The sequence below is a fragment of the Duganella rhizosphaerae genome, assembly GCF_040364205.1.
GTDB lineage: Bacteria > Pseudomonadota > Gammaproteobacteria > Burkholderiales > Burkholderiaceae_D > Rugamonas > Rugamonas rhizosphaerae.
Genome location: NZ_BPWK01000018.1, coordinates 1 through 57,671, shown reverse-complemented (window position 1 = coordinate 57,671; position 57,671 = coordinate 1). Strand labels below are relative to the sequence as shown.

The following is a 57,671-nucleotide window of genomic DNA, read 5'->3' as shown; positions in this document are numbered from 1 at the left end:
ACCGTGAAGTTGTGCATCGGCGTGGCGATGATCACGCACTCGGCGTCGCGCAGTTCGGCGATCAGGCGCTCCGACAGCGCCAGCGACGACATGGCGCGCCCACTGGCCGGCTTCGCGCCGTCCCGCGTGCTGCCCAATGCGCCCGCATACTCGCCGTCGACATGCGGCAGCGGCTCGGCCCACAGGTCGCGCGTGACGATCTGCGCGGCGGGATGCTGCGACAGCAGGCGGTCCATCACGCGCTGGGACAGGCGATAGCTCACCGATTGCTGTCCGCGCGGGCTGCAGGTAATGTGCAGGATCTTCATGCCGCACCCGCTTTCAGGAATTTACCGAAGCGCATGGCGCCCGTCATCAGCCCCTCGCGGAAGTAGAAACGCTGCGCCCGCGCGTTCGCCAGTCCGGTATCGAGCACCAGCTTGGCGCATTCCGCCTGGTCGGCGTACACCGTCAACCGCTCCAGCAGCCGCGCGCCCCAGCCCTGGCCGCGCGTCTTCTCGCCGGCCACCAGGTCGTCGACGTACAGGAAACGGCCGTACACCAGGTTTTCTTCCAGCCGATAGCCGGCCAGCGCCACCACTTCGCCATCCTCCCAGGCCGCCAGGATGCGGTAGCCCTGCCCGCCCATGCGGGTGACGCGCGTGACGAAATCATCTTCGGTCTCCAGGTGCGGACGCAGTTCCTTCATCACCGGATAACAGGCGCGCAGCTGCTCCGCCGTCTCCACATCCTTCAGTTTGTCGTGCATGGTCGCTCCTTTTAAAACACCATCTTATGGCTGCAATGGCATAATCTCCAGAGCCATAAAATGACATCCCGACTAGGCCATGAAAACCAAGCCCGACTTCCTCCAGCTCGACAACGCCGCCGCCGAACCGCTGTACCGGCAGATCTACACCCGCTTCCGCAGCGCCATCGCCGACGGGCTTTTGCTGCCGGACGCCCGCATCCCGTCGGCCCGCGCTCTGGCGCTGGAACTGGGCCTGGCGCGCGGCACGGTGGAAGCGGCCTACTCGCTGCTGGCCGCCGAAGGCTATGTCGAAACGCGCGGCCAGGCCGGCACCGTCGTCACGCCGGCGCTGGCACAGCACGCGGCGGCGGCAACGGTATCCAAGCCGGCAACGCGCGCGCGCCGCACGCCCGCCGGCGCGTCGCGCTCCCCGGTGCAGGACACGCTGAACCGGCCATTCCAAATGGGCCTGCCGGCGCTGGACGCCTTTCCGCGCAAGGTGTGGGCACGGCTGGCGGCGCGCGCGATCCGCGCCACGCAGGCCGACGACATGGTCTACCCGCCGTTCGCCGGCCAGGCGCCGCTGCGCGCGGCCATCGCCACGTACTTGCAGCTTTCGCGCGGCATCAACTGCTCGCCGTCGCAGGTGTTCATCACTTCCGGCTATCGCAACACGCTGGAACTGATCGTGCGCGCCCTGCTGCAACCGGGCGATGGCGTGTGGGTGGAAGATCCCGGCTTCCCGCCCACCGGCGACCTGCTCACGCAAGCCGGCATGAAACTGGCCCCGGTGGCGGTTGACGCGGAAGGCCTGGTGGTGTCGCACGGCGTGGCCACGGCGCCGCGCGCCAGGGCCGCCATCGTCACGCCGGCGCATCAAAGCCCGCTGTGCGTGACGCTGTCGCTGCCGCGCCGCCTGGCGCTGCTGGACTGGGCGGCGCAGGCCGACGCCTGGATCGTGGAAGACGACTACGACGGCGAATACCGCTACGCCAGCCGCCCGCTGCCTGCGCTGCAAAGCCTGGACCGCGAAGGCCGCGTGCTGTACGCCGGCACCTTCAGCAAAGTGCTGTTCCCTGCGGTGCGGCTGGCTTACCTGGTGGTGCCGGAGGCGCAGGTGCGGCGTTTCGAGCAAACCATCCAGACCTTCGCCGCCGGCGGGCCGGCGCTGACGCAAACCATCGTCAGCGATTTCATGAACGAGGGCCATTTCGCCCGCCACATCCAGCGCATGCGGCGCCTCTACGCCGAACGCCGCCAGATCGCCGCGGAAGGATTGAGTGCGGTGCTGGGCAAGCACCTGCGCATCGATCCACAGCCGGGCGGCATGCACCTGGTGCTGCGCATGAAAGGCCACCACACCGACCGCGCCCTGGCCGAACGCATGCGGCAGGACGGCATGGCGGCTCTGGCGCTGTCCGAGCGCATGCGGCTGCCACGGGCGGCGTCGTCGGCGCTGCTGCTCGCCTTCACCAACATCGACACGCCCCAGCGGGCCCGCGAACTGGGCAAGCGGATACTCAAGCTGATGTAAACATGGCCTAGCCGAGTAGCCTGTTCTTGGCTCTTCACGACTAAGCCATGCGCCAGCAAAATACGCTCATTCGCAACCAATCAGGGAACCGCCATGAGCAAGCGCCTCGAAGTATTCAAACACGCACCGGAAGCCTACAAAGGCTTCGCCGCCGTCAAAAGCTATGTGCAGACCTGCGGCCTGCCGGCCGAGCTGGTGGAGCTGGTCTACCTGCGCGTATCGCAGATCAACGGCTGCGCCTACTGCATCGACATGCACACCCGCGACCTGCTGAACCAGGGCGTCCGGATCGACAAGGTGGCGCTGGTGCCGGTGTGGGAGGAAGCGGCCGCGCTGTTCAGCGACAAGGAACGCGCCGCGCTGGCCTGGGCCGAAAGCGTGACCCGCGTCGCCCAGACCAATGTGCCGGACAGCGACTATCAAAAAGCGCTGGCCGTCCTCAGCGAAAAAGAATTGGCCGACCTGACCGTGGCGGTGTCGCTGATGAACGCCTTCAACCGCTTCGGCGTCAGCATGCGCATGGCGCCGGCCGCACTGGCGCATTGACCATGCGATCCGCGTTGGCATGATTGTGCTACGCTAGGGCTCACCCACCTAGCGCAGGAGCCCCGCACGCATGCCCCACAATATCAGCCTGATCACCACCATCGCGGCCGCACTGGGCTTCGGCCTTTTGTTCGGCTATATCGCAACGCGCCTCAAGCTGCCGGCGCTGGTGGGCTATCTGGCTGCGGGCATCATCATCGGCCCCGCCACGCCGGGCTTCGTGGCCGATACGGCATTGGCCGGGCAGCTTGCCGAAATCGGCGTGATGCTGATGATGTTCGGCGTCGGTCTGCATTTTTCCCTGGACGATCTTTGGGCCGTGCGGCGCGTGGCGCTGCCCGGCGCCGTGCTGCAAATCGCGGTGGCCACCGCGCTCGGCATGGCGCTGGCGCACTTCTGGGGCTGGAGCCTGGGCGGCGGGCTGGTATTCGGACTCGCCCTGTCGGTGGCCAGCACGGTGGTGCTGCTGCGGGCGCTGGAGGAACGCGGCATCCTCGATAGCTTCAACGGCCGCATCGCGGTCGGCTGGCTGGTGGTGGAAGACCTGGTGACGGTGCTGGTGCTGGTGCTGCTGCCGGCATTGGCCGGTTCGCTGGGCGGCACGGCGCTCGACAGCCACGGCGCCGCGATCACCGGCGAGGTCAATCTGTGGACCACGCTGGCCATCACGCTGGGCCAGGTGGGCGCCTTCATCGCGCTGATGCTGGTGGTCGGCCGCAAGCTGTTCCCGTGGATCCTGTGGCAGGTGGCGCGCACCGGCTCACGCGAGCTGTTCACGCTGTGCGTGATCGCCGCCGCAGTCGGCATCGCCTATGCGTCGACCCACTACTTCGGCGTGTCGTTCGCGCTGGGCGCCTTCTTCGCCGGCATGGTGCTGCGCGAATCCGAACTGGCGCACCGCGCCGCCGAGGAATCGCTGCCGCTGCGCGACGCGTTCGCGGTACTGTTCTTCGTTTCGGTCGGCATGCTGTTCGAGCCGTCGATACTGGTCGAGCAGCCGCTCAAGCTGCTGGCGGTGGTGGCGATCATCGTGGTCGGCAAATCGGTCGCGGCCTTCCTGCTGGTGCTGCTGCTGCGCTACCCGGCCAAGACCGCGCTGATGGTCTCGGCCAGCCTGGCGCAGATCGGCGAGTTCTCCTTCATCCTGGCGGCGCTGGGCCTGTCCCTGGGTTTGATGCCTGCCGAAGGACAAAGCCTGATACTGGCCGGCGCCATCATCTCCATCGCGCTCAATCCGGTGGTGTTTCGCATCACCAAACCGCTGGAGCGCTGGCTGGGCAAGAACGTGGCGCTGGCGGCCAAGTTCGAGCGCCCCGCCGATCCGCTGGCGGAATTGCCGACATCGGTGCCGCAGGAGCATCTGTCGGGACAAGTGGTGCTGGTCGGCTATGGCCGCGTGGGCCGCCGCATCGCCGCGATGCTCACCGAGCGTGGCATCCCGTTCGTGGTGGCGGAGCAGAATCGTGAACTGGTCGACCAGTTGCGCAAGGAAGGCGGGCACGCGGTGGCCGGCAATGCGGGAGAGCCGGCGGTGCTGATCCAGGCGCACATCGCCCGCGCCGCGATGCTGGTGATCGCCACGCCGGACACCTTCCACGTGCGGGCCATGATAGAAACCGCCCGCGCGCTGAACCCCAACATCAAGACCGTGGTGCGCACCCACAGCGACGAAGAGGCCGAGCTGCTGCGCGGCGAGCGCGCCGGTGAAGTCTTTATCGGCGAGCAGGAACTGGCCAAAGGGATGACGGAATTCGTGCTGGCCAATATGAAAAAAGGCGGAGGTCCCCATGTTCACTAGACGCGCGCTGATGCGCTGTGCTGCAGCGCTGCCGTTGTCCATCATCGTTGCCGGCGCGAGCGCTTCGCCCGCACGCGTGAAGCTGGAGTTCCACAGCGCGTTCCTGATGAACCTCCACCACTTCCTGTTCAACCTGGGCGTGCATCCGGAGCAGCTGGAAAAGACCAACTGGGCGGCAGCGCCTTCCGCTGACGAGATGGCGGCACTACGCAGCGCCATCACCTGGTACCGTGACAACTACGCCAAGCGCGACCTGCTGTTCGACGAGCAGATGACGTCCATTAAGACCGTGTTGAGCGTGGCCGATACGCGGCGCGACACCAGCGGCCTGGCGCTGCCGCCGCAGCTGGCGGCCGCGCTGGACCGCGCAGCGCCCGTGTATGCGCGCTGCATCTGGGCGCGGCAGGACGCCAGCAACCAGCAATGGATAGCCGAAGCGAAGCGGCTCGATGAGCGCTACGGCGCCAACGTCCAGGAAGGCATCGCCCGCTATCTGCAAACGCCGTTCCCGCTGACGCCGATCCGCATCGACATCGTGGTGGAAACCGGCAAGCGTCAGGGCGCCTACACCGACACGCAAACGGTGATCCCCGGCGGACGTCTCAACTATCAAGGCCTGGCGTCGCTGGAGATGGTGTATCACGAGATATCGCACATAGCCTCGACGGCGAAGCTGGAGGACGCCATCGACGCGCGCCTGAAGACGACGCAACGCAAGCTCGATACGGACCTGTGGCATGTGGTGCAGTTCTACACCGTCGGCGCCGTGGTGAAGGATGCCCTCAAAGACATGGGATACGAGCCCTACGCGGACAAGGCCGGCTTATACAAAGGCTACTGGTCGCCTCTCATGCCGCTGGTGGACGGCGAATGGCGCGCCTACATGGACGGCAAACAGACCTTCGATCAGGCAGTGGTCCGCATGGTGGACCGACTGCCCGCCGGATAGCGGCGACCTTACAGGCTGACCGCCAGCTCCGCGCCTTCCTTGATGGCGCGCTTGGCGTCCAGTTCCGCCGCCAGCGCGGCGCCGCCGATCTTGTGGAAGCGCGGCCACTTGGCGTTGGCTTTGACTTCCTCTTCCGACGGCATCAACTCGGTCAGGCTGTCCTGGCCGGCGCAGACCACGACGTTATCCACCGACAGCAGGCGCTGCTCGCCGGCGATGGTCACGTGCAGGCCCTGGTCGTCGATGCGGTCGTACTGCACGCCTGCCAGCATCACCACGCCGTTGCGCGCCAGGACCGCGCGGTGCACCCAGCCCGACGTCTTGCCCAGGCCAGCGCCCAGCTTCGACGCCTTGCGCTGCAACAGATACAGCTGGCGCACCGGCTCCGGAGCGGAGACGGTCGTCAGGCCGCCCGGCGCGTCGCCCTTCATGTCCACGCCCCATTCCCTGGCCCAGACATCCAGCGCCAGCGGCAGCGGATGCTTCGGGTCGTGCAGCAGGTATTCGCCGACGTCGAAGCCGATGCCGCCCGCGCCGATGATGGCCACGCGCTTGCCCACCGGCGCCTTGTTCTGCAGGACGTCGATATACGACAGCACCTTCGGATGGTTGATGCCCTCGATCGGCGGACGGCGCACCTTGATGCCGGTGGCGACCACCACGTCGTCGTAGCCGTCGGCGATCAACTGCTCGCGCGTGACGCGCACGCCCAGCTTGACGGTCACGCCGGTCAGTTCCAGCTTGCGGCGGAAGTAGCGGATGGTCTCGGCGAATTCCTCCTTGCCCGGAATCTGCATGGCGATCTTGAACTGGCCGCCGACGCTGTCGCTGAAATCGAACAGCGTCACGTCATGGCCGCATTCCGCCGCCACCGTGGCGGCCGACAAACCGGCAGGGCCGGCGCCGACCACCGCCACGCGGCGCTTCCTGGCTGTCGGCGCGTAGACCAGTTCCGTCTCGTGGCAGGCGCGCGGATTCACCAGGCAGCTGGCGCGCTTGTTGGAGAAGGTGTGATCCAAGCAGGCCTGGTTGCAACCGATGCAGGTGTTGATCTCGTCCGCGCGGCCTTGCGCGGCCTTGTTGACGAAGTCCGCATCGGCCAGGAAGGGGCGCGCCATCGAAATCATGTCGGCGTCGCCGCGCTGCAGGATGCCCTCCGCCTCGGCAGGCATGTTGATGCGGTTGGACGCCACCACCGGTATCGTCACCTCGCGGCGCAGGCGGCCCGCCAGGCTGGCGAAGGCGCCGCGCGGCACCGAGGTGACGATGGTCGGCACCCGCGCCTCGTGCCAGCCGTAGCCGGAATTCAAAATCGTCACGCCGGCGTGCTGCAAGGCCTTGGCCACGGCCACCACGTCGTCCCAGGTGTTGCCGCCGTCGACCAGGTCGAGCAGCGAGTGGCGGTACATGATGATGAAGTCATTGCCCACTTCCGCGCGGATGCGCTTGACGATTTCCACCGGCAACCGCATGCGGTTCTCGATGCTGCCGCCCCAGCGGTCGGTGCGCAGGTTGGTGCGGGCGCACAGGAACTGGTTGAGCAGGTAGCCTTCGCTGCCCATCACCTCGATACCGTCGTAGCCGGCGTCGCGCGCCAGCCTGGCGCAGCGGGCGTAGTCGCGGATGGTCGATTCGATGCCGGCTTCGGTCAGCGCGCGCGGCTTGAACGGCGAGATCGGCGATTTTTTCTCCGACGCCGACACCACGAACGGCTGGTAGCCGTAGCGGCCCGCATGCAGGATCTGCATCAGGATCTTGCCGCCCTCCTCGTGCACCGCGCTGGTGACGCGGCGATGGTTGATCACATCGCCCTTGAAGTTGAGCGTACCGCCGAAGGGCAGCAGCCACCCGGAACGATTGGGCGAGATGCCGCCGGTGACGATCAATCCGACGCCGCCGCGTGCGCGTTCGCGGTAGAAGGCTGCCAGCTTGCCGTAGTTGTAGAAGCGGTCCTCAAGGCCGGTGTGCATGGAGCCCATGAGGACGCGGTTGCGCAGCGTCGTGAAGCCCAGGTCGAGAGGGGCCAGCAGGTGTGGGTATGGTGAAGTTGTCATTATGGTTGTTAGAGTCAGACGTGGGTCAGAGCCGAGGCAATGCCCGCATTAAAACGCAATTCTCTAGACCTGGGCTTCTAAAGTCCCGGCGGCAGCCCCTGAATTTGGCCGAGGGTGCGGTGCCGCTCTTGTATTCTGCCACCCTTTCCCTTACGCTGGAAAGATGATGCGATTCCTTTTGTTTTTGCTGTTAGGTGTAGCCGCCCCGGTGATGGCGCAAGCACCTAGGCTTGAATTACCCAAGCTGGAGGTGTCGGTCAATCGGGTGGAATTGGACGCGCTGCATATGTACGAAGTGGACGCCACCGGCACGGTGGCGGCGCCACTGCCGAAGGTATGGCGCATCCTGACCGGCTATGAGCGCATGGCCGAATTCGTGCCGGATATGGAATCGTGCCGGGTCCTGTCGCGCAACGGCAATGAGGTCATCATCGAACAATTCGGCGTGGCCCGCTTCCTGTTCATGTCCAAATCCATCCACCTGATCGTGCGCGCGACCGAGCAGCCGATGTCGTCGATCGACATCTCGCTCATTTCCGGCGACATGAAGCACTACGAATCGCACTGGGAATTGATACCGGTGCCCGAAACCGGCGGCACCAAGGTGGTCTACAGCGGCAAGCTGATACCGAACTTCTACGTGCCCGGCATCCTCGGCGCGAAGATGATACGCGGCGATATCGAACGCATGATGAGCGCCGTGCTGGCGCGCCTCGATCGCCGCGAAGACGCTAAATAACCCGCATGCCTAAGTAGCACGCTTGCGGCGCCACTTAGGGGTCGGACCCCGTACGGGGTCCGACCCCGCTTGGCGGTGCGGGGTAAAACTAAGCGAGGTAAGTATCGCGGTCGCGCAGTTCGGCGAAGTTTTCCAAGCTGCCGATCTTCACCAGCACCGGATTGAGACTCAGCTTCGCCTGCATGGCGCGCCAGGCGAACTGCCATTCCTGCTCCGGCGCTTCGGCCGCGGTCTTGGTGAAGGCCGCGCCCAATGCGGCGCGGGTGCCGTATTCGATGGCGCCGTCGATGCCCGCCCAGCTAGGCAAGGCGCGCTGCACCGCGCGGTGCAGGCGCTCGCCGAATTCCTCGGTGTTGTGGATGACCAGGCAGGTGTCCGACGAGAACAGCTCGAACAGCTTGCGGTCCCACGCCTGCGAAAAGCTCAGGGTCAGGCAGCTGTTGGCCGGGGTCAGGATAAACTGGCCCTGGGTCAGCGCCAGTTCCAGGTCTTCGCGCACGCCGTAGCGGTACAGGGTCGGAGGGCGTTGGTAATCGTGCATGTTGGTACTCTATTCTTTGCAAAGTTATTTGATCGTGCGGCGCACGTGGCGATGCGAGCGCATCGCCGCCGAGGCGATGAAAATCTCGCGCAGCAGGTAGCAGAAGCTGCCGATCAGGGCCAGCATCGCCACCACGAACATGCCCGCGATGTATTTATCGAGCGAGATGTTGGTGATATCGCCCAAAAACAGCATCGCAATCACCAGGCAAATCAACAGCCCGCAGGCGGTCGACAGGGTGATCGAGGCGTTGATCAGGTGCGATCGTCGGTACAGCACATCGAGTTCGTTCAGATAAACGTCGCTGTAGCCGATATCGAGCCGGTCCTCCAGCACCCGCGAACGGTCGATGATGCGCGCCAGGCGGTTGGTCAGCACCATCAGGTTGGTGCATACGCCGGTCAGCAGGAACACCGGCGCGATCGCCAGCTGGATGATGTGGCCGATATCGCCGACTTGTATATTCATGGATGCGTTGTAGCTGGAATTATCGATAGTGTATCAGCCCGCGCAGGGTACGACCCGATTCCGGGCCGATTGCGCGCCGGATCAGGCAAATCCGCGACTCTTCTTGAACTGCTCGGTGGCGCCCACCAAGGCCCGCGAAATGCCCTTTTCCATCGCGCCGTGACCGGCGTCCGGCACCATGTCGAGCACCGATCCGGGCCAGGCCTGGTGCAAGCGCCAGGCCGATACCGGCGGGCAGATCACGTCGTAGCGGCCCTGCACGATCACCGCCGGCAGGTGGGCGATGCGGTCGACATTGCGCAGCAGCTGGTCCTCGCGGAAGAAACCCAGGTTGGCCATGTAGTGCGATTCCAGCCGGCCCACGCCCAGGTCCAGCGTGTCGGACGGCGGATCTTCGGCCTGCGGCATCAGGAACACGCGGCGCCCTTCGAAGCGGCTCCACGCGCGCACCGCCGGCCAGTGGATGGCGGGGTCGTCGCTCATGATGCGGTCGACATAGGCTTGCAGCAGGTTGCCGCGCTCCGCCGGCGGGATCGGCGCGACGAATTCGGCGTGCACCTCGGGATGGAACCACTGGGCGCCGTGCAGGAACCAGTCCACTTCCGCCTGCGTGCACAGGAAGATGCCGCGCAGGATGAAGCCCAGGCAGCGTTCCGGATGCGCCTGGCCGTAAGCCAGCGCCAGCGTCGAACCCCAGGAGCCGCCGAACACCAGCCATTGCTCGATGCCGCACATGAGGCGCAGGCGCTCGATGTCCTCGATCAGCAGGTCGGTGGTGTTGTTGCGGCATTCGCCCAGCGGCAGCGACTTGCCGGCGCCGCGCTGGTCGAACAGGATCACGCGGTACTGGTCCGGATCGAAGAAGCGGCGGTGCTGCGGCGACAAGCCCGCGCCCGGCCCGCCATGCAGGAAGACCACCGGTATGCCCTGTGGATTGCCGACCTCCTCCCAGTAAATGGTGTGCAGGTCGTCGACCGCCAGCATGCCGTGGCGCGACGGCAAAACGGGCGGGAACAGGGGCGAAGTCGGGTCGAACATGGCTATCCTTTAGGCATCGATAGCAGATTGTACGAAAAAAAAGCCAGGATCGCGAACGATCCTGGCCCGAGGCTACAACATCATGCCGCTTAGGACATGTGCTGGCCGCCGTTGATGGCGATATTGGCGCCGGTGACGAAAGCCGCTTCGTCCGACGACAGGTAGGCCACCAGGCCCGCCACTTCTTCCGGCTTGCCCAGGCGGGCCATCGGAATTTGCGGAATGATTTTGGTGTCGAGCACTTCTTGCGGGATCTCCATCACCATTTTGGTGCCGATGTAGCCCGGCGAAATGGTGTTGACGGTCACGCCCTTGCGCGCCACTTCCAGCGCCAGCGCCTTGGTGAAGCCGTGCATGCCGGCCTTGGCGGCCGAATAGTTGGTCTGGCCGAACGCGCCCTTCTGGCCGTTGACCGACGAGATGTTGATGATGCGACCCCAGCCGCGTTCCACCATGCCGTCGCACACCGGCTTGGTCATGTTGAACACGGAGTCCAGATTGGTGGCCATGACGGCGTCCCAATTCGGCTTGTCCATCTTCTTGAACGTCATGTCGCGGGTGATGCCGGCGTTGTTCACCAGCACGTCGATCGGACCGATATCTTTTTCGATCGCGGCGACGCACGCCTGGGCCGAATCGTAATCGGCCACATCGCACGGGTAAGCGCGGAAATTAAAGCCCTGATCGCGGGTAGTTGCGAGCCATTGCTCGACCTTCGGATTGCCAGGGGAATACGTGGTGACGACGCAATAGCCTAGTGCCGACAGTTTGAAACACACTGCCTCGCCCAGACCACCCATACCACCGGTTACTAATGCAACTCTTGCCATTTTTCGTCCCCTCTTAAATTGACACCAAAAATCATCTGACACCGCACCGGGGCCTGCCCGGTGCGGCACTGCTGCTGCGGATGCTGCTTACTTATTTTCTGCTTGCTGATGTGCTGCTTACGCGCGTTCGATCGCCAGCGCCACGCCCATGCCGCCGCCGATGCACAGCGAGGCCAGGCCTTTCTTGGCGTCGCGACGCACCATTTCGTGGATCAGCGTGACCAGGATGCGGGCGCCGGATGCACCGATCGGGTGACCGATGGCGATGGCGCCGCCGTTCACGTTGATCTTGCTGGTGTCCCAGCCCATTTCCTTGTTGACGGCCACGGCCTGGGCGGCGAAGGCTTCGTTAATTTCCATCAGGTCCAGGTCGTCCGGGGTCCAGCCGGCCTTTTTCAGGCACAGCTTGGTGGCCGAGACCGGGCCCATGCCCATGAAGGCTGGATCCAGGCCGGACGAGGCGTAGGCCTTGACCTTGGCCAACACCGGCAGGCCCAGTTCCTTGGCCTTGGTGGCGGACATCATGATGACGGCGGCGGCGCCGTCGTTCAGGCCGGAGGCGTTGCCGGCGGTGACGGAACCGTCCTTGGCGAAAGCGGGACGCAGGCCGGCCAGCGCTTCGATGGTCGAACCCGGTTTGACGTATTCATCGCTGTCGAACACGATGCTGCCTTTTTTCTGGACGATTTCCAGCGGCAGGATCTCATCCTTGAACTTGCCGGCTTTTTGCGCGGCTTCGGCCTTCAGCTGCGAGTTCAGCGCGAACTCGTCCTGCTCGGTGCGGGAAATCTCGTATTTCTTCGCGACGTTCTCGGCGGTGGTGCCCATGTGGTACTGGTTGTAGGCGTCCCACAGGCCGTCGACGATCATGGAATCGACCATCTTGAAGTCGCCCATGCGGAAGCCGTCGCGCGAACCGTTCATCACGTGCGGCGAGGCGCTCATGTTTTCCTGGCCGCCGGCGATGATGATCTCGGCATCACCGGCCTTGATGGCTTGCGCCGCCAGGTGGGTGGCTTTCAGGCCGCTGCCGCACACGTGGTTGATGGTGAAACCAGGAATGGTATTCGGCAGGCCTGCCTTGATGACGGCCTGGCGGGCCGGATTCTGGCCGACGCCGGCGGTCAGCACCTGACCGAGGATGGCTTCGCTGATCAGGTTCGGATCGATACCGGTCTGGGCCAGCAGGCCCTTGATCACGTGTGCGCCCAATTCGGCAGCCGGCGTCTTGGCCAGGCTACCGCCGAATTTGCCGACACCAGTACGGCCAGCGGCCACGATAACTACATCATCCATTTGACTCTCCAATGCGCCGGCCAAGGCCGGCTTAGTTTAGCAACAACGCGAACTTCGATAATACGCTTCGACGACTGGGCCGTGCGGTGTTTCGATGGTGCGTCGCCGCGAGAACTTTCCCAGGGTAATGACAGGATTTCTCTAGCAGCATCCGTGCCAACGACCAGCTGTCGTTGGGCACCCATCGTAAGCGTCGCACATGGTGGCAACTTTGACTTTCGTCAAAGCCGCCGCATTCATTTTGAAGAAACAATGTCAGTCTGTCACGATAATAATTTGATACCGTCCAGGGTACTGGCGCACTGTTCGCGTATCACGTTGACGAAGTCGAGCACGTAGGCCTTGTGCTTCTGCGCCTCCGGCACCGACACGAACAAATCGCTCCACAAGCCCTGCTCGCCGATCGGCTTGGCGATCACGTAGTCGTAGTCGACGTAGTTCTTGATCGCCCAGTTGGGCAGCGCGGCGATGCCGCGGCGGCTGGCCACCAGTTGCAGCACGGCCACCGTCAGCTCGGCGGTGCGGCGTTCGAAGTGGATATTGGCCGGTTGCAGCACTTCGCGGATCAGGTCGATGCGGGTTTCCGGCACCGGGTAGGTGATCAGCGTTTCGCCTTCGAAATCGGACGCTTGCAGGCGACGCTGCGCGGCCAGCCGGTGTTTCTGCGCCATCACCACCAGGATTTCAAAGCGGAACAGCGGGAAGGTGGCGAAGTCCGGGCCGTAGGGCGAGCCGATCACCAGGTCGGCGGCGCCGCTGCGCAGCAGCTCGGCCGGCTCGCTGTGGAAGCCCGACACCAGGTCGATCTCCACTTCCGGCCAGCGTTTGCGGAATTCATCCATCACCGGCATCAGCCAGTCGAAGCAGGTATGGCATTCCAGCACCACGCGCAGCTGGCCGGTGTCGCCCTGGGTCAGGCGCGCCACTTCGCGCTCGGCCGCCTCGATTTCCGGCAACAGCAGATCGGCCAGCTTAAGCAGCCGCGCGCCGGTGGCGGTAAACCCGATCGGCACGGATTTTCGCTCAAAAAGCGGCCCACCGTAGCGATCTTCCAGCAACTTGATTTGATGTGACAGGGCCGACTGCGTCAAATTCAGCAGTTGCGCAGCACGAACCAGGCTGCCGGCGGAACGGAGGGCACTCAAGGTGCGCAGGTGGCGTATCTCTAGCATGGTCTATTAAATTTTTTCATGTGAAGCCGCAAAATCTTTCGTTTTGATTATAGACCGGATTGCCGCACACTTTATATCACCAATATTAAATGCGGATGACATCAAAATGACAACATCGAATAAAGCCATACAAAGCCACATCCCGGGCTTCCCACGGATAGGCGCGGCGCGCGAATTGAAGTTCGCGCTGGAAGCCAACTGGCGCGGCGACTTGCCGGATGCAGAACTGGAAGCCGTCGGCCGCGAACTGCGCGCCCGCCACTGGGCCTTGCAGCAGCAGGCCGGGCTGGACTTCGTCACCGTCGGCGATTTCGCCTACTACGACCAGGTTGCCAACCACATCCAGCTGCTGGGCTGCGAACCGGCCCGCTACGGCTTCAGCGCCGATCAGTCGCAATTGAGCCGCTATTTCGCCATGGCGCGCGGCAACGGCGGCAAGGTCGAAGCTGCGGCCTGCGGCCACGACCATTCGCATGACCACGCGCACGACGGCGGCCAGGTGCACGCCTCGGCCGCGCTGGAAATGACCAAGTGGTTCGATACCAACTACCACTACCTGGTGCCGGAATTCACGCCGGAAACGGCCTTCTCGCTGGCCTGCGAGCGCCTGTTCGACGAAGTGGACGAAGCGCTGGCGCTGGGCCATGCAGTCAAGGCCGTGCTGCTGGGCCCCTTGAGTTTCCTGTGGCTGGGCAAGGCCAAGGACGCCGGCTTCTATCGCCTCAGTCTGCTGGACAAGCTGCTGCCGGTCTACGGCCAGGTGCTGGACCGCCTGAAGGCGCAAGGCGTGCAATGGGTGCAGATCGACGAGCCGATCCTCGGTCTCGACCTGCCGGCGCCGTGGCGCAGCGCGTTTGAAAACAGCTACTGGCAGCTGAACCAGGTCGGCGTGCCGCTGCTGCTGGCCACCTATTTCTCGCCGCTGGAAGAAAACCTCAGCCTGGCCTGCCGCCTGCCGGTGGCCGGCCTGCACGTGGACGGCGTGCGCGCCCCGCAGGAACTGACCAGCATTGCCGACTGGCTGCCGGTGCATAAGGTGCTGTCGGTCGGCATTGTCGACGGCCGCAATATCTGGCGCACCGACCTCGACGCGGCGCTGACCACGCTGGCGCCGATCGCGGAAAAACGCGGTGGCAAGCTGTGGTTGTCGTCCTCGTGCTCGCTGCTGCACGTGCCGTTCACGCTGGCGGCGGAAACCGCGCTCGATCCTGAAATCCGCTCATGGCTGGCCTTCGCCACCGAGAAACTGGACGAACTGTACGTGCTCAAGCAAGCGCTGCAAGGCGAATACGACGCCGCCACCGCCGAGGCGCTGGACGTCTCGCGCGCCGCCATCGCCAGCCGCCGCGCCAGCCCGCGCGTGCACCAGGACGCCGTGCGCGAACGCATCGCCGCGCTGCCGGCCGATGCCGACCAGCGCCGTTCGACCTTCGTCCAGCGCCAGGCCGAGCAACGCGCGCGCTTCAAGCTGCCGGCCTTCCCGACCACCACCATCGGCTCCTTCCCGCAGACGGCCAACATCCGCGCCGCCCGCGCCAGCTTCAAGCGCGGCGAGCTGAGCGCCACCAGCTACCACGCCAAGATGCGCGAGGAAATCGCCTACGCCGTGCGCCGCCAGGAAGACCTGGGACTGGACGTGCTGGTGCACGGCGAAGCCGAGCGCAACGACATGGTCGAATATTTCGGCGAGCAGCTGGAAGGCTTCGTCTTCACGCAGCTGGGCTGGGTGCAATCGTACGGCTCGCGCTGCGTCAAGCCGCCGGTCATCTACGGCGACGTCAGCCGTCCAAAAGCGATGACGGTGGACTGGACCGTGCACGCGCAAAGCCTGACCGGCAAGCCGATGAAGGGCATGCTGACCGGCCCGATCACCATCCTGCAATGGTCCTTCGTCCGCGACGACCAGCCGCGTGCGCTGACCGCGCTGCAGATCTCGCTGGCGATCCGCGACGAGGTGGCCGACCTGGAACAGGCCGGCATCGGTATCATCCAGATCGACGAGCCGGCCGTGCGCGAAGGCTTGCCGCTGCGCCGCAGCCGCTGGGACGAGTACCTGGACTGGGCCACGCGCGCCTTCCGCGTGTCGGCCAGCGCGGCCGCCGACGGCACGCAGATCCACACCCATATGTGCTACGCCGAGTTCAACGACATCCTGCCGCAGATCGCCGCCATGGATGCCGACGTCATCACCATCGAGACCAGCCGCTCGGACATGGAGCTGCTGAACGGCTTCGGCCAGTTCCGCTATCCGAACGAGATCGGTCCCGGCGTGTATGACATCCACTCGCCGCGCGTGCCGGGCCAGGCCGAGATGGTGCGGCTGTTGCAGAAAGCCAGCGCGGTGATCCCGCCGGCCAATCTGTGGGTCAATCCGGATTGCGGACTGAAAACCCGCGGCTGGGCGGAAACCGAAACCGCGCTGCGCAACATGGTGGCCGCCGCCCGCCAGCTGCGCGCTGAACACGCGATCTATTAACCCCGGTAAGGCGGGGGCAGCTCCCTCCGGGAGCTGCGGGGCGCAGCCCCTGCCCAGACCCTTGGGGTCAGACCCCAAGCGCAGCCGCTTTGCGGGTCTACACCGCATTTTTACTGGCCCAGTACGGTACCAGCCCTCCCCATCCATCGTTTTCCACAGTAAAATGCTCGTGCCTGCGCATGCGCGCGAGGTTAACCCTCTATTACTGTCGCCCATGTCCAAGAGCCTGTTTCAAAAGCCCATAGAAATTAAGATTTCCACCGTAGTCGCAGTCTCCGCCATCCTGTCCACGGCGGACCGCCTGGCCCTCGACGCCGCGCTGGCCGAAATGACCGGCGGCACCACCGACTTCTTCGAAGACGACCTGACCGTGATCGACGTCGCCGCATTGCCGGCCGGCACCGAGATCGACTGGGCCGGCATCATCGCCCTGCTGAAGAAATACCGCTTGAACCCGGTCGCCGTGCGCAACGCGCCGCCGGCCATGGCCGCCGAAATCGCCGCCCACGGCCTGAGCGTGGAAACCGCCACCAAGCCGCGCGACGAGCAGGAGCCTGCTCCAGCACCGGCGCCAGTCAAGGCCGCCCCGGCGCCTGCGCCAGCCGCCGCGCCAGCCGAAGCCCAGCCCGGCAACGCCGGCGTGATGATCATCGACACCCCGGTGCGCGCCGGCCAGCGCATCTACGCGCGCGGCTGCGACCTGATCATCACCGCCGTGGTCAACAACGGCGCTGAAATCATCGCCGACGGCAGCATCCACGTGTACGCCACGCTGAACGGCCGCGCGCTGGCGGGCGCTTCCGGCAACGCCGAAGCACGCATCTTTGCAATGAATATGTCGCCGGAGTTAGTCTCCATTGCCGGCGTTTACCGCACTTTTGAAGACGGCTTCCCGGCCGAATATGCACGTTCCCCTACGCAAATTCGCTTGGTCGGCGACCGAATCGATATACTATCTGTCAATTCTGCAAACCGCGCTTGAGTAGCAACTCTCTGAAAAGGATTTTTTTGTGGCGAGAATTATTGTTGTAACGTCCGGTAAGGGCGGTGTCGGTAAGACGACTTCCAGCGCCAGCTTCTCCACCGGGCTGGCCATGCGCGGCCATAAAACCGCGGTGATCGACTTCGACGTCGGCCTGCGCAACCTCGACCTGATCATGGGCTGCGAACGCCGCGTGGTGTACGACCTGATCAATGTGATCAATAAAGAGGCATCGCTGACCCAGGCGCTGATCAAGGACAAGCACTGCGACAACCTGTTCATCCTGCCGGCGTCGCAGACGCGCGACAAGGATGCGCTGTCGGAAGACGGCGTGGAAGTCGTGCTGCACGAACTGATCAACATGGGCTTCGAGTTCATCATCTGCGATTCGCCGGCCGGCATCGAGCACGGCGCGCTGATGGCGCTGACCTTCGCCGACGAGGCCATCATCGTCACCAACCCGGAAGTATCGTCGGTGCGCGATTCGGACCGCATCCTCGGCATCATCCAGGCCAAGTCGCGCCGCGCCCAGACCGGCGGCGAGCCCGTCAAGGAGCACCTGCTGATCACCCGCTACTCGCCGAAACGCGTGGAAGCGGACGAAATGCTGTCGTACGAAGATGTGCAGGAGATCCTGCGCATTCCACTGATCGGCATCATTCCGGAATCGGAATCGGTGCTGCACGCGTCGAACCAGGGTAACCCGGCGATTCACTTCAAGGGCACCGATGTTGCGGAAGCCTACGAAGATGTGGTGTCGCGCTTCCTCGGCCAGGAATTGCCGTTGCGCTTCACTAACTACGAGAAGCCTGGCCTGCTGCAGCGTATTTTCGGGAGCAAGTAATCATGGCCCTGCTTTCTTTCCTGTTCCCGCAAAAACCCAAAACCGCCACCGCGGCCAAGGAGCGGTTGCAGATCATCATCGCGCGCGAGCGCAATGGCCGCAGCGGTCCCGACTTCCTGCCGGCGCTGCACAAGGAGTTGATCGAGGTGATTTCGAAGTACACCAAGGTCAACGCCGACGACATCAAGATCTCGCTGGACCGCCAGGGCAACCTGGAGGTGCTGGACGTGAACGTGGTGCTGCCGGACGCGTAAGCGCTACAACGGCCGGGCGATCCCGGCCGTCACCAATTCCTGCGCCACCTTGGCGCAGGCATCCACGTGCTGGTAGCCGATCCGGCTGAAAGCCACGAAGCCGATGCCGGCCGAGGCCAGCTGTCCGGCCAGCGGCACAAACTTGGTCGCTTGCCGCGCCACCGTCTTCAGGCCGCTGCGCCGCAGCAGCTGCAGCACCACCTCCCGCGTCACCAGCTTCCCGACCAGCATGCCGCCGATGCCGATCGCGGCCTCGTAGGCGATCAGCCGGAACTTCGGCTGCATGCGCTCGATCTGCTGCGCCGTCAGGCCGAACTCGTGGTTGATGTCGTCGATCAGCAGCGCGAACAGCCGCAGGTCGGACACCACGTCCAGCCCCGGTATCGGCACCGCCGCCACGCCGGCCGAGACCATCGCGCGCCGCCGCACCAGCTTGCGGCAACGCTCGCGCACGGCTTCGATGTCGCGCTCGGTCCCGGGGACCAGCGTCCAATTTGTGTCTTTTTTCAGTCCCATGCGTGCTCCCAGTGGCAACTAGAATTTCTTTCCTTTTTTCAACTTCTTCATTGAATTCAGCGTTTTTCCAGTGTACCGTGTAATGGTTGTGCAGGTGCGCGCGGTGGATTATCGAGTTGTCGTCAAGGAAATATTAGTGCATTAAGAAAAATAATTAGCCATTTTGCTAACTTTTTTTGTAAATCTCTGTTATATTTGTAGTGACTTCTCCTTAACATAATTTCCTACAGGCAGTAGTATGAGAATCGCCGTACTTGACAATGACCGCAGCCAAGCCGATCTGATCTGCCAGGTGCTGACCTCGGCAGGCCACGTCTGCCACAGCTTCCAGACCGCCAAGGACGTGCTGGCGCAATTGCGCAAGGACAGCTATGACATGCTGATACTCGACTGGCAAGTCGTCGATCTCAGCGGTGCGGAAGTGCTGCGCCGCGCCCGCGAAAAACTGCCCGACAGCGCCCCGGTATTGTTCCTGACCACCAGCTCGGGCGAGGACGACATCGTCGCCGGCCTGGCCGCCGGCGCCGACGATTACATGATCAAACCGCTGCGCCGCAGCGAAATGGTGGCCCGCGTGCAAGCTTTGCTGCGGCGCGCCTACCCGGCGCAAAATGGCGCCGAACAATTACAATTCGGTCAATATGTGTTCGAGACCCGTCCCGGCCGTTTGTTGATGGATGGCATCGTTTTGGACGTCACGCACAAAGAGTTCTACCTGGCACTGTTATTTTTCCGCAACATCGGACGGCCGCTGTCGCGCGCCTACATCCATGAGGCGGTGTGGATACGCGAGACCGCCGTACCGTCGCGCACCATGGACACCCACGTGTCGCGCGTCCGCAATAAATTGCAATTGAAACCAGAAAACGGCTTCCGCCTGGTGCCGGTCTACAGCTACGGCTACCGCCTGGAAAAACTGGGCGCCTGATCGGGCCCTCGATATGGCCGGTATGCTGCCTGCGATATAGGCAGCCCCAGGCAACCTACGGGTACAACACGGTATAATGTCCGCACAATCAACGCACGGACCCGAAATGCAGCTGCTTGCCGTCGGCCTCAACCACAACACTGCCCCCGTCTCGCTGCGCGAGCAGCTGGCGTTCGCCCCGGAGCAACTGGGGCAGGCGGTGGTGGCGGCACGTTCCTGGTTCGAGCGCATCGACCACCGCGGCAGCGACGAGGCGGCGATCCTGTCGACCTGCAACCGCACCGAGTTGTACGCGGCCAGCCGGGTGCCCGATCCGCTAGCCGCCGGTGCCCACTTCCTGGCCGACTTCCACCAACTGAACTACGCCGAACTGCGCCCGCACCTGTATCTGCTGCCGCAGCACGACGCCGTGCGCCACACCTTCCGCGTCGCCTCCGGGCTCGATTCGATGGTGCTGGGCGAAACGCAAATCCTCGGCCAGATCAAGGACGCCATCCGCACCGCCGACGAAGCGGGCGGCCTGGGCACCTATCTGCACCAGCTGTTCCAGCGCTCGTTCTCGGTCGCCAAGGAAGTGCGCAGCACCACCGAGATCGGCGCGCACAGCGTGTCGATGGCGGCGGCCGCCGTGCGGCTGTCGCAGCGCATCTTCGACAAGATCGCCGAGCAGAACGTGCTGTTCATCGGCGCCGGCGAGATGATCGAATTGTGCGCCACGCATTTTGCGGCGCAGAATCCCAAGTCCATCACCATCGCCAACCGCACGCTGGACCGCGGCGAGATCCTGGCGCACCGCTTCGGCGGCCGCGCCATCCGCCTGGCCGAGCTGCAGGACAAGCTGCACCAGTACGACATCGTCATCTCCTGCACCGCCTCGTCGCTGCCGCTGATCGGCCTGGGCATGGTGGAGCGCGCGATCAAGGCGCGCCGCCACAAGCCGATGTTCATGGTCGACCTGGCCGTGCCGCGCGATATCGAAGCCGAAGTGGGCCGCCTCAACGACGTCTTCCTGTACACCGTGGACGACCTGGGCAAAGTGGTCCAGACCGGCATGGAAAACCGCCAGGCCGCCGTGGCCCAGGCCGAAGCGATCATCGAAACCCGCGTGCAATCGTTCATGCACTGGATCGACGACCGCGCCGTGGTGCCGGTCATCCAGAGCCTGCAGGAAAACGGCGAAGCGCTGCGCCAGCTGGAACTGGAACGCGCGCGCAAGATGCTGGCCAAGGGCGAAGACATCGACGCCGTACTGGAAGCCCTGTCCAAGGGCCTGACCGCGAAATTCATGCACGGCCCGCAGCAGGCGCTGCACCGCGCGCAGGGCGAAGAACGCGCCCATCTGGCCGAGCTGCTGCCGCAGCTGTTCCGCGGCCGTCGTTAGCGACACTGCCTGATCAGCGCGCGCGCCACGCCGCCGCGCACTCCCCGCCGCCTCCGCGCGGCATCTGCTCCAACTCCTTTACCGAATACGCTATGAAACCATCCATGCTGGGCAAGCTCGATCAACTGGCCAACCGCCTGGTCGAACTCGATGAATTGCTGATGTCCGAAGGCGCAACCAGTAATATGGACGCCTACCGCAAAATGACCCGCGAGCACGCCGAACTCGGCCCGCTGGTGGCGCTGTACAAGTCCTACCAGGACGCCATCGGCGACCTGGACGCCGCGCAGGAAATGCTGGGCGATCCGGAAATGAAGGACTTCGCGCAGGACGAGATCGAAGCGGCCAAGACCCGCCTGGCGGAACTGGAGCTGGAGCTGCAGAAGATGCTGCTGCCGAAGGACGCCAACGACGAGCGCAACATCTTCCTGGAAATCCGCGCCGGCACCGGCGGCGACGAATCGGCGCTGTTCGCGGGCGACCTGCTGCGCATGTACACCCGCTTCGCCGAGCGTAATCGCTGGCAGGTGGAAGTGGTGTCGGAATCGGCGTCGGACCTGGGCGGCTACCGCGAGGTGATCGTGCGCCTGATCGGCAACAGCGTCTACTCCAAGCTGAAGTTCGAATCCGGCGGCCACCGCGTGCAGCGCGTGCCGGCCACCGAAACCCAGGGCCGCATCCACACCTCGGCCTGCACGGTGGCGGTGATGCCGGAGGCGGACGAGGTGGAAGACGTCAACATCAACCCGGCCGACCTGCGCATCGACACCTACCGCGCTTCCGGCGCCGGCGGGCAGCACATCAACAAGACCGATTCGGCCGTGCGCATCACCCACCTGCCGACCGGCATCGTGGTCGAGTGCCAGGACGACCGCTCGCAGCACAAGAACAAGGCGCAGGCGATGAAGGTGCTGGCCGCGCGCATCAAGGACGTGCAGCTGCGGGAGCAGCAATCGAAGGAAGCGGCCACCCGCAAGAGCCTGATCGGCTCGGGCGACCGCAGCGAACGTATCCGCACCTACAATTACCCGCAGGGCCGCATGACGGACCACCGCATCAACCTGACCTTGTACAAGCTGGACTTCATCATGGATGGCGACCTGACGGAACTGACCAACGCGCTGGCCGCCGAGCACCAGGCGGAGTTGCTGGCGGCGCTGGGAGATTAACCCCGCAAGCCGGGGGTCTGACCCCGTACGGGGTCAGACCCCATTCGCGGTGGGGGTTGAATTTAAGAGCTTGCTAAGGCTTGAATAGCAACTTTGTGCGAGAATTGCCCGCTACTTCCACTGCCATCAAATTGGATCACCACATGATACATACGCGCTCCCTGCTGCTGTCCATCGCCATCGCCTGCTTCGGCCTGATCGGCGTCGCCCTGTATTTGCAGATCGGCCTGGACATGCTGCCGTGCCCCCTGTGCGTGATCCAGCGCTACCTGTTCATCGCCATCGCCATCTGCTGCCTGATCGGCGCCTACACCAAGCCCAAGCTGGGCACCGGCCTCGCGCTGATGGCCGCGCTGGGCGGCCTGTACACCGCCGGCAAGCACCTGTACATCCTGGCCCATCCCGGCCTGTCGTGCGGCATCGACCCGGTCGAGACCTTCCTCAACAAGATCCCAACCGCGACCTACCTGCCCTTCCTGTTCCACGCCGACGGCCTGTGCGAAGACGCGCTGGCGCCGTGGTTCGGCCTGTCGATCCCGCAGTGGTCCTTCCTCGGCTTCGGCCTGTGCACGCTGGGCCTGGCCTGGCTGCTGATCCGCCGCGCGCGCTGATGATTTCGGCATGATCAACGACCTCAGCGCCATCACCGCAGGCGTCACCATCGGCGCGCTGCAAGTGCAGTCCCTGCTGGACCCGCTGGACAACCGCGTGCTGCTGTGCCACGCGCTGGGCCTGTCGCGCGTGAGCCTGATCACCCAATCCGAGCGCGCACTCGATGCGGAACAGGCGGCACGTTTCGCCGCGCTGGTGCAGCGCCGCGTGGCCGGCGAACCGGTCGCCTACATCGTCGGCCAGCGCGAATTTTTCGGCCTGCCGTTTGAAGTCAACGGCGCCGTGCTGATCCCCCGCCCCGACACCGAACTGCTGGTCGAACTGACGCTGGACCGCCTGCCGCCGCAAGGCCGCGTGCTGGACATGGGCACCGGCAGCGGCGCCATCGCCGTGGCGCTGGCCCACACCCGGCGCGACGCCGCCGTCACCGCGCTCGACGTCAGCCCGGAAGCGCTGGCCGTGGCGCGCCGCAACGCCGCCGCCAACAACGCCAACGTCACCTTCCTGCAAAGCGACTGGTACGCGGCGCTGCAAGGCCAGCCGCCGTTCGACGTCATCGCCTCCAACCCGCCCTACATCGCCAGCGGCGACCGCCATTTGTCCGAAGGCGACCTGCGCTACGAACCGACCGGCGCGCTGACCGACCACGCGGACGGCCTGTCGGCGCTGCGCACCATCGTCGCCGGCGCCGCCGCGCATCTGAAGCCGCAAGGCTGGCTGCTGATGGAGCACGGCTACGACCAGGCCGCCGCCGTGCGCGACTTATTATCCGCACAAGGTTACAGCGAGGTGCAAAGCTGGACCGACCTGGCCGGCATCGAGCGCGTCACTGGTGCGCGGGCGCACTGACAGCGCCATCCATCCGCAATATTCTGGCTTTCGCCTCCCCTTCCCAGTATTTGATAAACTAGCAAGCGATCTTCGGCGCCATCGGAACTTTGGCCCGGCGCCGACGCGATTGGCCGTTTTCGGTTAATCTCGCACCTCACGCTTTGATGCAACATTTGATGCACTACGAAAGGAAGATCCAATTGTCCAATCTATTGACTCGCCGCCTGGCCTTGCTGGCCCAGCCAGAGCACCGTCCGGTGCTGGGTGGCTTGCGTGGCATCGAACGCGAAACCCTGCGGGTGGACGCGCGTGGCCACCTGGCTGCAACGCCGCATCCGGTGGCCATGGGCTCGGCCCTGACGCACCCGCAAATCACCACCGATTACGCCGAAACGCTGCTGGAATTCATCACCCCGGCCGAGGCGGACATCGCCACCACCATCGCCAAGCTCGACGGCATCCACCGCTACGCCTACACCAAGCTCGGTGACGAGCTGCTGTGGAGCCAGTCCATGCCCTGCCAGCTGCCGGGCGAGGAAGACATCGAGATCGCGTGGTACGGCACCTCCAACATGGGCACGCTCAAGCATGTGTACCGGCGCGGCCTGGCGCTGCGCTACGGCAAGGCCATGCAGTGCATCGCCGGCATCCACTACAACTACTCGCTGGACGAACGCCTGTGGCGCGTGCTGGCCGAGCATGAGGGCAACACCAAGCGCCTGTCGCCGAAGTCCTTCCAGTCCGAAGCCTACCTGGCGACGATCCGCAACTTCCGCCGCTACAGCTGGCTGCTGATGTATCTGTTCGGCGCCTCGCCGGTGCTGTCGACCGGCTTCCTGCGCGGCCGTCCGCACAAGCTGGAAACGCTGTCCGACGACACGCTCTACCTGCCCTACGCCACCAGCCTGCGCATGAGCGACCTGGGTTACCAGAACGACGCCCAATCGGGACTGAGCCCGCATGAAAACTGCCTGGACAGCTACGTCGCCGCCCTGACCAAGGCCGTCAACCAGCCGTACGAACCGTATGCGGCGCTGGGCACCAAGCGCGACGGCGAATGGATACAGCTGAGCACCAACGTGCTGCAGATCGAAAACGAGTACTACTCCACCATCCGCCCCAAGCGCGTGATCCAGACCGGCGAACGGCCGATCCAGGCGCTGTGCGCGCGCGGCGTGCAATACATCGAAGTGCGCTGCATGGACGTCGACCCGTTCGAGCCGGTCGGCATCAGCGTGGAGACCGGCCGCTTCCTCGACGCCTTCCTGCTGTTCTGCGCGCTGGAGGAAAGCCCGGCCATCTCGCCGGAAGAAGGCCTGCGCCACACCGAGAACTTCGCCCGCACCGTCAAGGAAGGCCGCCGTCCGGGCCTGACGCTCAACAGCGACAACGGCGAGATCAGCCTGCAAGCCTGGGGCCAGCAACTGCTGGAGCGCATCCGCCCGGTGGCGGCCCTGCTCGACGCCCAGCGCGGCGACACCGTGCACGCCGACGCCATGGCGCAGCAGGCGTCCAAGCTGCTCGACGCCGACCTGACGCCGTCGGCCAAGGTGCTGGCGGCCCTGCGCGCCAACGGCAAATCGTTCGCCGCCTTCGGCCTGGAACAAAGCAAGCGGCACGCGGCCTACTTCCGCAGCCACGCGCCGGACGCCGAACAAGCCGCCTACTTCGACGGCCTGGCCGCCGTCTCGCTGGCCGAGCAGGCGGAAATGGAAGCGGCGCCTCAATCGAGCTTCGACGATTACGTCACCGCCTACCGCGCCAGCAATCTGTGTCACTCCAGTATGGATTGCGACTAAACCAGGAGCCTCCTTGCTCACCTTCTACAACGAACTGCACGCGCAGCATCGCGGCCGCTACGAGATCTTCCGCGGCGAGATGGTGCCGTGCTTCGAAAAACCGGAGCGTGTCGACTCGGTGCTGGCGGAGCTGGGCCGGCGCGGCCTGGGCAAGATCGTCACGCCGCACGGCGTGCCTTTGATGTCGCTGGAGCGCATCCACACGCCGCGCTACCTGCACTTCCTGCGCGGCGCCTGGAACGAATGGCTGGCGCTCGATCCGGCCAACGCCGGCAAGGACGCCTTCCCCGCCGTCTGGCCGATACGCTCGCTGCGCGACGACATCGAGCCGGACAACTTCTGCGCCAAACTGGGACTGTATTCGATGGACAGCGGCACGCCGCTGACGGCCGGCACCTGGACCGCCGCCAAGACCGGCGCCGACTGCGCGGTCAACGCCGCCCACGCGCTGCGGCTGGGCGAGCGCGGCGCCTTCGTGTTGAGCCGTCCGCCGGGCCACCATGCGGGCGCGGATTTCTTCGGCGGCTACTGCTTCCTCAACAACGCCGCGCTGGCCGCGCAGCACATGCTGGACGACGGCGCCCGCAAGGTCGCCATCATCGACATCGACTACCACCACGGCAACGGCACGCAGAGCATTTTCTACAACCGCGACGACGTGCTGTTCATCTCCATCCACGCCGATCCGCGCGACGAGTATCCGTTCTACCTGGGCCACGCCGACGAGCGCGGCGAGGGCGCGGGGCTGGGCTACAACATGAACCTGCCGCTGGCGGCGGGCAGCTCGCCGCAGGCCTGGTTCGCGGCGCTGGAGACGGCCTGCATCCGCCTGGGCAGCTTCGCGCCGGATGCGCTGGTGGTGTCGCTCGGCGTCGACACCTTCGCCGGCGATCCGCTGTCGCGCTTCGCGCTGCAAAGCGCCGACTACCTGAAGATCGGCGAGCGCCTGGCCTGGCTGAACGTGCCGACCGCCTTCATCTTCGAAGGCGGCTACGCGGTCAAGGAGTTGGGCACCAACGTCGTCAACGTCCTCGAAGGTTACGAGACGGCGCTCTGACCAACCATGACCAAACCTCTGCCCTGGGCCGACGACACGCCGCGACTGACCATGTGGTGCGCCGTGCTGTTTTGCTGTTTCAGCGCCCTGCTGGCGGCGGTGTATCTGCTGCCACCGCTCGCCAGCCTGCTGTGCGTGGTGCCGCTGGCCTCCTACCTGATGCTGGGTCGTCACATGGGCATGGTGTACAGCATCGGCTGGTCGGTGCTGGGCCTGGCCGTGCTGGTGCTGCGGCCGGGCAGCTCCAACGAGGCGCTGCTGGGCACCGCCGCCGCCGTGCTGGGCGTGGGCCTGCTGTCGCACTGGTTCGAAGCGCGGCGCGCGGCGCTGATGGCGGTATTGCGCCGCACCGCCTCGCTCGATCCGCTGACCGGCCTGCACAACCATCTGTACCTGGAATCGATCTTCAGCCAGCTTACGCGCAGCCAGCGCGGCAAGCCGCAATCGGTGACGATGATGCTGGTGGCGCTGGCACCCGGCGCCGACGACGCCCGGCTGATCGAGGCCGCCCGGCTGATCGAGGAAGTGTGCCGCGGCAGCGACTGGGCGTTCCGCTTCGGCGACGACAGATTCTGCGTGCTGGTGCCGTGGGTATCGCAAGTGCAGGGTCAGCAGATTGCCGACCGCCTGCTGGCGCGCCTCAACGCGGAGCAGCAGGCACCCGCCAGGCTGGGCCTGGCCCGCTGGCCGGAAGAGGCGCAAACGCTGGCGCAACTCCACCAGATCACCGCGCGCAGCTTGACGGCGGACTGCCCGCCTAACGCTGGAAAGGCCCCCAAGTCGGCTGCCTGATATCGCCGTCCTGGGCGCTGAGCTTCTGCTTCACGCGGCCGTCCACCGACACCACCATCAGCGACTTGCGCCCTGCGGCTTCGGTGGCGTAGATGATGTACTTGCCGTTCGGCGCAAAGCTGGGCGACAAGTCGTCGGTGCTGTCGGACAGGCGCTGCTCCTGGCCGGTGGCCAGGTCCAGCACGTACAGCTGGTAGTTGCCGTCGCGGCGGGAAATATAGGCCAGCGTCATGCCGTCGGGCGAGATGCGCGGGCTGATGTTGTAGCCGCCGGCGAAGGTGATGCGCTTGACGTCGCTGCCGTCCACGTTCATGCGGTAGATCTGCGGACCGCCGCTGCGGTCGCTGGTGAAGTAGATGCTGCGGCCGTCGGCCGAGAATTGCGCCTCGGTGTCGATGGCGGCGCCGGTGCCGTCGGACACGCGGCGCAAGCCGCTGCCGTCGGCGTTGACGGTGTAGATCTGCGTGTGGCCGTCCATCGACAGCGAGACGGCCAGCCTGGCGCCGTCCGGCGACCACGCCGGCGACGAGTTGCTGCCCTTTTCGTTGGCGACCACGGTGCGCGCCTGGGTCAGCAGGTTCTGCACATACACCACGGGTTTCTTCTGCTCGAACGACACGTAGGCGACCTTGCCGCCGTCCGGCGACCAGGCCGGTGAAATGATGGGGTCATGCGAGCGCCGCGCCGTTTGCTCACCTTCGCCGTCGATATCGGCCACGGCCAGCTGGTAGCTGCTGCCCTCCTGCTTGATGTAGGCCACGCGGGTCGCGAACGCGCCGGGCACGCCGGTCAGCTTGAAGAACACGTCGTCGGCGATCTTGTGCGCCGCCAGGCGCGCGGCCTGGCTGGACACCGACTGGTCCTGGCGCGACAACTGGCTGGCCTTGACGGTGTCGAACAATTTGTAGCGCACATCGTAACGGCCGTCGGCCAGCGCCGACACCGTGCCCACCACCAGCGCATCGGCGCCCTTGGCCTTCCAGCCTGCGTAGTCGATGTTGTTGACGTCGGCGATGGCGCCGGCATCGATCAGCTTGAACATGCCGCTGCGTTCCAGGTCGGCCTTGATGATGCTGGAGATCTGCTGCGGCGCCAGGATTTCATCGGTGAAGCCGGCCACGGCAACGGGAATCTGATTGCTGCCGACGCCGCTGATTTCAATCCGCATCTGCGCCTGCGCGGAATGGATAACGACGGCCATGCCGGCGAAGATTAGGTAGTGGCTGAGTTTTTTCATGGAAGGGACGAATAAATAGTCCGTGCGAATATAGTCGAAAACCCCGCCGGAAGCTACTTCGCTCTCGATATTCAATTGTTTTTCCAACGATAAATTATCGGTGTAGTATCCAACTTTGCTTTCCTTCATCCGATAGGTGATAGAAATGGACAATTCCCCAGGCAAACAGGCGCACATCGATCGCTGGCAGAAGGACCGCCAGAAGGCTTTCAAAATAGTACCCGAGGGCGGCAAGACGTTTCGCTACCTGGGCAAGGAATTCCACGTCTTCCCCAATACCTTCTGGCCCTACACGGATAGCCAGCCGCTGGTCAGCAGCCTGCGCGTCAAGCCGGGGGACAGCGTGCTCGATGTCGGCACCGGCTCCGGCGTGATCGCGGTATTCGCCTGCTATGGCGGCGCCGCCCGCGTACTGGCGGTCGACATCAACCCCGCCGCGCTGAAGAGCGCCCAGCACAACGCCACCGAGCATGGCTTCGGCGAAACGATGGAAGTGCGCTACTCCTGCCTGTTCGACGGCATCGGCAACGAGCAGTTCGACGTCATCACCGCCAACCTCCCCTTCCGCAACAAGGAGGCGCCCGACGTTGTCGCGCGTTCGCAATGGGACACTGACTTCCGTACCAATACCCAGTTCTTCGAGCAGGTCGGCAAATATCTGAAACCGGATGGACGCATCTATTTTGCGCACTCCAATTTCGGCGCGGTCAAGGAAGTGCGCAAGCTGGCCAAGGACAACGGCTACAGCATGCGCATGGTGGCCCGCGCGCGCGCCGACGAGACCAAAGAATTCTATGCGTTTCTCATCAAGCGATTGCCTCAAGCCGCACGCGTATGAACGCGGTGTTCGACACCATCGCCGGCTTGCGCGCGGTTGCCCACGCGCCTTGGCGTCCGCTGGTACGGCGCGTGGTGGTGATACTTTGCAACTCGCGCGCGGGGTCCAGCCTGGTCAAGCACGTGCTGGCCGACCATCCGGACATCGCCTCGCTCGATGGGGAGATGGAACCGTATCTGGCGCTCACGGGCAACAGCTTCGGCGTCCACGCCGACAGTGACGCCATCGGCACGCTGGCGCAGCCGGACCTTTTGGCCGACAACATCTTCGCCGAGCTCAGCGTGCCCAGTCCGGTGCTGCCGCCATTGGAGCAATTGAAGGACCGCTGGCGGCGGCGCCTGCTGCTACAGTTCCCGCTGCTCTTCATCGACCCGGTGCGACAGCGGCAGCTCAGCGATGCGTTGGACGTCACCCTGCAATCGTCGGATAGCGCGCTGCAACGCGCGATCCTGGCGTCGGTGTTCCGCGATCAGCCATGGCGCATGAATTTTTATGATGGGCAGCCGCCATCGTCGCTGCGCGATTTCGGCCTCGGTCCCAGCGGCTATTTCGACGAGCAGCTGAAAATCGAAGAGCCTCCCTTCGTGCTGCCGCGCAGCTATCGCCGCCCGTTCACCATCGACGACGCCAGCAGCAAGATCCTGCTGTTCAAATCGCCGAGCGACGCCTACCGGATCGGCATGCACGAGCAGTTGTTTCCGCAGGCCGAGATCCAATACATCCACCTCACCCGGGGCTATGCGCAATCGGTCAACGGCTTGATGGATGGCTGGCTGTCGCCCAAGGGCTTCTTCGCGCACGACATGGCGCCGGCCGGCACGGCGCTGCGGGTAGGCGGCTACTCCGACACCACGCCGTTCGGCCAGCGCTGGTGGAAGTTCGACCTGCCGCCCAACTGGCGCCAGTTCATGCAATCCGGCCTGGGCGACGTCTGCCTGAACCAATGGCTGGCAGCCAATGCGGCGATCCTTGCCAGCGGCGTGCCGACGCTGCGCGTGGCGTTCGAGGCCTTCATGGAGAACCCGGCGGCGCAGTTGCAGCGCATCGGCGACTTGCTTGGCTTGTCCAATCTGGCGCTGCCCGCGCGGCTTCCCGTCACGATGGCCACCGATGCTCCCAGCGCGCTGCGCTGGCGCAAGCGCGAGCAGCTTTTGCTGGAGATGGGCCAGCGCCGGCCGGTGCGGGCGATGATGGAGCAGCTGGGCTACACGATGCATCCGGAGACCTGGACATGAACAACCACTTGCTGGTGCCCTTCCTGATCGGGCAGCGCCGCGACGGCCTGCGCCGCGTCACTGACCTCGACCGCCATGACTGGGACGTTGTCGACATCCCTGAATTTACCGACGTCGCGCTGAGCGATCCCAACGAGAAGCTGCGCAGGATGGGCAAGATCTACGCCGGCATGGCGGAGCGCGTGCACCGGATCGTCGAGGCGGGCAAGGTCCCGGTCAGCATCGCCGGCGACTGCATGTCCACGCTCGGCATGCTGGGCGGCCTGCAGCGCAGCGGACGCCCGCCGGACCGCATCCTGTGGCTCGACGCCCATGGCGATTTCCATACCTGGGAAACCTCGCAGACCAAATATCTCGGCGGCATGCCGCTGGCGATCCTGGTGGGACGTGGCGACCGCCGCAAGCAAAGCCGCGACAGCATCGGCTCGATGGCGGCGACCATCGGCGTCGCGCCGTTCCCCGAGCGGCAGGTGATCCTTTCCGATGCGCGCGACCTCGACCCGGGTGAGCTGGAAGCGGTGAGAAGCTCCGGCATCACCTGCTGCAGCATCGCGCAGATCGGCGAGCACGTGAAGCCGGGCGAGCGCCTCTACCTGCATTTCGACAGCGACGTGATGGACGCGGAAGCGGAAATGCCGGCGCTGAAATACCACGTCAAATCGGGGCCGAACTACGACGACATGGCGGCGCTATTCCGCTCGCTGCGCGGGCCCGACATCGTCGCGGTATCGGTGTCGGCCTGGCACGAGGAAAAGGACCAGGACAACGCGGCCGCGCGGGCCTGCCTGGCGCTGCTGGGTGAGTTGGAGATAGTGAGTGGCTAGCTCTTCACGCCGCCAATGCATGGTTGTTGTCGCGGCCGGGCTTACGCGGCTCGACCTCATCGATAATTTTTTGCATTGCCAATCTGGTAGCCATTTTCAGATCATAAGCTTGTTGCAGGTTCAGCCATGACTGCGGATCGCCGCCGAAGTAACGCGCGAGCCGCAGCGCGGTATCTGCGCTTACTCCACGTTTTTCGTTGACGATGTCATTGACACGGGACGATGTCACATGAAGCGCCTTCGACAGCGCATGTGGCGTCATCCCTAACGGGGCAAGAAACTCCTCCCGCAATATCTCACCGGGGTGGATGGGCCGCATTTCATTCTTCATCATTTCACAGCCTTGATCAGTTAGTGATAATCAATGATTTCCACGTCTTTCGGCCCGTTCGCTGTCCAGACGAAGCAGATTCTGAACTGCGCATTCACTCGAATGCTGTACTCGCCTTGGCACTCGCCGCTAAGCGCGTCCAGGTGATTTCCGGGCCGAGAGCGCAAGAAATCCAAGGGGGCTGCGCTGTCCAGTAGCTGGAGCTTCCGTTCCGCACTGGACCGGAAGTTTGCGAATCGGGGGACGGACTTTCCTTCAAACAGCTTTTTGGTCTGCTTGCACCTGAAGGACAGGATAGCTATATTGTATGTCGTTTTATCGGAATGCGATAAGCAAGCGTAGCGCTGTTTAAGCACGCCGCGGATGAGCTATGTCAGTGCTGTCATCCACCCTTGTACGCTTTTCTCAGGTTGCCAGAGGGGGTAGTGATTCCCGCTTTGGTGACAACACTTCGTAGTTTTTCTGAGTGACTTTTGAGTGTTGTCACGACTGAGCGAAATGTGGCCAACTCTTCAGTTGCGGACCGTTTCGTCTGGAACTGGCCTATAGAAGATTTCCGTGTACTGAGCTTAGGCATTGTGATCTCTCCGATGTAAATCAGTGTAGCACCGCCGTGGCACCTGGCTTACTCAGGTCGCGCCGTAGTTGAAAAAAGTATTGTCTTGTTTGCCACGGTTACGGGTGCTAGCATCGACGCAACGCCTCGCCATTCGGTGTGGCCCTACTCCTAGAGGTATCCCGATGGCTGTCGCCGGCACCCGCATTGCACTCGCCATGTCCCTATGCGCAGCACTGAGCGCCCACGCCGAGGCGCCGCGCGCGATGCGTTACTCGCTCGAAGGCCTCGAAGCGCCGGTGCGCATACAGGTCGACACCTGGGGCGTGCCGCACATTTACGCCGTGCGCCTGTATGACGCGTTCTATGCACAGGGCTTCATGGCCGCGCGCGACCGGTTGTGGCAGATGGACCTGTGGCGCAAGCGCGGTCTCGGTGAAATGGCCAAGGACTTCGGTCCCGCTTACGCCGAGGGCGACCGCATGGCGCGCGCGGTCCTGTTTCGCGGCGATATGTACCGCGAATGGATCGCCTATGGCGACGACGCCAAGCGCGTGGCCGAGGCCTTTGTCGCCGGCGTGAACGCCTATGTGCACCTGACCGAGCGCGAGCCGGCGCTGCTGCCGCCAGAATTCAAACGCCTCGATTATCGCCCTGGCACCTGGAAGGCGGACGACATCGTGCGCATCCGTCACCACGGCCTGACCCTCAACTTCCTCGGCGAGGCGATGCGCGCGCAAGCCCGCTGCAAGGGCAAGGCCGACGGCGAGCGTGCCGACTGGCTGCGCCGCGAGCTCGATCCGCCGGTGACACCGCAACTGGCCCAAGGTCTCGACCCGTGCGACATTCCCGTGGCAGCCATCGAGAAGGCCTACGGCCTGGCCACGGCGGTGGCGCGCTTTCCGAAAGAGGCGTTCGCGGCGCAACTGGCGGGCACCCCGGCAGCGGCCGAGCTGTATGCGCTGGAGCCGGCCGACGGCGAGAACATGCGTAGCACCGGTTCGAACAGCTGGGTGGTTGCGCCGTCGCGCACCAGCACCGGCCGCCCTATCCTGGCCAACGACCCGCATCGCGCGCACGGTGCGCCGTCGCTGCGCTACATCGTGCACCTGGACGCGCCGGGACTGTCGGTGATCGGCGCCGGCGAGCCTTTCCTGCCCGGCATTTCGCTCGGACACAACGAGGAGGCCGGCTTTGGCCTGACGCGCTTCTATATCGACCAGGAAGACCTGTATGTGTACGAGACCAATCCTGCCGACGCGCGCGAATACCGCTATCAGGGCCGCTGGGAACCCATGCAGCGTGTGACGGAAGCTATCAGCGTCAAGGGCGAAGCCACGCCGCGCACGGTCACGATCGACTATACGCGCCACGGCCCGGTGCTGCACGCGGCGGACGGCCGCGCCTTTGCGCTGCGTGCCGCCTGGCTGGATGTGGGTATGGCGCCTTACTTCGGCGCGGTCGCCATGATGCGCGCGCACACCTGGGACCAATTCAACGGCGCGCTGAATCGCTGGGGCGCCCCCGGCCTGAACATGGTGTACGCCGACCGGCGCGGCAATATCGGCTGGCATCCGGTCGGCCTGACGCCCATCCGGCCCAACTGGGACGGGCTGACGCCGGTGCCCGGCGATGGGCGCTACGAATGGGCCGGCTACCGCTCGATGGACGAGTTGCCGACGGTGCTCAATCCGGCTGCCGGTTTTGTCGTGACGGCCAACGAGAACGGCATCCCGCCCGGCCACCCGGCCGCGAAGCTCGGCATCGGCTACGAGTGGAGCGACGGTGCGCGTGCGCGGCGGCTCAATCCCCTGCTGGCGGCCCAGCCCAAAGTCAGCGTGGCGCAGGCGCAGGCATGGCAGAACGATGTCGTGTCGACGCCCGCGCGCCAGTCCATCGCGCTGCTCAAGGATCTGCCAGCCAACGGCGACGCCGTCCGCGACGCGGCGCTGGCATTGCTGCGCGGCTGGGATGGCAGCGAGTCCGCCGACAGTGCGGCGGCGGCGCTGTACGAAGTGTGGATGTCGAAATATCTGCGCCCGGCCGCGCTGGCCGCCATGCTGGGCAAAGACGGGGCTAGCCTGGCCGCACCGGGCGACCAGGCGCGCGTGCTCGAAGCACTGGCGGCGCCGTCCGGCTGGCTCACGCCGGCGCTGCGCGACGAGGTCCTCGGCAGTTCGCTCAAGGCCGCCATGACGGAAACGGCGCGCCTGCTCGGCCCCGACACGAAAACCTGGCAATGGGGCGCCCTGCACAAAGCAGTCTTCCATCATCCGATGGACCAGCTGTACGATGCGGCTACCGCCAGGCGCATGAACGTGGAGGCAGGTCCGATGGGCGGTTCGTCCTACACGCCGATGGCGGCCGCCTACCGCGCCAGCGACTTTGAACTGACCTTTGGCGCTTCGGTGCGCATGGTGCTGGATGTCGGCAACTGGGACGGTTCGCGCATCGTCAATGCGCCGGGCCAGTCGGGCAACCCGGACAGCGCGCACTACCGCGATCTGGCGCTGCTGTGGGCGCGGGGCGGCTACTTCCCGATGCTGTACAGCCGCGCGGCGATCGACAAGGCGACCACGGAAGTCATCGAACTCGCGCCGGCAACGCGCTAGACAGGCGCTATTCCAAACAAATATAGTCGCCAACACGGTTTCCTCAATCATCTGGAGACGGTGCGTCACAACGGACCGAATTCCAGGAATAGCCGGCATCACCTGATTGTCAGATGCACGATCAGCGCCAGAGAAATCGAACAGCCCACCTGGATGAGAGTACAGCAGGACAAGCGAGAGATCGTCCTGTTCCGCCACATCCAGCGCTTGCTCAATGTAGTCACCCGGCCAGCTCAGAAAGTCAGGGTATCGATCGCACGCGTCGTGCGCAACCAGTATGAAGTCACGCACCAGCATCTTAAGGCGAATCCCTACGATGCGCGAGCACAGCAATATTGCCGCAGCCTCCTTTCCGTCGCCAGGAAAAAGATGTGCCTTGACAGTAGCGTGCTGCCGTCCAGACAGCGACAGACTTGCAAGTGGCATCATTGGACCACCTCACGCTGCAACGATTCCTCCCCCCCAGATGGGTAACCACCGAGTCGCCCGTGGGCGACCACACTTGGCTTGCGCGATGGTGGGACCAACGTTGGAATACTTCGCCGAAGATGGGTTGTTGGTACTCCGTCTGAGGAATGCCCGCGCCCGTTTGCAACGAGAGCGCCGGTGTGCAGTAGAACATGTCCAGTTCCGCCGCCGGGTAGGCGTCTGGATATTTCTCTAAAGAAGACTGGTCGCGAATGTGCCAGCGTCGAATGTGGCGGAACACTCTCCAATAATTGCATTCGAGATAAGTCCACTACCTTGTTTAGACTGGGGACTTCGCTTGAGAAAGGGCATTTTTTGTCGCCACGGTAACGTGACGGCAGTGATCTGCCATTCTAGCTAGCTGGTACAAAGGAAAATTCCGCGCAATCTGGCGCAGCGCACCGCCCGTAGGTCGGGGACCTCTGAAATCCCTGGATTCGGTCGTAAGCGAGACCGCGTCGCCCATCACTTTGCTTTTATTAGCGCAAATATTTCAGCGGCAAGGATTCCAAGTCGACCGACAATTACTGAAAGATGACTCGGACGACGATGACTAAACAAAGCAAGTCGCCAACCGCCCTTGCAAAGGCCGGCCGCATCTACGTCGGAGAAGAAGTTTGCCGCTGTAGCGCATCGCGCACAAAGCGGGCGAGACGCACCACCCCATCGGCGATAAGTTCCGGCGTGGCGTTGCTGAATGCGAGCCGTACGCGGTAATCCTCTTCAGTTCCCAACGCAAAGAAAGATAATGGCATTACCAGCACCCCATAGTCACTGGCGCAGATCTCCGCCTCGCGCCGCCGGAAAGGAAACGGCAGGGTCAGCGTCAGAAAGAAGCCGCCTTCCGGCCGATTCCAGCTGATCTGACCGCTCAAATCAGCAAACGCTGCCGCAAGATGGGTCAGCATCAAATCGCGATTGCGCCGATAGAACTCACGTGGCCCGGCGACCAATCGGCTCAGGCTGCCATCCTGGCTCAGCAACAAACCGCCGACGACCGCCTGGGTCAGCTGACTGGTGTTAACCGAAACAAAGCTTTTCGCCTGCGATAAGCGATCGATCAACACCTTACCAGCATCGGCATCGCCAAACATCCTTGCCGGCACGGCGGCGAAGCCGACCCGCAGCGCCGGGCAAATCGTCTTGGAGTAAGTGCCGAGATAAATCACACAACCGTGCAGGTCCAGTGCGTACATGGTCGGCACGCGCTCGCCCTCGTAACGGAACATGCCGTAGGGGTTGTCCTCCACGATCACGATGTGCTTGGCGGCGCAGAAGGCGATGATCTCTTCCCGCACCCCGCGCGTCAGCACCGCGCCCGTCGGATTGTCGAAGTCCGGCACCAGATATAACAGGCGGGGACGCTTTCCCCTGGCCTCGACCGCGGCCACCGTCTGCCGCAGCGTGGCGGCAACGGCTGTATCGGCGCAGGAAAACGGCGCCAGTTCGATCCGGTTCATGTCGGCCACACCAGTCAGACCGATATAACAGGGGCTGCGCACCAGGACAACATCGTCCTCGTGCTGGCAGAGACCAGTCAGCAGCAGGTCCAGGGCTTCCTGGCAACCGCCGGTGACCAGTATCTGTCCGGACGGGCACTCAATGCCCTCGTCCAACGCAATCTGCCGCGCGATCAGTCCGTTGATAATGCCATTGGTGCGGCCGTATTGCGCCAGCGTGTTGAAGGCCTCAGCCACGCCGCACTGACGCTGCTGTGCCTCATGCCGCACGTACGCCGGCACACAGTGCAGCCAGTCGTCCAGGCGGAAAAATTGCTCCGCCGGCCGGCCGGATGCGAACGACACCGCAGCGGGATAATGGCTGGCGATCTCGTTCAGAAAATTCATGACATCCAGACGGGAGCCGTCGGCCGCCACCGGCGTCGCAGTTGAGCCGCTCATGCTGCATAGCTTTTGCATATCTAACCTCGTCGGAGTATCAGTAGGCGCCCGACTGTTCCAATTGCGCGAACAGTTCGTTGACATTTTCTTCCAAAAATCCTTCTTCGCCGCCGCGCTCGATGAACTCGAAACTCAGGCCGGTGTTGGCATCGCGGCGGGAAAACACCTGGCGTAAGCCGGCGCCCTCGATTACCGAGGTATCGAACGCCAGACCGTGACCGCGCAACTCGCTGGCAGTGTGCTCAGCGTCGTTGACGGCCAGCGCAATGTGGGCCACACCCGGCCCGAAATTTTCGATCAGGCGGGACACCTGCGACTCCGGCTCGGTGCCTTGGCACAGCACGAACTTCATGCCGTTATGCTCCATCTCAGCCGACACCATGCCCGTGCGCGTGCCCTGCACGCGGCGGCGGCGGAGCAATGTAAAGCCTAGCACATGGACAAAGAAATCCACGCCGGCGTCCAGGTCCCTGACAGCGATGGCGATATGGTCGATCTTTTGAAATGTCGGCCGGGTGGCCGGCTGGTGGTCTGGCGTGTGCTCCATACTGTACCCTATCTATTACGTGAATGAGACCCAACTGCAGCGCGGCCGGGCAATGCTTTAGACGACGACGCCAGCATCGGCCGGTGAACGACGTTCATCTACCCGCTGCGCCAACCGGCCCAGCGTGGATAACTCGAATACCTCGCGCAGCGACAAGTCAACCTGGAAGCGCGACTTGATCTCGCTGACCAGCCGCATCAACAGCAACGAATGCCCGCCGAGATCGAAGAAATTGGATTTCAGTCCGATCTGCCCGCCGTCGTTGCGCAACAGCGTGGCCCAGAGTTCCGCCAGCGCGCATTCGGTTGCAGTGGCCGGCGCCACATACTCGGCCAGGGACGCCTCACCCTGCGCCAGCTCCGGCGCCGGCAAGCCATGGCGATCGAGCTTGCCATTCGCCATCACCGGCAACGCATCGAGCACCATGATGGCAGCCGGCACCATATACTCCGGCAGCACCAGCTCCAGCATATCGCGCAACTCTGCGCTCAACTGCTTGGGCGAGGCGCCCATGCCGGCAAAGGCGGCGACGTAGGCCACCAGCGCCAAGTCGCCACCGGCCAGCGGACGCGCCACGCACGCGGCCGATTTCACATCGGGGTGCAGCAGCAACTGCGCTTCGATCTCGCCGGGTTCGATACGGAAACCGCGCAGCTTGACCTGCGCATCGATGCGCCCCAGGAACTGCAGGGTGCCGTCGGCTAGCCAGCGGACGCGATCGCCGGTGCGATAGGCCCGCACCGGCGCGCCGGCGTCCGGCGCGAAGCCGACGAAACGCTCCGCGGTCAGGCCCGGCTGACGCCAGTAACCGCGGGCCAGCCCCGCGCCGGTGATCAGCAGCTCGCCGGCCATGCCGGGCGGCACCAGCTGCAGATGCTGGTCGACCACATACAGCCCGTAATGCGCAAGCGCGGTGCCGATCGCCACCTCCTGCAGACCGGGCTGCAGGAGCTGCCGGCTGGCCCACACCGTCGCCTCCGTCGGGCCGTACATATTCCACACGGCGCCGTCGGTGGCGGCCGTCAGTTGGCGGGCCAGCGGCAACGGACACATCTCCCCGCCCACCAGCAACGCCCGCAGCCTGCGTAGTGCGGCCCGCTCGGCCTCATCGGCCAGCAGAAATGCGGCATAGGACGGCGTGCACTGCACATGGGTGACGCCGTGGCGCGCGATCAGCTGGCTGACAGTGGCAGCCGCCGGCTGTGCCGCCGTCAGCGCCTCCTTCAGCGCCGCCAGGCGCGGCAGGCTGTCCAGCACCAGCTGGGGCGCCACCCCGAAGTCGATCAAGCAGGCGAACTCGGTCACGCCGAGCGCCAGCAGCTCGCGCGCCAGCGCGGCGCACCGCTGCGGCGAGCCGATCAGCGCGGCGGTCTTGACATAGCGCTGGAACGCGTGCTCCAGCACGGCGTCCTGGTCGAGTCCCGCGTCGACCGCGGCGGTCCCGGAAAGCTCGGTCCGCATTTGCTGCATCAGCGCCAGCGAACCGGCCAGATAACCCTTGAACGGCCGCTCGACCACCGCCAGCGCCGCCGCGTCGGAATCGGCGACGAAGGTGTGCAGCATCAGCGTGACCTGGCCTTCACCGGCATGTCCGGCGGCGCGCCATGCCTGCCGGTAGAGGGCGATCTTGTCCGCCAGTTCGCCGACGGTCTGGCCAAGCAGGTGGGTCAGCACGTTGAGGCCGAGTTCGCCCGCCCGGCGGAATGTCTGCTCGCCGCCGGCCGCCGTCAACCACAGCGGCGGCATGTCTTGTTGCGGCGCCGGATGGAGCCGCAACGCCACCGGATGGCCGACGCCGTTGGGCCGCTCCACCGCCTCGCCGCGCCAGAAGCGCTGGAAGGTCTGCAGGCTCTCCTCGAGCACCTGGTGGCGCCGGGCAAAGTGCTCGGGCGCCAGCGCGAAGTCGTTCGGGTTCCAGCCGGCCGCGAACGCCAGGCCAGCCCGTCCCCGCGACAGATTGTCGATCACCGACCAGTCCTCCGCCACCCTGAGCGGATCGTTAAGCGGCAGCACGCAACTGCCGGCGCGGATCTGGATCCGGCTGGTGACGGCGGCCACCGCCGCGCCCGTCACTGCCGGATTAGGGTAGACCCCGCCGAAGGCCGAGAAGTGACGCTCGGGCGTCCAGACCGCCGTGAAGCCGTTCTGGTCGGCAAAGCGCGCGCCCTCCAGCAGCAGTCGGTAGAGGTCGCCGTCGTCCGGCGCCGTGCTGGCGAAATAGAACAGGCTGAAATCGGGCGCCCGCGCGGCGGCCCGGTGCTGGCTCGGCACGCGCACCGTCGCCAAGCCCTGCTCGGGCGCCAGCACCAGGCGCGCGCCGGCCAGCAACGCTCCGAAGATTTCCAACACTGAAATATCGAACGAGATCGCCGTCAGCCCCAGCCAGACAGCGTCCTGGCCGCCCGTCACCTCGCCCATCGCCTCCAGGAACGCCAGCACGCTGCCATGTTCGACCATTACCCCCTTGGGGCGCCCACTCGAGCCGGAGGTGTAGATCACATACGCCAGCTGCGCGTCCGGCAGCGGCGCCAGGTTGTCGGCGCTGTAGCGGGCAATCATCTCGGCATGCGGCGGCTGGTCGACGCAGACCACCGCGCCGTCGCTCGCCGGCAGCCCGGCCAGCTGCGCCTCCAGCGTCAGCACCAGCGCGGTGCCGCTGTCGGCCAGCATGTGCGCCAGCCGCGCGGCCGGGTACGCCGGGTCCAGCGGCACGTAAGCGCCGCCCGCCTTGAGCACCGACAGCAGCGCCACCACCATCTCGATCGAGCGCGCCATGCAGACACCGACCAGCGTCTCGGGGCCCACGCCCAGCGCCTGCCAGTGGCGGGCCTGGCGGTTGGCCTGGGCGTTGAGCTGCGCATAACTGATGTGCCGCTCGCCGCAGACGATGGCCACCGCGTCCGGCGTCAGCGCGGCGCGCCGTTCGAACGCCTGCTGGATCGTCTCACGGGCCATCGGCGCTGGCGCCGGCGCCCGCAAGGCCGCCAGCAGGTGCGCGCGTTCGCCTGCGTCGAGCAGGTCCAGTTCGCGCAATGGCCGCTGCGGATGCGCGATCACTTGCCCGATCAGCGCCACCAGCTGGCGCGCCATGCGCGCCACCGTGGTCGGCGCGAACAGGCTGCGGCGGTATTCGAAGCGCAGCGCCAGGCCGTCATCGTTCTCGGCGGCGTGCAGCGTCAGCTCGAACTTGGCCAGCAAGGCCTCCGGCGGCAATGGCAGCGCTCGCAGGCTCAGACCCGGCAGCGCCAGCGCGGCCGGCAGCGCCGGCTGCAGCGACAACATGATCTGGAACAGCGGACTATGGGCCTGGCTGCGGATCGGATTGACGCGCTCGACCAGCAGTTCGAACGGCGCATCCTGATGTTCCTGGGCCGCCAGGTTCACCTCCCGAATCTTCGCCAAGTGCGCCGTGAACGGCAACGCGTCGTCGATGTCGGCGCGCAGCACCAACGTGTTGGCGAAATAGCCGACCAGCGGCTCGAACTCCTGGCGGCGGCGATTGGCCACCGGGGTGCCGATGACGATATCGCGCTCGCCGGCATGGCGCGCCAGCAGCACCGAAAACGCCGCATGCAGCGCCATGAACAGCGTCGCCCCTTGCGCCCGGGCCAGCGCCTTGAACGCCTGCAGGCTGTCCGGGCCGAGCGTCACGCTATGCTGGGCGCCGCTGAAATTCTCGCGCGCGCCGCGCGGCTGGTCGAGGGGCAGGCCGTGCACCGGCGCCAGCCCCTTGAGCTGTCCGGCCCAGTAGTCGGCCTGGCGCCGCAGCGCCTCGCCATCCAGCTGGCCCTGCTGCCAGCGGGCGTAGTCGGCGTAGCTCAGCGAGAGCGGCGGCAGCGGATCGGGCTGCCCGGCCGCCAGCGCAGCGTAAAGCTGGACGAACTCGCCGATCAACAGATTGATCGACCAGCCATCCGCCGCCACATGATGCACTGTCAGCATCAATATCCCCTGCCCGCTGCCGGTGTGCAGGCACAGCGCGCGCAGCATGCGCCCGGCCGCCAGGTCAAAGGGTTCGCGCGCCTCGGCCGCCATGGTGTCGGCGATGCACTGCGCGCGCGCGGCCTCGTCCAGCACGCCGATGTCCTGGCTGAGCAGCGCAAACGGCGCCGCGTCCGCCGCCAGCACATGCTGGTAGGCGCTGCCGGCCTCGGCACGGATGGCGGTGCGCAGCGGCGCGTGGCGCGCGATCAGCGCCGCGAACACCTGCTGCGCCAGCCCGGTGTCGAAGCGGCCGCTGAACGCCAGTGCGTTACACAGGTGATACTGCTCGCTGCCGCCGTCCATCTGATCCAGCAGCCACAGCCGCTGCTGGCCAAACGACAGCGGCGCCGGCGCGCCGTGGGGCGCCGCCAGCGGCGCCGGCACGCTGGCGGCGAGCGCCCCCTGCGCCAGCAGAAACGCCAGTACCTCGGCCTTGTGCTGCCGCAGCGCCGCCAGCAATTCGGCCGGCGGCGACTCGTCGAAATACACTTCCAGCGCGCCGTCGCTCACATCGAGTTCGACGCCCTGCGCCTGGCACTGCGCCAGCAATTGTTCCACACTCATCCTGGGGTCCCGTCCATTTCAGTCAGTAATTGATCGATTGATGTTTCTGTCCAGACCGGCGCCCTCACAGCGTCATGCGGTGCTGGCGCGCGGTCTCCTCCAGCACCGCGAACTCAGTGGCGCCGTTGGCGGAATTGACCACGCCGCCGCCGGCGCCGCGCGGCATGCCGCGCACGAACGCGCCGCCGTAGCGGCCGGCCAGGTCAAACACGCCCCAGATCAGGGCGTACTCGATCAACTGGCCGTCGGCGCCGGGCGCCAGCGCCAGGTCGGCCGGGCAATATTGCTGGGCCAGCCAGTCAGCCTGACCCAACTGCGCAGCCACCACCCCGGCCCACTGCTCCTGCGTACAAAAACGGCCGACAAACACGTCCTGGCCGCGCAGCGAGTGCGATTTCTTGATGACGAACTGCGCGCGATGGGCCAGCAACAGCTCCCGCTTGTCCCACACGGCGCCGCGCCAGTGCTGCGGCGCTTCGGTCATGGTCATGGTGAAGGGGATATGGCGCGCCACCACCGCGCGCTCAAGCTCGCTCAACTGCGGCTGCAGCCCGGGCTCGTGCAGCAGCGCCATCAGCAGCTTGTTGCCGAACCAGGTGTAGCGCGGGCTGTCGGGCATGACGATGTGGCCCGTCAGCTGCGCAGCGATCATCCGCATATGGATGTGCTGCGGAATCGGCCGTCCTTCCGGCAGCGCCATCAGTACGGCGTCGATCGGCGCGCCGGCCACCTGCGGCGCGCCGTCGGCGGCAAAGCTCAGCGTCGAACAGTCGGTGGCGAAGTGCAGCGTGCCGCCGGCCAGGGGGCCGCCGCGCTCGCGAAACACGGCCTGGTACAGCGCGCGCATCTCCGCCTCCACCAGCCGGCCGTCGTCGATCAGCACCAGCAGGTTGCCGCTGGCACGGCCCGGCTTGCAACGCAGCACCGCGTCGCGCACCGCGACCAGCATCCCCTTCAGCACCTGGCGGTGGTGCAGCGCCCACTGCGCGGTGCCGGCATACGCGCCGAGCACCTGGCGCAGCTGCGGTTCGAGCAAGCCGGGCTGCCAGCCGCCGATGGTCGAACCGGCGTTGACCTCGATCAGCTTGAGGACGCCGTCGACAAACACGATATCGTGGCGGTTGAGCATCTGCACCAGGTCCAGGCCATGTTCGCGCAGCACCGCGTGCTCGATTTCGGACACATTCAGATAACGCGCAAAGGCTGCTGCGTCGTCGCCAAACATGCACTGGACCGCCTTGAAACACAGACGCGGCAGGTCGTCGATAAAGCGCTGGAACTCGGCGACGCGCTCGCGCGAGATAATCACCGGCCACGCCGACAGTGCATACGGGTAGTCGCGCATGGCGGCCGAGACGTCGGCACCGTCGAGCTGCAGGCGGTGGCGGCACATGGCCGGATCCTGCCGCCACAACTCGGCCAGTTGTCGGAAGCGCTGCGAATAAAAACCGTTGTTTTCCATATTTCCTTCCATCCCATCCTTTCGGTCGCCGTCCAGCTGGGCCGCCGGCCTACAGCCGCATCTGCCGCCGCGCCGCGCCACTGCGCCGCACGCCCTGCACCAGGCGCGCTTGCCCGATACGTTGCGCCACGGCCCGGATTGAATTGTCCTTGAAGAAATCGCCGTGCCTGAGCACCAGCCCGAATTGCCGCTCGATCCGCGCCAGCAGCTGGGTGGCCAGCAGCGAATGGCCGCCGAGGCGGAAAAAGTCCTGGTCGACGCCGATCTGTTCGCGCGCCAGCAGCGCGCGCCACAGCTCCAGCAACTGCTGCTCGAGCGGCGAAGCCGGCGCCGCCAGCGCACCGTCGTCCAGACGCGGTGCGCCGGCCGGCAGGCGCGCCGCGTCGAGCTTGCCATTTTCATTGAGCGGCAGTTGCTCCAGGAAGATCAGCTCGGCAGGCAGCATGTAGTCCGGCAGGCGCGCGGCCAGAAAGTCGCGCAGCACCAAGGCGCCAGCCTCGGGCGCGCCGGCCTGATGCGGCACCACATAGGCGACGATCTCAGTCTCCCGCGTCGCGCTGAGGCGACTGATGACGGCCACCTGCCGCAGCGCAGGATGCGCGCTCAGGCACACCTGGATCTCGGGCAGCTCCACTCGGAAGCCGCGCACTTTGATCTGGCGGTCGCTGCGGCCGAGGCACTCGACCACGCCGTCGCGCCGGTAGCGCCCGGTGTCGCCGGTCAGGTACAGCAGGTCAGCGGGATCGTCACCGTATGGATTGCGCACGAATTTCTGCGCCGTCAGGCGTGGATCGTCGTGGTATCCCAGCGCCATGTGATGGCTGCGGGTGGCGATCTGGCCGATTTCGCCAACCCCGCACGGCGTCATGCAGGCATTGACCACCAACAGCTGCACGTGGCCGATGCCGACCCCGATCGGCAGCACGTCGGTACAATAGTCGGCCGCATCGGCGTAAGCGGCGACGTCGTGGTAGCTGATCGCGCGCCCGGTCTCGGTGGCACCGTAGATATTGACCACCCGCATGAACGGCGCGGCGGGCCGGAATTGCTCCAGGTGGGCGGTGGTGATGATCTCGCCGACGAACAGACCGAGCCGCAACGACGGCAGCGGCCGCGCGCACGCGTTCGACAGGAAGCTGCCCAGACTCGGCGTCAGGTGCAGCACCGTCAATCGCCGCGCCAACAGCCAGTCATTCAGGCGGTCGAACTGCAGATCCTGTTCGAGCGGCACCGACAGCGTCGCCCCCAGACACAGCGGCGTGAACATATCGCGCTGCAGCGGATCGTGCACCAGCCCGGACAGCATGCCAAAGCGGTCCTCCGGGCTCAGACCGAATTGCCGGTTCATCCACGGCATAAACGCCGACAGCGAGCTGTGGCGGCCGCGGATCGCCTTCGGCCGGCCCTCGGTGCCCGAGGTGAAAGCGATATACGCCAGGTCGGCGGCGTCGCTGGCCACCGACGGCGCGGCCGGCACCCCGACTGCGAATACCGCCAGCAGCGCGCGATCTGCCGCCACCACCAAGCGTGCGCAACCAATCTGGTCGAGGCGCTCGCCCAGCGCCGCCCCAACCGCGCCGACGTCGAACACGACCAGGCAGCGCGGCGGCACCGTCTCGACCTGCAGCAGCACTCGCGCCTCGGGCACGGTGCGCGACAGCATCATGAACGCCGCGCCCGCCTTGAGGATGGCCAAGGTGGCGATCACCAGGGCATCCTGGCGCTCTGTCAGCACGGCGACCACGTCGCCCGGACGCACGCCCAGCGCGCGCAAGCGCTCCGCGTAGCCGTCGGCCATGCAGCGCAATTCGGCATAGGTCCAGTCGCGCGGCCCGCATTCAAGCGCGCGCCGCGCCGGCCAGCGTTGCGCCACTGCGTCGAATTGGCACTGGACCGGTCCCAGCCACTCCAGCGCCAGCGACGCCAGGTAATCGGGCAGCTTGGCCGCCGCCAGCCGCGGCAGGGCCAGACCATCGCTACCGGCAGTGCCGGCGCGTAACGCATAGTCGCCGCAGCGGCGTCCGGCGTCGGCCGCCACCTGTGCCAGCAGCACCAGGTATTGTTCCAGCATCAGTTCGACATCGGCACGTGCCAGCAGCCGATGGTTGTAGGTGCAGTACAGACCGACCGCGCCGTCGGCCTCGCCCTCGCTGACATACAGGCTCAGGTTGAATTTGTTGTTCAGCGCCGGCATGTGGGCGAAGGCGTCGGCAAACAGGTCGCGACCGTCACGCGCGCGCGGCAGGCTGAGCATGTTGAGGAAGACCTGGAACAGCGGCGTGCTATCGGCCGCCCGTCCGATCGCGCTGAGCGCCAGGATATGCTCGAACGGCAGGTCCTGGTGCGACAACGCGGATGCCGCATTCGCGACCTGAGCGAGCAGGAACGCGTCGAAGGGCTGGGCGAGGTCGATACGGCTGCGCAGCGGCAGGTTGTTGAGGAACATGCCCAGCACCTCTTCGCTACCGGGCAGATGGCGCCCGCTGACCGGCACGCCGATATTCAAGTCGGTCTCGCCGCTAAGCCGGCCCAGCAGCAGTGCCAGCGCCGCGTGCACCACATTGAACAGCGAGCCGCGCGCCTGGCGCGCCAAGGTGCGCAGCGCGCCCGCCAGCGTGGCCGGCACGACCAGGCGCAGCAACTGGCCTGGGGGGCCCTGCCGGCTCGGCGTCGGGGCCTGGAACGGCAGCATTAGCTGTTCGCTGGCGCCGCGCAGGTAGTCGCGCCAGAATGCCCGCTGCGCCTCGGCCACCTCGCCCAGCAGGAAGTCGCGCTGCCAAGCCACGTAATCGCGGTACTGCAGAGCCGCCGCGGCAGGCGGGAAATGGGGGGCGGCGGTGTCATCGTACGCGGCCAGCAGAGCATCGAAGAACAGCACCACCGACCAGCCATCGGCGATCAGGTGATGTATGCTGATCTGCAACAGGGTCTGTGCCGGCGCCAATTGCAGCATCACCAACGAGAACAGTGGCAAGCATGCCAGGTCAAAGGCCGCTTCCGCATGCTCGGCCAGCAGCGTCTCGACCGCAGCCGCGCGCGCGGCGGGCGCCAGCGCGGACAGGTCGTGGCATGCCAGCGCGACCGGCGCCTCAGCCACCACCACCTGCTGCGGCAAGCCGTCTGCCAGCACCAGATGGGTGCGCAGCACCTCGTGACGCGCACCCAGCCGCGCCAGCGCGGCGCGCAGGCGATCGGCGTCCAGCGAGCGCGCCAGCGTGGCGCGCCCGACGATATTGCTGTCGCTGGCCGCGCCGCCGCTCAGAGTGGCAGCCAGCCAGACACGCTGCTGCGCGCACGACAGCGCCAGTGCGGCCGCCGGCGGCGTCGCCACCAGGCCCACCGCCGCGCCGGATGGCTGCGCTTGGGCCGCGCGCGCGAGCGCGCCCAGCGTGGGCCACTGGAATACCTGCGCCACGCTCAGCACCAGACCGTCCGCACGTGCCGCGTGCAGCATCCGCATCAGCAGCAGCGAATGACCGCCCAGCGCAAAAAAATCGTCGTCGACGCCGACCTGCGGCCGCTCCAGCAAGGCGCACCAGATGCGCGCCAGCACCAGCTCGGCCGGCGTGGACGGCGCGGCGTGGGGCCGCTCGTCGTTGCGCGGCGGCGCCGGCAGAGCGCGCTTGTCCACCTTGCCGTTGGCCGACAGCGGCAGGCGTTCCAGCGGCACCAGCACGCCCGGTACCAGGTGCGGCGGCAGCGTCGCAGCAAGCGCGGCGCGCAGGCGCACCATCAGCGCGTCCCGGTCGGCGCCGACGTCGCGGGCAACCACATAGGCCGCCAGATAGCGGGCCTCGACCGGGCCGGCGGCCACCACCACGGCGTCGCGCACGGCCGGGTCAACCATCAGCAAGGCTTCGATCTCGCCCGGTTCGACGCGGAAACCACGCACCTTGAGCTGCTCGTCAGTGCGGCCGATGAAGGACAGCGTCCCATCGTGCTGCCAGCGCACCAGGTCGCCGGTGCGATACAAGCGGGCGTCCGGCGCCGGGTCCCAGGGATCGGCCACAAACCGCTGGCGCGTCAGTGCCGGTTGGTGCAGATAACCTTGCGCCACACCGGCGCCGCCGATGTACAATTCGCCCACCGCGCCCAGCGGCAGCAGCGCGCCCGCCGGCGACAGCACGTACAGCCGGGTGTTGGCGATGCCGCGGCCGATGCCGGGCGCGCCCGCCACCGGCGCGGTAAACAGCGCGCAGGTGGTGTAGGTGGTGTCCTCCGACGGCCCGTACAGGTTGAACACTTTGCGGCGCGGATCGCGTGCCAGCAGGTCGTTAAGCAGCTGGCGCGGCAACGGTTCGCCGGCCAGGTTGATCACCCGCGCCGAGGCCGGGACGGCGTCGCGTTCCAGCAGCAGCCGCATCGCCGACGGCACGGTGTTGACCAGGCTGACGTCGTGGTCATGCTCCAGCAGCGCCAACGCATCGTCCACCAGCACGCAACGGTGGCCAAAACTGAGCGGCACGAACAGCTCGAACACCGACAGGTCGAAATTCAGCGAGGTGCTGGCTAGCACACTGCGCAGCTCGTCGGCAGTGTAGCATTCGCCGGCCCATTGCACCAGCGCGGCGGCGTTGCGGTGGCGGATAGCCACGCCCTTCGGCTTGCCGGTCGAGCCGGAAGTGTAGATCACGTAGGCCAACTGTTCGGGGGTGGCGCCGGCCGCGGCGTCGGGATCGCTGTGCGGCTGGCCAGCCAGCGTGTCGGCCAGGTCGACAGCTAGCACCTCGACGCCGGGTGGCAGAGCATGCCGCAGCGTCTCCTGGCTCAGCACGATGTGCAGCGCGCTGTCGTCGACGATGGCCTGCAGGCGCGCCGGCGGATAGCGCGGATCGAGCGGCACGTAGGCAGCGCCGGCCTTGAGCACGCCCAGCAGGCTGGCAATCATGTCGGCGTTACGCTCCAGGCACACGCCGACCAGCGTACCAGGTCCGGCGCCGGCCGCGCGCAGGCGGTGTGCGATCTGGTTGGCGCGCTCGTTGAGCTGGCGGTAGTCCAACGTGGCGCCACCTGCCCACACGGCCGGCGCGGCCGGGGTGGCGCGCGCTTGCGCCTCGAACGCCGCGTGCAGATAGGCGGCCTGCGCCGGCGCGCCGCTGTTGCGGTTGAATTCTTCCACAAGGCGGCTGCGCTCGGCAGGCGGCAGAATATCCAACCCGTCCAGCGTGCGCTCCGCCCAGCCACCGCACTGGTCGAGCATATGCGCGAAGCGGGCCGTCAGCAAGGCGATGTCCGCCGCGCTGAAATAGCCCAGATTGCAATCGAACTGCAGTTGCGCCGCCTGCTGGCCATATTCCCACACGGTGAGCATCAACGGCCTCGCCTCGTGGTCATGGCTCAGGTACACCAGCTGGGCAGCCTCGCCGCCCACCACGAACTCGCTGTCGAGCTTAAGATAGCTGAAACCGACATCGTACAGTGGCTCGTCCGCCTGGCGCCCCAGGTCGCGCAACATGCGCCCCAGCGGATAGCGCTGGTGGCGCAGGTTGGCGCGCTGACGCTCGGCCAGTCCCCGCAACAGCTGGCCGACGCGCAGCCCCGGCGCCATTTCCACCAGCAACGGGCTGACGCTGGTGAACACCCCGACCATCTGTTTTTGCGCGGCGCCGGCGCGGTTGTGCACCGGCATGCCCAGCACCAGTTGCTCGCTGCCGCAGACGGCGCGCAGGTAGACCGACAGCAGGCCGGCCAGCGCCTGCGGCAAGCCAACGCCGGCCGCCTGCGCCAGCTGGCGCAGGCCAGCCATGCGTTCCGCGTTCAGGCTGATGCTGCTGCGCCGGCTGGCGCCAGGGGCGCTCTGGCGGGCCAAGGCCAGCGGCGCCAGCAGCGGTTCCGGCATCCGCGCCAGGCTGGCGCGCCAGTAGTCGCGATCCGCCGTGCAGCGCGGCCCGGCCAGGTATCGCTGGTCGGCCTCGACCACCGCGCGCCAGGCCTGCGGCGCGTCGGCATAGGTCTGGCCGCCGTCATCGGCGCGCTCGTGATAGCAGCAGCCCAGTTGGCGCGCCCAGTTGGCAAAGCCCCAGCCGTCCATGGCCAGGTGGTGCGCCAGTCCCACATACCAGTACCGCTGCGGCGCCAGCTTGAGCAGGTAAGCGCGGAACAGCTCGGCCCGGTGCAGCGGCAGCGGCGTCTGGAACAGCGCGTCGAGCCAGGCGCGCGCAGCCTGCTCTGGCGCCGCCGCAGCGCTGAAGTCGTGCAGGGCCAGTTCGGTGTCGCGTTCGTCGCTGATCGATTGCATCACCTCGGGGCCGGCGTCGCAGATGCGGATCCCGAAGGCGTCGTGGCCGCCCACCAGCCTGCCATGGGCCTGCGCCAGCCGCACCGGGTCGATGTTGCCCAGCTCGATGTAGCCGCCGACGTTGTACAGCGGCAGCGCGGGGTGGCGCGCCTGGTCGAAATAGATGTCGGCCTGGGTCAGCGTCAGCGGAAAGGCGGGGCGAATGGTCATGGTCATGGTCGTGGTATCGAAAGGTGAGCGGTCGTCGTCAGGCCTGTTCCAGCGTGCGCGCGGCCGGCGCCGCGCCATGCCGCAGCGGCGGCGCGGCACAGCCCTGACCGCCCTCGACGCGTGCTAACCGGCCCTCCTCCATAATCAGCAACTTGTCGGCCACGCAGAAATAACGCTCGTCGTGGCTGATCACCACCACCGCCTTGTTGCGAGCCTTGAGCTCCGGCAGCAGCTTGTTGTAAAACACTTCCTTGAAGGTTGAGTCCTGGTCTGCGGCCCACTCGTCGAACAGGTACAGCTGGCGGTCTTCCAGCAGCGCCACCAGCAGCGCCAGCCGTTTCTTTTGCCCGTCCGACAACGCCAGCGTCGAGAAGCGGCCATCGCTCACGCTGACCTTGTGTTGCAGCCGCAGCGCCACCAGGTAATCGTTGATGCGCTGCCGCCCAGCCTCGTCGGCGTGGTCCCACAGCCTGTCGAACAGGTAGTAGTCGGTGTAGATCGCGCAGATCTGCTGGCGGTAGGCATGGCGATTGCCGTCGTCCACCTGGCCGGCGCCGAAGCAGATACTGCCGGCCGCCGGCAGGTAGTGCAGCGTGATCAGCTTGCTCAAGGTGGACTTGCCCGAGCCGTTGCCGCCCACCACAAACGTGATTTGGCCGCGCGCGATCTCAAAGCTCAGCGGGCCAACCGCAAACCCGCTGCCCTCCTCGCCCTGGTAGCGGTAGGCCACTTGCTCAAAGCGCAGCAGCTGCCACGGCGCCAGTTCGACCGCAACCTCAGCCGCTTCCTCGGGCAGTTCACGCAGCACCACGTTGAGGTGTCGCAGCGAGATGCGGGCCACTAGCACCTGCGGCACGAAATTCAGAATCGCGTTGACCGGGCCGGTGACGTACAACAGCGCCATGATCACGCCCACCAGTTCGGGGTTGCTGATCACATGGTAGTTGACGAACACGAAGGCCATGATGCCGATCACGAAAAAGCTGATCAAGTCGCCATAATTCATGGCGGCCCGGTGCAAGGTGTAACCACGCTTGTCGCTGCGCAGGATATGGTGCTCGTTGGCGACCAGCATGTCGCGGAAGAAGTGCGCGCGCTTTTCCTCGTTGAGCTTGAGTTCCTTGGCACCCTGGATCAGGCCGTTGATCGCTTCCAGCAGGTGGTCCACCGTCTGGCGCGAGCGGGTGAAATGACGATTGCCCAGATACATCGGCAACTGGTAGGTGACGGCGCCGACGGCGATGGCGCCAAGCACGAACCAGAACACTGCACTGTTGGTATACAACAGGAAGCCCAGCATGCCGAGCAGCGTGACTATGCTGATCAACAAGTCCGGCAACAAGCGCGCGCCCATCACGATCCGGTTGACGTCGCCTGTCAGCACATTGATCAACCTGGATGAGCCCACGCGCTCCAGGTAGGCTACCGGGGCGCGCACGATGCGGTGGTAGAGCCGTATCCGCAACGCCGTCGTCATGTCCATCGAGACCCGCAGCAACATGATCTGCGACAGCGAGCGGGCCACCAGAATGAAGACGCAGGTGAAGAAAAACACTGCGGCGAAGCGGTGCTGCGACACCGCAAACGTCGCGAACATATACGGCGTCGGCGGCGCGCCGCGCTCCACCTCGACCGTCAGACTGGCCAGCACCAGCGGGATCAACAACGCGTACGCCACCCCGGCCAGCGCGCCCAGCACGATCGAGAAAAACACCTTGTTGGGCGCCTCGGCGCTGAATGCGGCAAACAGTTTCATGCGGGTTCCTCGTTAGCGGAGCGGCGTCAGCGTCAGCGTGGACGCCGCAGCGGCGGCCGCATCCAGCGTGAAATAGCGGCCGCTGGCGTAAGGCGCGATCATGTCATCGAAATGCGGACTGAACGGATGGCCGGACTGGCCGGTGGAGTTGATGTACCAATAGCCGCCGTCACCCAGCCGGATCACCTGGCGGAACGCGGCGCCGAAATTCTGCGTGTAGCCATCGGCGCCGCCGGGCACCGCGCTGGCGGCGTTGACCGTGGACGGCGTGCCGCCGCTCGCGAGATGCCGGCTAAACCAGGGCCGCAGCGGCCGCACCGCGCTGAACGGCGTGTGCTGGTAGCGGATCTGGTGCAGGCCGCCCCAGGTCCAGCCCCCCATTTCGGCGCCGGCCAGCCGGTCCAGTTCGGCCAGGCTGTCGTCAAGCGAATTGAGCATGATCGTGGCGCAGTCGCCCGCGCCGCTGCGGCCGCACCAGCCGCCGCGCTGCGCGTGCAGCGCCTGGTACAGCACTTCGGTCGAGGTGTTGAGCGCCACCGCGTCCAGGTAGCCGCCCTGCTCCGGCCGATTCCAGTAGGCCGTCATCTGGCGCGCGAACAGGGCGCGCCGCAGCTGCGGCATCCAAACCGCGTAGATCGCCGCAGCCTGGCTGCCCGTCGCCATCTCGCCGTTCCAGGAGCGCAGGTAGTCCAGCGCCTGGCGCTGGCGCGGCGTGCGCGGCGTCAGCGCGGTCAGCAAAGGCAGCATGCGGCGCGCCTCCAGGTCCAGCACATCGTTCTGCATAGCCTGGGTGTACGCCGGCGTGAGCCGCTGGCCAGCGTCGATCTGCTGGCGCAACATCTGCTCGATTCGCTCGGCGCGCGCCGGCGGCGCCCAGTCGTTGGAGATAAAGTAGGGATAGTCGGCCCCCACCACCTTGTTGTTGGCCGAGACGATGTAGCCTTCGGGCGGGTTCAAACTGCGCGGCATCTCCGCCGCCGGGATTTGGCCGATCCAGCGGTACTCGCCGCTCCAGCCGTTGACCGGCGCGTCGCCGCTGCCACGGCTGCGCAGCGGCACGCGGCCGGCGCCCAGATAGCCGATGTTGTCGGCGCGGTCGACGTAAAGCATGTTCAGCGCAGGCGCCACCAGCTTGGCCATGGCGACCTGGAACGCGCTCCAGTCGCCGGCGTACGACAGGCGAAAAAACGCCTCATAGCTGGTGTCGCCGTCATCGAGTGCGGTCCAGCGCAGCGAGACCGGCTGGTTGAACGCACCCACGACGTCGCTGAGCAGCGGCCCGCGTTCGGTCTGGCGGATCTCGATCGCGACCGGCGCCGGCTTCTCACGCAACATGGCCGGGAAATCCGGCTTGACCGTGATCCATTCCTTGTGCGAAGCGAAGGCTTTCCACTGGTTGCCGGAACGGTAGCGGCGCGGGTCGAGCGCGTCGACTTGCTCAAAATACAGGTCCTGAACGTCGGCCATCATGCTGGTGCCGCCCCAGCCGATGCGCTCGTTGGCGCCAAAGACCACCACCGGCAGACCAACCAGGCTCATGCCCCGGGCGCTTAGCGCGCCGCCGCGCTGACTGACCGCGTACCACAACGACGGCATCTCCAGACTCATGTGGGGATCGTTGGCCAGCAACGCCTTGCCATCCTGGCTCAGGCGGCCAGCGACCACCCACGCGTTGCTGCCGACATAACGGCCGCCGATCTGCAACTGCCGTTCAATCTGCTGTTGAAGCGGCAGCAGCGCGGCCAACGCGGGCGGCGCCATGGCGCCCGGCCGCGTCGTCACCGGCGCCGTCGACGGATAGGCGGGATACAGCGACTGCATCTGATCGCGATCCAGCACCTGGCCGGCGACCAGGTGCTCGACCTCCTGGTTCAGATTGCCTGCGAGGTTCAGCGCGAAGATTTTCACCAGCGCCAGCGAATCGAGCGGCGCCCACGGCGCCGGGCGGATACCAAGCAGCAGGAATTCTGGCGGCAGCACCGGGTCGCTGGCGAGCCAGGCGTTGACGCCGGCGGCGTACGCTGTCAGCGACGCCTGGGCCTCCGTGCTGAGCGCCGGCCAAGCGCTGGCGGCTGACTGGTACAGACCCAGCGTCCGGAACCACACATCCTGTTGCAGGGCCTGGCGACCGAGCACCTCGCTCAAGCGGCCCTGCGCAATGCGGCGATGCAGCTCCAGTTGCCACAGCCGATCCTGCGCGTGCGCGTAGCCCATGGCGAAATAGACGTCGTGCTCGGTGGTGGCGCTGATATGGGCCGCGCCCTGCCGGTCGCGCGCGATATTCACGGCGCCATCCAGACCGGCCGCCTGCAGCTGGCCGCTCACCCGCGGCTGGCTGGCGCGCAGATAGCGAGCGCCGCACCAGCTCAGCACGGCGATCGGCAGCAACAGGAACAAGATAAAACGCAACAGCAACGGGCTCGAACGAAACACTGGCTTCTCTTTTATACTTGCGCGATTGACAAGATGTATCAATCTTCAATTTTAAAATTACAATCTTTTCAACTCGGCAAATAGTAAGTCAAGCCCAGATAAAAGGAAACAATTAATAGATATGTAAATACTATTGGCAACTATTATTTGCAACTTTTACCGCCGCAGTCCAGCATAATTCGGTTTTTTTTCACGCGGGAACATGTAAAAAAACAACAACATTGCATCTTATTGTATAAAAAAGAACACTCCTGTACTATCCGCAACCTGTTGTAGTTTTCTTAAAAAGTGATCTCGCATATATGCTCGTCGACTTTCTATAAAAACAACATTCCCCTTCCTGCCACGGGGGTTGTTGCCCGCCGTGAGCGCCATCGCCGAGATGCCCACAATGAATGATGCGAACCTGAACGCCCGCGCGCCCGTATTGCTAGAAGATGCACACCGCGCCGGCACGGCGCCGGCCGGGGCGCTGGTCGCCGCGCCGCGCGGCGAACGCTTGCCACTGTCCTGGGCGCAGCAGCGACTGTGGTTCCTGAGCCAGTTCGATCCAGCCACGGCAGCGGCGTATCACATGCGGTTCACGCTGCGCCTGAGCGGCAAGCTGGACGTGCAGGCGCTGCACGCCGCGCTGGCCCGCATCGTGGCGCGGCATGAGAGCTTGCGCACCAGCTTTCCTGACGATGGTGACGGGCCGTGCCAGCGCATCGCCAGCATCGGCACCGGCTTCGCGCTGAGCGAATGCGATCTGCGCGGCGCCACGCCGGCCGAGCTGGCTGCCGAACAGGCCGACGCCGACGCCGACAGCCCGTTCGACCTGGCCAACGGTCCGCTGATCCGCGGCCGGCTGGTCCGCCTGGAGCAGCACGAATACCTGCTGCGCGTGGTGCAGCACCACATCATTTCCGACGGCTGGTCGATGGGCGTGCTGATGCGGGAATTGCAGCTGCTGTATGGCGCGTTCAGCCGCGGCCAGACCGATCCGCTGCCGCCGCTGGCGATCCAGTACGCCGACTATGCGCTGTGGCAGCGCCAGTGGCTGAGCGGCGCGCTGCTGCGCGACCAAGGTGCGTTCTGGCAGGCGCAACTGGCCGGTGCGCCGGCACTGCTGGCCTACCCCACCGACCGGCCGCGCCCGGCAACGCCCAGCTACCGGTCCGACAGCGTCGCCCTACGGCTGCCGGCGGCGCTCACGGCCCGCCTGCGCACATTGGCCCAGCGCCACAACACCACGCTGTTCATGACCTTGTTGGCGGCGTGGTCGGTGCTGTTGTCGCGCATGGCGGGACAAGACCAGGTCGTCATTGGCACGCCGGTGGCTAACCGCGCGCGGCCCGAGGTGGAGCCGCTGATCGGCTTTTTTGTCAACACGCTGGCGTTACGCGTGCGGCTCGACGATGCCCACACCGTGGCCCAGTTGCTGGCCCAAGTCAAGGCCACCACGCTGGGCGCTTACAGCCACCAGGACCTGCCGTTCGAACAGGTAGTGGAACTACTGCAGCCGCAACGCAGCCCCGGCCACAGCACCGTGTTCCAGGCCATGCTGACACTCGACAACACTCCGTACGACGGCGAGCTGGAACTGCCCGGCCTGCGCCTGTCGCACCACAGCGCGGACAACCACCATACGCCGTTCGACCTGTCGCTGGTGCTGGCCGGCGCCGGCGACACCTTGGCCGGCGTGCTGAACTACGCGACCGACCTGTACGACCGGACCAGCATGGAACGCCATGTGGACTATTTGCTCAACGTACTGGGCAGCATGTTGGCGGACGACCAGCAGCCTGTCAGCCAGGTGCAGCTGATGTCGCCGGTACAGCGGCGTCAGCTGCGCGTCGACTTCAACGCCACCGCCGCAGACTTCCCCGCGCACAGCCTAATCCATCAACTGTTCGAGGCGCAGTGCGCAGCCTATCCGGCGCGCCCAGCGGCGCGCTTCAGCGCGCTGCAACTGAACTATGAACAGCTGAACCGCCGCGCCAACCAGCTGGCCCACGCGCTGCTGGCGCGCGGCGTACGACCGGACCAACGGGTGGCGCTGTGCGTCGAGCGCGGCCTGGACATGCTGATCGGCGTGCTCGGCATCCTCAAGTCCGGGGCCTGCTACGTGCCGCTCGATCCGGCGCTGCCGCCGTCCAGGCTGGCGTATATGCTGGCCGACAGCACCCCGGTGGGGCTGGTGACGGCCGCAGCACTGCTGCCGCGTCTGGCCGCCGACGACCTGCCGGCACTGTGCCTGGACACTGACGCCGAGCTCATTGCGGCCGAGCCGGACAGCAATCCCGACGCCGCCGCCCTGGGCATGCGCAGCACCCAGCTGGCCTATGTGATCTACACCTCCGGCTCCACCGGGCAGCCCAAGGGCGTGATGGTGGAGCACCGTTCAGTGGTCAATTTCCTGACTGCGATGGCCCAGGCGCCCGGCATGGGGCAGCACGACAAGCTGCTGGCCGTCACCACGCTGTCCTTCGATATCGCCGCGCTGGAACTGTTCCTGCCGCTCATCAGCGGTGCCCAGCTCGTCATCGCCGACCAGGCCGAAGTGGCCGATGGCGAACTGCTGGCCGCAGCGCTGACGCAACACCGGATCACCCGCATGCAAGCCACACCCGCCACCTGGCGCTTATTGCTCGCCCGCGGCTGGCAGGGCGCCGCCGGCTTAACCGCGCTGTGCGGCGGCGAGGCCCTGCCGGCCGCGCTGGCGGCGCAACTGGCGGCACGGGTCGATGCCGTCTGGAACCTGTACGGTCCAACCGAAACAACCATCTGGTCGAGCTGTCAGCGCGCCGGAGCAAGCGAGCCCGGCGCCGCCTTTGAAGCGATCGGCCGCCCAATCGCCAACACCCGCATCTATCTACTCGACCGCGCGCTGCAACCGGTACCGATCGGCGCTACGGGCCAGCTCTACATCGGTGGCGCCGGTGTCGCCCGCGGCTATCTGAACCGGCCAGAGCTGAGCGCCGAACGCTTCATCGCCGACCCTTATGGCGCCAGTCCCGACGCCCGCCTGTACCAGACCGGCGACCTCGGCCGCTACCTGGCCGACGGCAGCATCGAATACCTGGGCCGTAACGACTTCCAGGTCAAGATCCGCGGCTTCCGCATTGAGCTCGGTGAAATCGAAGCCCGCCTGGCCGCC

Annotated in this window: 43 protein-coding genes (1 of these 43 running past the window's edge); 22 read left to right on the top strand and 21 right to left on the bottom strand. The window is 65.6% G+C overall.

The window, feature by feature from the left end; translation table 11 throughout:
- Together RUGAMON1_RS28265 and RUGAMON1_RS28260 are read right to left on the bottom strand one after the other, a co-directional pair.
- Positions 1–308, bottom strand: the 5' portion of a protein-coding gene (locus tag RUGAMON1_RS28265; protein WP_445233634.1) for an FMN-dependent NADH-azoreductase. Its footprint begins 310 nt before the window's first position; only the first 308 of its 618 coding nucleotides appear in the window; its start codon is at positions 306–308; its stop codon lies beyond the left edge, outside the window.
- The gene (locus tag RUGAMON1_RS28260; protein WP_445233633.1) at positions 305–748 is read right to left on the bottom strand and encodes a GNAT family N-acetyltransferase; all 444 of its coding nucleotides are present in this window, start codon (positions 746–748) and stop codon (positions 305–307) included. Before RUGAMON1_RS28260 ends, RUGAMON1_RS28265 begins: the two co-directional genes overlap by 4 nt.
- Positions 749–827: 79 nt before the next feature.
- On the opposite strand from RUGAMON1_RS28260, the gene pdxR reads away from it, so the two are divergent.
- The 4 genes from pdxR to RUGAMON1_RS28240 all read left to right on the top strand — a co-directional run bounded on the left by pdxR (position 828) and on the right by RUGAMON1_RS28240 (position 5,557).
- On the top strand, positions 828–2,264 hold the full coding sequence (gene pdxR / locus RUGAMON1_RS28255) for a MocR-like pyridoxine biosynthesis transcription factor PdxR (protein ID WP_445233632.1): 1,437 nt from the start codon (positions 828–830) through the stop codon (positions 2,262–2,264).
- 93 nt (positions 2,265–2,357) lie between these two features.
- Positions 2,358–2,810, top strand: a complete 453-nt coding sequence (locus tag RUGAMON1_RS28250) for a carboxymuconolactone decarboxylase family protein (protein WP_445233631.1) — start codon at positions 2,358–2,360, stop codon at positions 2,808–2,810.
- A 70-nt stretch (positions 2,811–2,880) separates the two neighbouring features.
- On the top strand, positions 2,881–4,608 hold the full coding sequence (locus tag RUGAMON1_RS28245) for a cation:proton antiporter domain-containing protein (RefSeq protein ID WP_445233630.1): 1,728 nt from the start codon (positions 2,881–2,883) through the stop codon (positions 4,606–4,608).
- Positions 4,598–5,557, top strand: a complete 960-nt coding sequence (locus tag RUGAMON1_RS28240) for a hypothetical protein (RefSeq protein WP_445233629.1) — start codon at positions 4,598–4,600, stop codon at positions 5,555–5,557. The genes RUGAMON1_RS28245 and RUGAMON1_RS28240 overlap by 11 nt, the downstream gene beginning before the upstream one ends.
- 8 nt (positions 5,558–5,565) lie before the next feature.
- Here the strand turns inward: RUGAMON1_RS28240 and RUGAMON1_RS28235 are convergent, their stop codons facing one another.
- Positions 5,566–7,611, bottom strand: coding sequence for an oxidoreductase (locus RUGAMON1_RS28235; RefSeq protein ID WP_445233628.1), 2,046 nt, complete (start codon positions 7,609–7,611; stop codon positions 5,566–5,568).
- A 211-nt stretch (positions 7,612–7,822) separates the two neighbouring features.
- Between RUGAMON1_RS28235 and RUGAMON1_RS28230 the strand changes: the two genes are divergently transcribed.
- Entirely contained in the window at positions 7,823–8,350 is a 528-nt protein-coding gene (locus RUGAMON1_RS28230) for an SRPBCC family protein (protein WP_445233627.1), read from the top strand.
- A gap of 88 nt (positions 8,351–8,438) precedes the next feature.
- Here RUGAMON1_RS28230 and RUGAMON1_RS28225 read toward each other — a convergent pair whose 3' ends face one another.
- The 6 genes from RUGAMON1_RS28225 to RUGAMON1_RS28200 form a co-directional block, all read right to left on the bottom strand.
- Complete coding sequence (locus RUGAMON1_RS28225; RefSeq protein ID WP_445233626.1) at positions 8,439–8,891, bottom strand: hypothetical protein; 453 nt, start codon at positions 8,889–8,891, stop codon at positions 8,439–8,441.
- Between the two features lie 24 nt (positions 8,892–8,915).
- Positions 8,916–9,359 (bottom strand): DUF2721 domain-containing protein, encoded by a 444-nt coding sequence (locus RUGAMON1_RS28220; RefSeq protein WP_116991183.1) that lies wholly within the window; start codon positions 9,357–9,359, stop codon positions 8,916–8,918.
- An 81-nt stretch (positions 9,360–9,440) separates the two neighbouring features.
- Positions 9,441–10,397 carry a prolyl aminopeptidase gene (pip, locus tag RUGAMON1_RS28215; protein WP_445233625.1) on the bottom strand — a complete coding sequence of 319 codons (957 nt, stop codon included), beginning with the start codon at positions 10,395–10,397 and terminating at the stop codon, positions 9,441–9,443.
- An 89-nt stretch (positions 10,398–10,486) separates the two neighbouring features.
- Positions 10,487–11,227 (bottom strand): acetoacetyl-CoA reductase, encoded by a 741-nt coding sequence (gene phbB / locus RUGAMON1_RS28210; protein WP_008443632.1) that lies wholly within the window; start codon positions 11,225–11,227, stop codon positions 10,487–10,489.
- Positions 11,228–11,344: 117 nt separating this feature from the next.
- Positions 11,345–12,523, bottom strand: a complete 1,179-nt coding sequence (locus RUGAMON1_RS28205) for an acetyl-CoA C-acetyltransferase (protein ID WP_116991186.1) — start codon at positions 12,521–12,523, stop codon at positions 11,345–11,347.
- A 263-nt stretch (positions 12,524–12,786) separates the two neighbouring features.
- The gene (locus tag RUGAMON1_RS28200; protein WP_445233624.1) at positions 12,787–13,695 is read right to left on the bottom strand and encodes a LysR family transcriptional regulator; all 909 of its coding nucleotides are present in this window, start codon (positions 13,693–13,695) and stop codon (positions 12,787–12,789) included.
- A 106-nt stretch (positions 13,696–13,801) separates the two neighbouring features.
- Here RUGAMON1_RS28200 and metE point away from each other — a divergent pair, with 106 nt between their 5' ends.
- From metE to minE, 4 genes are all read left to right on the top strand, one after another.
- On the top strand, positions 13,802–16,171 hold the full coding sequence (gene metE, locus RUGAMON1_RS28195; RefSeq protein ID WP_445233623.1) for a 5-methyltetrahydropteroyltriglutamate--homocysteine S-methyltransferase: 2,370 nt from the start codon (positions 13,802–13,804) through the stop codon (positions 16,169–16,171).
- A gap of 214 nt (positions 16,172–16,385) precedes the next feature.
- Positions 16,386–17,153, top strand: a complete 768-nt coding sequence (gene minC / locus RUGAMON1_RS28190) for a septum site-determining protein MinC (protein WP_445233622.1) — start codon at positions 16,386–16,388, stop codon at positions 17,151–17,153.
- 28 nt (positions 17,154–17,181) lie between these two features.
- Positions 17,182–17,997 (top strand): septum site-determining protein MinD, encoded by an 816-nt coding sequence (gene minD / locus RUGAMON1_RS28185; RefSeq protein ID WP_026334797.1) that lies wholly within the window; start codon positions 17,182–17,184, stop codon positions 17,995–17,997.
- 2 nt (positions 17,998–17,999) lie between these two features.
- A complete protein-coding gene (minE, locus tag RUGAMON1_RS28180; protein WP_008443622.1) occupies positions 18,000–18,251 on the top strand; it encodes a cell division topological specificity factor MinE in 252 nt (83 codons plus the stop codon).
- 3 nt (positions 18,252–18,254) lie between these two features.
- On the opposite strand, the gene RUGAMON1_RS28175 is transcribed toward minE, so the two are convergent.
- Complete coding sequence (locus RUGAMON1_RS28175; protein ID WP_445233621.1) at positions 18,255–18,767, bottom strand: hypothetical protein; 513 nt, start codon at positions 18,765–18,767, stop codon at positions 18,255–18,257.
- Positions 18,768–19,005: 238 nt separating this feature from the next.
- Between RUGAMON1_RS28175 and RUGAMON1_RS28170 the strand changes: the two genes are divergently transcribed.
- The 8 genes from RUGAMON1_RS28170 to RUGAMON1_RS28135 all read left to right on the top strand — a co-directional run bounded on the left by RUGAMON1_RS28170 (position 19,006) and on the right by RUGAMON1_RS28135 (position 27,336).
- Positions 19,006–19,695 carry a response regulator transcription factor gene (locus RUGAMON1_RS28170; RefSeq protein WP_008443614.1) on the top strand — a complete coding sequence of 230 codons (690 nt, stop codon included), beginning with the start codon at positions 19,006–19,008 and terminating at the stop codon, positions 19,693–19,695.
- 106 nt (positions 19,696–19,801) lie between these two features.
- On the top strand, positions 19,802–21,076 hold the full coding sequence (gene hemA, locus RUGAMON1_RS28165) for a glutamyl-tRNA reductase (protein WP_445233620.1): 1,275 nt from the start codon (positions 19,802–19,804) through the stop codon (positions 21,074–21,076).
- A 92-nt stretch (positions 21,077–21,168) separates the two neighbouring features.
- Entirely contained in the window at positions 21,169–22,245 is a 1,077-nt protein-coding gene (gene prfA / locus RUGAMON1_RS28160) for a peptide chain release factor 1 (protein ID WP_445233619.1), read from the top strand.
- A 143-nt stretch (positions 22,246–22,388) separates the two neighbouring features.
- Entirely contained in the window at positions 22,389–22,856 is a 468-nt protein-coding gene (locus tag RUGAMON1_RS28155) for a disulfide bond formation protein B (RefSeq protein ID WP_445233618.1), read from the top strand.
- Positions 22,857–22,866: 10 nt separating this feature from the next.
- On the top strand, positions 22,867–23,706 hold the full coding sequence (gene prmC, locus RUGAMON1_RS28150; protein ID WP_445233617.1) for a peptide chain release factor N(5)-glutamine methyltransferase: 840 nt from the start codon (positions 22,867–22,869) through the stop codon (positions 23,704–23,706).
- Positions 23,707–23,888: 182 nt separating this feature from the next.
- Complete coding sequence (gene gshA / locus RUGAMON1_RS28145; RefSeq protein ID WP_445233616.1) at positions 23,889–25,487, top strand: glutamate--cysteine ligase; 1,599 nt, start codon at positions 23,889–23,891, stop codon at positions 25,485–25,487.
- A gap of 13 nt (positions 25,488–25,500) precedes the next feature.
- The gene (locus tag RUGAMON1_RS28140; RefSeq protein ID WP_445233615.1) at positions 25,501–26,544 is read left to right on the top strand and encodes a histone deacetylase family protein; all 1,044 of its coding nucleotides are present in this window, start codon (positions 25,501–25,503) and stop codon (positions 26,542–26,544) included.
- Positions 26,545–26,550: 6 nt separating this feature from the next.
- Positions 26,551–27,336: a GGDEF domain-containing protein gene (locus tag RUGAMON1_RS28135; protein ID WP_445233614.1), complete on the top strand. Its 786-nt coding sequence runs from the start codon at positions 26,551–26,553 to the stop codon at positions 27,334–27,336.
- Here the strand turns inward: RUGAMON1_RS28135 and tolB are convergent.
- A complete protein-coding gene (gene tolB / locus RUGAMON1_RS28130; protein ID WP_445233613.1) occupies positions 27,302–28,573 on the bottom strand; it encodes a Tol-Pal system beta propeller repeat protein TolB in 1,272 nt (423 codons plus the stop codon). The genes RUGAMON1_RS28135 and tolB overlap by 35 nt on opposite strands.
- A 145-nt stretch (positions 28,574–28,718) precedes the next feature.
- On the opposite strand from tolB, the gene RUGAMON1_RS28125 reads away from it, so the two are divergent.
- Genes RUGAMON1_RS28125 through RUGAMON1_RS28115 form a run of 3 tightly spaced genes read left to right on the top strand, consistent with a single transcriptional unit; the run spans position 28,719 to position 31,470 of the window.
- Positions 28,719–29,411, top strand: a complete 693-nt coding sequence (locus RUGAMON1_RS28125) for a methyltransferase (RefSeq protein ID WP_445233612.1) — start codon at positions 28,719–28,721, stop codon at positions 29,409–29,411.
- Positions 29,408–30,646 (top strand): hypothetical protein, encoded by a 1,239-nt coding sequence (locus RUGAMON1_RS28120; RefSeq protein ID WP_445233611.1) that lies wholly within the window; start codon positions 29,408–29,410, stop codon positions 30,644–30,646. Before RUGAMON1_RS28125 ends, RUGAMON1_RS28120 begins: the two co-directional genes overlap by 4 nt.
- Complete coding sequence (locus RUGAMON1_RS28115) at positions 30,643–31,470, top strand: arginase family protein (RefSeq protein WP_445233610.1); 828 nt, start codon at positions 30,643–30,645, stop codon at positions 31,468–31,470. The genes RUGAMON1_RS28120 and RUGAMON1_RS28115 overlap by 4 nt, the downstream gene beginning before the upstream one ends.
- Positions 31,471–31,474: 4 nt before the next feature.
- Here RUGAMON1_RS28115 and RUGAMON1_RS28110 read toward each other — a convergent pair whose 3' ends face one another.
- Complete coding sequence (locus RUGAMON1_RS28110) at positions 31,475–31,804, bottom strand: HigA family addiction module antitoxin (protein ID WP_445233609.1); 330 nt, start codon at positions 31,802–31,804, stop codon at positions 31,475–31,477.
- A gap of 17 nt (positions 31,805–31,821) precedes the next feature.
- Entirely contained in the window at positions 31,822–32,157 is a 336-nt protein-coding gene (locus RUGAMON1_RS28105; RefSeq protein ID WP_445233608.1) for a type II toxin-antitoxin system RelE/ParE family toxin, read from the bottom strand.
- Between the two features lie 385 nt (positions 32,158–32,542).
- Here RUGAMON1_RS28105 and RUGAMON1_RS28100 point away from each other — a divergent pair, with 385 nt between their 5' ends.
- The gene (locus RUGAMON1_RS28100; protein WP_445233607.1) at positions 32,543–34,969 is read left to right on the top strand and encodes a penicillin acylase family protein; all 2,427 of its coding nucleotides are present in this window, start codon (positions 32,543–32,545) and stop codon (positions 34,967–34,969) included.
- A 298-nt stretch (positions 34,970–35,267) separates the two neighbouring features.
- Here the strand turns inward: RUGAMON1_RS28100 and RUGAMON1_RS28095 are convergent, their stop codons facing one another.
- The 8 genes from RUGAMON1_RS28095 to RUGAMON1_RS28060 all read right to left on the bottom strand — a co-directional run bounded on the left by RUGAMON1_RS28095 (position 35,268) and on the right by RUGAMON1_RS28060 (position 54,532).
- The gene (locus tag RUGAMON1_RS28095) at positions 35,268–35,678 is read right to left on the bottom strand and encodes an E2/UBC family protein (RefSeq protein ID WP_445233606.1); all 411 of its coding nucleotides are present in this window, start codon (positions 35,676–35,678) and stop codon (positions 35,268–35,270) included.
- A 358-nt stretch (positions 35,679–36,036) separates the two neighbouring features.
- Positions 36,037–37,284: an aminotransferase-like domain-containing protein gene (locus RUGAMON1_RS28090; protein ID WP_445233605.1), complete on the bottom strand. Its 1,248-nt coding sequence runs from the start codon at positions 37,282–37,284 to the stop codon at positions 36,037–36,039.
- A gap of 91 nt (positions 37,285–37,375) precedes the next feature.
- Positions 37,376–37,885, bottom strand: a complete 510-nt coding sequence (locus RUGAMON1_RS28085) for a VOC family protein (RefSeq protein WP_445233604.1) — start codon at positions 37,883–37,885, stop codon at positions 37,376–37,378.
- 57 nt (positions 37,886–37,942) lie between these two features.
- Entirely contained in the window at positions 37,943–42,433 is a 4,491-nt protein-coding gene (locus RUGAMON1_RS28080; RefSeq protein WP_445233603.1) for a MupA/Atu3671 family FMN-dependent luciferase-like monooxygenase, read from the bottom strand.
- Positions 42,434–42,497: 64 nt separating this feature from the next.
- A complete protein-coding gene (locus RUGAMON1_RS28075; protein WP_445233602.1) occupies positions 42,498–43,895 on the bottom strand; it encodes a hypothetical protein in 1,398 nt (465 codons plus the stop codon).
- A 49-nt stretch (positions 43,896–43,944) separates the two neighbouring features.
- Positions 43,945–50,343, bottom strand: coding sequence for a non-ribosomal peptide synthetase (locus tag RUGAMON1_RS28070; protein WP_445233601.1), 6,399 nt, complete (start codon positions 50,341–50,343; stop codon positions 43,945–43,947).
- Between the two features lie 37 nt (positions 50,344–50,380).
- Positions 50,381–52,099: a cyclic peptide export ABC transporter gene (locus tag RUGAMON1_RS28065; protein WP_445233600.1), complete on the bottom strand. Its 1,719-nt coding sequence runs from the start codon at positions 52,097–52,099 to the stop codon at positions 50,381–50,383.
- A gap of 12 nt (positions 52,100–52,111) precedes the next feature.
- Positions 52,112–54,532 (bottom strand): penicillin acylase family protein, encoded by a 2,421-nt coding sequence (locus RUGAMON1_RS28060; RefSeq protein WP_445233599.1) that lies wholly within the window; start codon positions 54,530–54,532, stop codon positions 52,112–52,114.
- Between the two features lie 391 nt (positions 54,533–54,923).
- Here RUGAMON1_RS28060 and RUGAMON1_RS28055 point away from each other — a divergent pair.
- Positions 54,924–57,671: non-ribosomal peptide synthetase (locus tag RUGAMON1_RS28055; protein WP_445233598.1), on the top strand; the 2,748-nt coding region annotated here is incomplete at its 3' end.

Bases quoted from the DNA above. Each gene is read 5' to 3' on its own strand.
- RUGAMON1_RS28205 (WP_116991186.1), bottom strand. From the start codon at position 12,523: ATGGATGATGTAGTTATCGTGGCCGCTGGCCGTACTGGTGTCGGCAAA.
- prmC (WP_445233617.1), top strand. From the start codon at position 22,867: ATGATCAACGACCTCAGCGCCATCACCGCAGGCGTCACCATCGGCGCG.
- RUGAMON1_RS28170 (WP_008443614.1), top strand. From the start codon at position 19,006: ATGAGAATCGCCGTACTTGACAATGACCGCAGCCAAGCCGATCTGATC.
- RUGAMON1_RS28230 (WP_445233627.1), top strand. From the start codon at position 7,823: ATGGCGCAAGCACCTAGGCTTGAATTACCCAAGCTGGAGGTGTCGGTC.
- RUGAMON1_RS28075 (WP_445233602.1), bottom strand. From the start codon at position 43,895: ATGGAAAACAACGGTTTTTATTCGCAGCGCTTCCGACAACTGGCCGAG.
- RUGAMON1_RS28240 (WP_445233629.1), top strand. From the start codon at position 4,598: ATGTTCACTAGACGCGCGCTGATGCGCTGTGCTGCAGCGCTGCCGTTG.
- minE (WP_008443622.1), top strand. From the start codon at position 18,000: ATGGCCCTGCTTTCTTTCCTGTTCCCGCAAAAACCCAAAACCGCCACC.
- RUGAMON1_RS28155 (WP_445233618.1), top strand. From the start codon at position 22,389: ATGATACATACGCGCTCCCTGCTGCTGTCCATCGCCATCGCCTGCTTC.
- RUGAMON1_RS28080 (WP_445233603.1), bottom strand. From the start codon at position 42,433: ATGAGTGTGGAACAATTGCTGGCGCAGTGCCAGGCGCAGGGCGTCGAA.
- RUGAMON1_RS28070 (WP_445233601.1), bottom strand. From the start codon at position 50,343: ATGACCATTCGCCCCGCCTTTCCGCTGACGCTGACCCAGGCCGACATC.
- RUGAMON1_RS28260 (WP_445233633.1), bottom strand. From the start codon at position 748: ATGCACGACAAACTGAAGGATGTGGAGACGGCGGAGCAGCTGCGCGCC.
- RUGAMON1_RS28085 (WP_445233604.1), bottom strand. From the start codon at position 37,885: ATGGAGCACACGCCAGACCACCAGCCGGCCACCCGGCCGACATTTCAA.
- RUGAMON1_RS28220 (WP_116991183.1), bottom strand. From the start codon at position 9,359: ATGAATATACAAGTCGGCGATATCGGCCACATCATCCAGCTGGCGATC.
- RUGAMON1_RS28235 (WP_445233628.1), bottom strand. From the start codon at position 7,611: ATGACAACTTCACCATACCCACACCTGCTGGCCCCTCTCGACCTGGGC.
- RUGAMON1_RS28100 (WP_445233607.1), top strand. From the start codon at position 32,543: ATGGCTGTCGCCGGCACCCGCATTGCACTCGCCATGTCCCTATGCGCA.
- RUGAMON1_RS28115 (WP_445233610.1), top strand. From the start codon at position 30,643: ATGAACAACCACTTGCTGGTGCCCTTCCTGATCGGGCAGCGCCGCGAC.
- RUGAMON1_RS28200 (WP_445233624.1), bottom strand. From the start codon at position 13,695: ATGCTAGAGATACGCCACCTGCGCACCTTGAGTGCCCTCCGTTCCGCC.
- RUGAMON1_RS28250 (WP_445233631.1), top strand. From the start codon at position 2,358: ATGAGCAAGCGCCTCGAAGTATTCAAACACGCACCGGAAGCCTACAAA.
- RUGAMON1_RS28225 (WP_445233626.1), bottom strand. From the start codon at position 8,891: ATGCACGATTACCAACGCCCTCCGACCCTGTACCGCTACGGCGTGCGC.
- minC (WP_445233622.1), top strand. From the start codon at position 16,386: ATGTCCAAGAGCCTGTTTCAAAAGCCCATAGAAATTAAGATTTCCACC.
- metE (WP_445233623.1), top strand. From the start codon at position 13,802: ATGACAACATCGAATAAAGCCATACAAAGCCACATCCCGGGCTTCCCA.
- RUGAMON1_RS28125 (WP_445233612.1), top strand. From the start codon at position 28,719: ATGGACAATTCCCCAGGCAAACAGGCGCACATCGATCGCTGGCAGAAG.
- RUGAMON1_RS28245 (WP_445233630.1), top strand. From the start codon at position 2,881: ATGCCCCACAATATCAGCCTGATCACCACCATCGCGGCCGCACTGGGC.
- pip (WP_445233625.1), bottom strand. From the start codon at position 10,397: ATGTTCGACCCGACTTCGCCCCTGTTCCCGCCCGTTTTGCCGTCGCGC.
- RUGAMON1_RS28135 (WP_445233614.1), top strand. From the start codon at position 26,551: ATGACCAAACCTCTGCCCTGGGCCGACGACACGCCGCGACTGACCATG.
- pdxR (WP_445233632.1), top strand. From the start codon at position 828: ATGAAAACCAAGCCCGACTTCCTCCAGCTCGACAACGCCGCCGCCGAA.
- RUGAMON1_RS28175 (WP_445233621.1), bottom strand. From the start codon at position 18,767: ATGGGACTGAAAAAAGACACAAATTGGACGCTGGTCCCCGGGACCGAG.
- RUGAMON1_RS28065 (WP_445233600.1), bottom strand. From the start codon at position 52,099: ATGAAACTGTTTGCCGCATTCAGCGCCGAGGCGCCCAACAAGGTGTTT.
- prfA (WP_445233619.1), top strand. From the start codon at position 21,169: ATGAAACCATCCATGCTGGGCAAGCTCGATCAACTGGCCAACCGCCTG.
- RUGAMON1_RS28120 (WP_445233611.1), top strand. From the start codon at position 29,408: ATGAACGCGGTGTTCGACACCATCGCCGGCTTGCGCGCGGTTGCCCAC.
- hemA (WP_445233620.1), top strand. From the start codon at position 19,802: ATGCAGCTGCTTGCCGTCGGCCTCAACCACAACACTGCCCCCGTCTCG.
- RUGAMON1_RS28110 (WP_445233609.1), bottom strand. From the start codon at position 31,804: ATGATGAAGAATGAAATGCGGCCCATCCACCCCGGTGAGATATTGCGG.
- phbB (WP_008443632.1), bottom strand. From the start codon at position 11,227: ATGGCAAGAGTTGCATTAGTAACCGGTGGTATGGGTGGTCTGGGCGAG.
- tolB (WP_445233613.1), bottom strand. From the start codon at position 28,573: ATGAAAAAACTCAGCCACTACCTAATCTTCGCCGGCATGGCCGTCGTT.
- RUGAMON1_RS28090 (WP_445233605.1), bottom strand. From the start codon at position 37,284: ATGAATTTTCTGAACGAGATCGCCAGCCATTATCCCGCTGCGGTGTCG.